We start from the raw sequence: 56,096 nt of genomic DNA, 5'->3' as shown, positions 1-56,096 counted from the left end.
CGGTCCAGCTCCTTGAGCACCGCGGCCGGCGTCGCGCACTCCAGGAACTGCACCGCTGGGACGTCCGGGGCGGGCCTGCGCCCGGTCGCCAGCCGAACCTGCTCACGGGTGTTGGAGTCGTCGCTGTAGACCAGCACGGTGGCGGTCGGCTGCATGGTTCCTCCGGGACGTCAGCGTCGTACGGACGGGGCCGTTTGGGGCGGATGTTACTCCCCTGAACACCACGTCAACACTGGTTCGGCGGTCAGCAACACTCCGAACGGCACCCCCCGGAGTGAGGGCGGGATAAGCGACCGACATAATGTCGGTCGTGGCGACAGCAACGACAGTAGAAACCGGGCACGCGCACCCGTCGGTCAATCGGCCGAACCTCACCAGCGTCGGAACCATCATCTGGCTGAGTTCCGAGCTGATGTTCTTCGCGGCCCTCTTCGCGATGTACTTCACCCTGCGGTCGGTGACCGGCCCCGAGTTCTGGAGTGAGCAGGCCGAGGCCTTGAACTTCCCGTTCTCGGCGACGAACACCACCATCCTGGTGCTCTCCTCCCTCACCTGCCAGCTCGGCGTGTTCGCCGCCGAGCGCGGTGACGTCAAGAAGCTCCGGATGTGGTTCATCGTCACCTTCATCATGGGTGCGATCTTCATCGGCGGTCAGGTCTACGAGTACACCGAGCTGGTGAAGAAGGACGGGCTCTCGCTCTCCTCCGACCCGTACGGCTCGGTCTTCTACCTGACCACCGGCTTCCACGGCCTGCACGTGACGGGCGGTCTCATCGCCTTCCTGCTGGTACTCGGCCGTACCTACGCGGCCCGCAGGTTCACTCACGAGCAGGCGACGGCCGCCATCGTCGTGTCCTACTACTGGCACTTCGTCGATGTCGTCTGGATCGGCCTCTTCGCAACGATCTACATGATCAAGTAGCAGGAACCGATCACTCGCGTTTCCCGAAGCGCACATCCAGAAGCATCGACGCAGAAGATCCTGACACCGGGGTAATCCGTGAAAAAGCTCTCCGCACGACGACGCCATCCGCTGGCGGCGGTCGTCGTCCTACTCCTCGCGCTGGCGGCCACCGGGGGGCTGTACGCCGTGTTCGCGCCCGCGGACAAGGCGCAGGCCGATGAAACCTCCCAGTCCCTCGCCATCGATGAGGGCAAGAAGCTCTACGCCGTAGGCTGCTCCAGCTGCCACGGCACCGGCGGTCAGGGCACCTCCGACGGTCCGAGCCTGGTCGGCGTCGGCGCCGCTGCCGTCGACTTCCAGGTGGGCACCGGCCGTATGCCGGCCGCCACCTCCCAGGGCGCCCAGGTGCCGCGGAAGAAGACGATCTACTCGCAGGCCGAGATCGACCAGCTCGCGGCCTACATCTCCTCGCTGGGCGCCGGCCCGACCATCCCGACCGAGGAGCAGTACGGCCCCGAGGGCGCGGACATCGCCGAGGGCGGTGAGCTCTTCCGTACCAACTGCGCGCAGTGCCACAACTTCACCGGCAAGGGCGGTGCGCTCACCAAGGGCAAGTACGCTCCGTCGCTCGAGGGCGTCGACCCCAAGCACCTCTACGAGGCCATGCAGACGGGCCCGCAGAACATGCCCTCGTTCCCCGACACCACCCTGTCGGAGCAGAACAAGAAGGACATCATCGCCTACCTCGACGCGGTCAACGGCGACGACACCGAGAACCCGGGCGGTCTGGAGCTGGGCGGCCTCGGGCCGGTCAGTGAGGGCCTGTTCGGCTGGATCTTCGGCCTCGGCTCGCTGATCGCGGTCGCCGTCTGGGTCGCCGCTCGGACCGCAAAGGCCAAGAAGTCATGAGTAGCCAAGACATTCCCGAAGAGAACCTGCCCGCCGAGGCGCACGCAGGTCACGACGAGCACGGCACGCTGAGCGTCGCGGACGAGAAGAACCCGTTCGCCGACCCGGGCCTGCCGCCCCACGAGCACCGGATCCAGGACATCGACGAGCGGGCCGCGCGGCGGTCCGAGCGTGTGGTCGCCCTGCTGTTCACGATCTCGATGCTGGCCACCGTCGGGTTCATCGCCTCCTATGTGGCGATCCCGCACGACAAGGCGATCTTCGTCTTCCCGCTCGGTCACATCAACGCGCTGAACTTCGCGCTGGGCCTGACCCTCGGCACCGCCCTCTTCTGCATCGGCGCGGGCGCGGTCCACTGGGCCCGCACCCTGATGTCCGACGTGGAGATGACCGACGAGCGTCACCCGATCGAGGCGTCCCCCGAGCTGCGGGCCCAGATCCACGAGGACTTCCGCCAGGGCACCAAGGAATCCGCGATCGGCCGTCGCAAGCTGATCCGCAACACCATGCTCGGCGCCCTCACCCTGGTGCCGCTGTCCGGTGTCGTGCTGCTGCGCGACCTCGGCCCGCTGCCCGAGGACAAGCTGCGTCACACCCTGTGGCGCAAGGGCAAGCTCATCGTCAACATGAACACCAACGAGCCGCTGCGTCCGTCCGACGTCGCCGTCGGCTCGCTGACCTTCGCCAAGCCCGAGGGCCTGGAGGAGGACAGCCACGAGTTCCAGAACGAGATCGCCAAGGCCGCGCTGATGATCGTCCGGCTCCAGCCGGAGGACATCAAGGACAAGCAAGAGCTTGCGTGGTCGCACGAGGGCATCGTGGCGTACTCCAAGATCTGCACCCACGTCGGTTGCCCGATCTCGCTGTACGAGCAGCAGACGCACCACGTGCTGTGCCCCTGTCACCAGTCCACCTTCGACCTGTCCGACGGCGCCCGCGTGATCTTCGGTCCCGCCGGTCACGCGCTGCCGCAGCTGCGTATCGGCGTGAACGACGAGGGCTACCTCGAGGCGCTCGACGACTTCGAAGAGCCCGTCGGTCCTGCCTTCTGGGAGCGCGGATGAGCACCAACGAGAACAACACCGCAACATCGGCCACCGACGCGGCGGGCCGCTCCCGCGGGAAGGCTGGGGCCGGCGAGCGCATGGCCGACTGGGCCGACGGCAGGCTCGGGATCTTCTCCCTGGCCAAGTCCAATATGCGCAAGATCTTCCCCGACCACTGGTCGTTCATGCTGGGTGAGATCTGCCTCTACAGCTTCCTCATCATCATCCTGACCGGCGTGTATCTGACGCTGTTCTTCCACCCGTCGATGAACGAGGTGGAGTACCACGGCAGCTACGTCCCGCTCCAGGGCCAGCTGATGTCGGAGGCCTTCTCCTCCACGCTGGACATCAGCTTCGACGTGCGCGGTGGTCTGCTCATCCGGCAGATCCACCACTGGGCGGCGATCATCTTCCTCGCCGGCATGTTCGTGCACATGATGCGCGTGTTCTTCACCGGCGCGTTCCGCAAGCCGCGTGAGATCAACTGGCTGTTCGGCTTCCTGCTGTTCGTCCTGGGCATGTTCACCGGTTTCACCGGCTACTCGCTCCCGGACGACCTGCTCTCCGGCACCGGTGTCCGCTTCACGCAGGGCGCCATCCTGTCGGTGCCGATCGTCGGCACGTACATCTCGATGTTCCTGTTCGGCGGGGAGTTCCCGGGCACCGACTTCGTGGCCCGCTTCTACTCGATCCACATCCTGCTGCTGCCGGGCATCATGCTCGGCCTGGTGGTCGGCCACCTGATCCTGGTCTTCTACCACAAGCACACGCAGTTCGCGGGTCCGGGCAAGAGCAACAAGAACGTCGTCGGCATGCCGCTGCTGCCGGTCTACATGGCCAAGGCCGGAGGCTTCTTCTTCCTGGTCTTCGGTGCCATCGCGGCCCTGGCCGGCATCGCGTCCGTCAACCCGATCTGGGCGATCGGCCCCTACCGGCCCGACCAGGTCTCCACCGGCGCCCAGCCCGACTGGTACATGGGCTTCGCCGAGGGTCTGATCCGCGCCATGCCGGGCTGGGAGGTCAACTTCTGGGGTCACACGCTCGTCCTGGGCGTGTTCATCCCGCTGGTGCTCTTCGGTGTGTTCCTGGCCATGATCGCGCTCTACCCGTTCATCGAGTCGTGGATCACCGGCGACAGGCGCGAGCACCACATCCTGGACCGCCCGCGCAACGCCCCGACCCGTACGGCCTTCGGTGTCGCCTGGGTCACCGGCTACATCATCATGCTGATCGGCGGTGGCAACGACATCGTCGCCACCCACTTCCAGCTGTCGATCAACGCGGTCACCTGGTTCGTGCGCATCGGGTTCTTCGTCGGCCCGGTCCTCGCGTTCATCGCGACCAAGCGCATCTGCCTGGGCCTCCAGCGCCGCGACCGGGACAAGGTCCTGCACGGCCGCGAGACCGGCACGATCAAGCGCCTGCCGCACGGTGAGTACATCGAGGTGCACGAGCCGCTCAGCCAGGAGCAGCTCTACACCCTCACCGCGCACGAGCAGTACAAGCCGGCCGAGATCGGTCCGGCGGTCGACGAGAACGGTGTCGCCCGCAAGGTGAAGGGCTCCGACAAGATGCGCGCCAAGCTCAGCAACGCGTACTTCGGCGAGGACTCCCAGATCCCGAAGGCGACCGTCGACGAGTACAAGGAGATCACGAGCGGCCACGGCCACCACTGATCACTGCGTTCGCCACGCCACAGCGAAGGGCCCCCGTCCGGTGTTCGGACAGGGGCCCTTCGCCCTGCCCGGGGCTGGATAGGCTGGGATCACACTCTCTTACGACACTCAGGAGCGGCTGATGAGCGCTGTGACCCCCGCTGGAGGCGACACCGCGGCGGGCCGTTCCTGGCCCCTGGTGCTGAACGCCCTGCTCGAAGGGCAGGACCTGAGCGCCGAGGCGACCGCCTGGGCGATGGACCGGATCATGCGCGGCGAGGCGACGGACGCGCAGATCGCCGGGTTCGCGGTGGCGCTGCGGGCCAAGGGCGAGACCGTCCAGGAGATCACCGGCCTGGTCCGCACGATGTACGAGCACGCCAACGTCATCGAGGTGCCCGGGGCGACCGTCGACATCGTCGGCACCGGCGGCGACGGCGCCAAGACGGTGAACATCTCCACCATGGCCTCGATCGTGGTGGCCGGCACCGGCGCGAAGGTCGTCAAGCACGGCAACCGGGCCGCGTCCTCCGCCTCCGGCGCCTCCGACGTGCTGGAGAAGCTCGGGGTCAACCTGGAGCTGGCCCCCGCGCGGGTGGCCGAGGTCGCCGACGAGGTCGGGATCACCTTCTGCTTCGCGGTGAAGTTCCACCCGGCCCTGCGGCACGTGGCGGCCGCCCGCGGCCAGCTCGGTATCCGCACGACCTTCAACTTCCTCGGCCCGCTGACCAACCCGGCCAAGGTCAGGGCGCAGGCCATCGGTGTCGCGGACGCCCGGATGGCCCCGATCGTGGCCGGTGTCTTCGCCGAGCGCGGCAACTCCTCCCTCGTCTTCCGCGGCGACGACGGCCTCGACGAGCTGACGACCACCGCCACGTCCCGGGTGTGGGTGGTCCGCGACGGCAAGGTCACCGAGGAGACCTTCGACCCGCGCGAGGTCGGCATCGACCTGGTCCCCGTGGAAGCCCTGCGCGGCGCCGACGCCTCCTACAACGCCGAGGTGGCCCGCCGCCTCCTCGACGGCGAGCGGGGCCCGGTCCGCGACGCGGTCCTGCTGAACGCCGCTGCCGCCCTGGTGGCCCTGGAGCCGGCCGACGCGTCCCTGACGGAGCAGATCCGCGCGGGGATGGCGAAGGCGGCCGAGGCGATCGACTCGGGCGAGGCCAGGCGCACCCTGGACCGCTGGGTGAGCGCGACCAACGCCTGAGCGGTGCGACGAGACGGTCCCGCGATCCGGACACGGGTTGCGGGACCGCGATCATTTCGCGTACTTTCCTCAACAGGTCATGAGTGACAGTCATACGGCCCCGGCCGACTGTCCGGCAACCCTCCGTCCGTGGCGGGGTGCCCCGGGTGAAGACCAGGCCGTGAGCGCAGGGCTCAGGGCAAGCGCGGACCCCTCGCGACATCAGGGGTCCTGGTCGTCGAGGAGTCTTCCGTGAGCAAGCGAATGCGCTAGGGCCTGTCCTTCTGGCAGGCCCGGGTCGTCGAGTCCCGTCCCCGCATCTCTCTTTCACTTCTTCACCCACGCCCGAGCCGTGTCCGCACGCCGCTCGCGGGGTGAATTCCTTCTGCCTTCACGGGAGTTCCGCCATGTCCGTCTCCACCGCTGCCGCCGACCAGTCCGTTTGCACCCCGCTGCCCGTTCTGGGCCGGGATGTCACCGTCCCGCTCGTGACCGGCGGCGAGGTCACCTACGCGGCCCTCGACTACGCGGCCAGCGCCCCCGCCCTCCAGCGGGTCTGGGACGACGTGGCCGCCTACGCCCCGTACTACGGCAGCGTGCACCGCGGCGCCGGTTATCTCTCGCAGCTCTCGACGGACCTCTTCGAGAACGCCCGCCGGACCGTCGCCGAGTTCCTGGACTGCCGGGAGAACGACCAGGTCGTCTTCACCCGCTCCACCACGGACTCCCTCAACCTCCTCGCCCGCGCCCTGCCGGCCGACTGCCAGGTCTTCGTCTTCGAGACCGAGCACCACGCCTCGCTGCTGCCCTGGCAGGACGCCAAGGTCAGCTACCTCGACGCCCCGCGCACCCCCGGCCAGGCCGTGCGCACCCTGGAGCGCGCGCTCGCCGCCCGCGACCCGTACGGTCCGGCCCTGGTGTGCGTGACGGGTGCCTCCAACGTCACCGGCGAGCTGTGGCCGATCCGTGAGCTGGCCGCGGCGGCGCACGCGCACGGCGCCCGGATCGTGCTGGACGCCGCCCAGCTCGCCCCGCACCACCCGGTGAGCGTGCGCGACCTCGACGTGGACTGGATCGCCTTCTCGGGACACAAGCTGTACGCCCCGTTCGGCTCGGGCGTGCTGGCGGGCCGCGCCGACTGGCTGCGCGAGGCCGATCCCTACCTCGCGGGCGGCGGAGCCAGCCGCACTGTCACCCGGCGTGAGGACGGCGGCGTGGACGTGGAGTGGCACGAGAGCGCCGCCCGGCACGAGGCCGGCTCCCCGAACGTCATCGGGGCCTACTCCATCGCCTCGGCCTGCAAGGCCCTGACCGAGGCAGGCTGGGACAACCTGGTCGCCCGTGAGACCCAGCTGATCGCCCGGGTCCGCGCGGGCCTCGCCGAGGTCCCCGAGGTCAAGGTGCTCTCCCTGTTCGGCGACGACGCCCCCCGGGTCGGCGTGATCTCCTTCGTCGTCGAGGGCTGGAACAGCTCCCACTTCGCCGCCGCGCTCTCCGCCGAGTACGGCATCGGCGTCCGCGACGGCCTCTTCTGCGCCCACCCGCTCGTGCGCACGCTGCTCGGCAGCGACCCCCAGACCCAGGGCGAGTGCGGCGCCCCGGAGGCCGCGCCCGGGGAGAAGTCCCTCAACGCCATCCGGGTGAGCTTCGGCGCGGGCACCCCGGACGAGCACGTCGACCGCTTCGTCGCCGCGGTGAAGGAACTGGTGACCGAGGGCGCGAAGTGGACCTACAGGACGGAAGAGGGCCGCTGCGTTCCGGCGGTGTGAGGCAGCGCCCTCAAGGGGGCGCGGGGCGGCTGCCACCGCGTGGGCGCGGCCGCCTCCAAGGCGCGGGGCCGTGTTCGGTCTGCGGCTGCCACCGCGTGGGCGCGGCCGGCCACCAACCGCCCGCAGGCGCAAGCAGATCCGCACCCCTGAATCAGAAGGCGTCAGGAATCCAGCCCGATCGCGAACGCGGCCTCAAGGTCGTGCTGTGAATACGTCCGAAAAGCCACATGCGTGTCCGTCGCCTCGACCCCGGCGATCTTGCTGATCCGCCCGGGGATCACATCGGCCAGATCCTCGTGCTGCCGCACCCGCACCATCGCGATCAGGTCGTAGGTCCCCGTCACGGAGAAGACCTCGCTCACGGAATCCAGCGAAGCCACCTGCTCGGCGATCTCAGGAATCCGGTCCACGCTGGTCTTGATCAGAACGATCGCGGTGATCACGGCTGGTTCTCTCCCTCGGGGGCGGGCGTGGGCGGGGTGACCTTCACTCTAGTCGTACGCCCGTGACGGGCCCACGCGTAGCCGAAGCCCAGGCCGAACCCCACCAGGTGGGCGAGGTAGGCCACCCCGGGCCCCTCCGGCGCCCGCCCGGCGGCCAGCCACTGCAGGGCGGCCCAGAACGGCAGCACGATCCAGGCGGGGAAGCGCAGCGGCAGGAAGAACAGGAACGGCAGCAGGCTCGTCACCCGGGCCCGGGGGAACAGGCACAGGAACGCCCCGAGCACCGCCGAGATCGCCCCGGACGCCCCCACCAGCGACTGCTCGGAGTCGGCGTTGGCGGCCGCGTAGCCCAGCAGGGCGAGATAGCCGCAGCCCAGATAGAAGAGGGTGAACTCCACGCGGCCGAGGCGCTCCTCCGTCATCACCCCGAAGACGTGGAGGAACAGCATGTTGCCGAGCAGGTGCACCCAGCTGCCGTGCACGAACAGGGCCGTCGCCGGGGTGAGCGCCGCCCGCGCGGAGCCCTCGAACAGCTCGGCCGGGACCACGCCCCAGCGCCGGAAGTAGGCCCGCTGCGCGGCGAGCAGCTCGTCCCCGGACCCGTAGGCCGGATTCAGTCCGGCGGCCGGCCCGACCAAGAAGATCAGGCAGCACAGGGCGATCAGTGTGTACGTCACGGGCGCCACCGGCCGGTGCATCCCCTCCACCACCCGGCCGGCCCGTCTGTTCCAGTCGCTGATCATGAACACAGAGCATGACGTAACTGGACGCATAGGCATACACCGCCTCGCCGCCGTGGACGGACGGGCACAGTGACGTCGCCAGGCCGTAGGGTTACGAGCCACACGTGTCGGGAAGTCGACGCGTCACGGAGACTAGAAGGAAGCGAACAGTCACGATGACGGTTCCCCTGCCCACCGCCACCACCCGGTGGCGCTGCACCCTGTGCGGCAACCTCACCCGCTTCGACGTGACCCGCTCGTCGAAGGTCGTGGAGTACGTCCACCTCGACCTCGCCGGGGAGCCGAGCGTGGAGGAGCGTGAGGTGGTCAGTGAGACCATCGAGTCGGTCCGCTGCCGCTGGTGCAACGCGGTGGATCAGGTGGAACTGGTGGACAGGCCGGGCGCCGGCGCCTGAGGATCGGGGTCCCCCCGCTCGAAGCGAAGTCGAGAGCGGGGGAGGGTCCCGCACAGCATTGGGGTGTGACGGATGGTGGAGACCACAGGCGGGGGGCCGGGCGACGGCGCCGCCGAGGTGCTCGACCGTCCGCTGCCCGACGGTGTGCGGCGCCGGGTCGTGCAGATCGTCTCGGACGGCTTCGGCGGCCTGACCGTCGGTGAACTGCCCGCACAGCTCAGGCAGTACGCCCGGTTCGCCCCGAACCGCCGGGCCAAGTTCGCGGGCAACGCGATGGCCTCGGCGCTGGAGACCGACCCGGTGTTCCGGCAGCGGATCGGCGAGAAGCTCAGAGAGGCCCAGCCCGAGCTGAGCGGCGCGCTCGACTCGGGTGCCCCGCCCCCGGCCGCGGACCCGCTGGACGTGGCGGCCGCGGCCTACGTACTGCGCCCGGCCGGCTGGGTGAAGCTGGTGGCGGCGGCCGGCGAGGAGGCGCTGCGCGCCGACGCCGAACGCGCCGACGAGGAGAGCCGCGCCGAACTGGAGCGGCTGCGTACCGAACTGGACGCCGCCCGCGACCACACCCGCGCCGAGACCGAGCGGCTGCGCGCCGAGCTGGAGTCGGCCCGCAAGGAAGCCGAATCGCTTCACCGCAAGCTGCGCGCGGCCGTCAGCGACGTCAAGCGCGGGGAGGCCGCGCTGCGCAAGGCGCAGGCCGAGATGGACGCCGTACGCGCCGAGGGGCATGCGCAGGTGTCCGCCGCCGAGAGCGAGACGCGGCGGCTCAAGGCGCGGCTGGGGGAGACCGAGGCCGCCCTGGAGGCCAGCCGCAAGGCGGCCCGGGAGGGGCGCAGCGTAGAGGACATGCGGGTGCGGCTGCTGCTGGACACCGTGCTGGACGCGGCCCAGGGGCTGCGCCGTGAACTCGCCCTGCCACCGGTGTCGGTGCGGCCCGCGGAGACCGTGGACGCCGTCGAGCCGGGCCGGATGACCCCGAAGGACATCGCCGCGCGGGCGCTGTCGGAGGACGACCCGGCGATCCTGGACCAGCTGCTGGCGCTGCCGCAGGCGCATCTCGTGGTCGACGGCTACAACGTCACCAAGACCGGCTATCCGCAGATGCCGCTGGAGAAGCAGCGGTTGAGGCTGCTCGGTCAGCTCGCGCAGCTCGCCGCGCAGACCGGTGCCGAGGTCACCTGTGTCTTCGACGGGGCGGAGCTGGCCGCGCCGGTGCTGCTGGCGCCGCCGCGCGGGGTGCGGGTGCTGTTCTCCAAGCCGGGTGTGACCGCCGACGAGCTGATCCGTCAGCTGGTGCGGGCCGAGCCGCCGGGCCGGCCGGTCATCGTGGCCTCCACCGACCGTGAGGTGGCCGACGGGGTGGCCCGGGTGGGTGCCCGTCCGGTCGCCTCGCTGGTGCTGCTCAAGCGCTTCTCGCGCGGCTGAGACCCGGACGCGCCGGCCTGTCCCGGGCCGGCGCCACCGTTTGTCCCATCGGCAACGTACGCACCAAGCGCAACGTACAGCCCGATTGTCCGAATTGGCCTGGTCCTTACGCAACGTAGCGTCAAGCGCGTATTACCGCATGTGAGTTGTGGGCAAAGAATGCGCTCCGTGAGGGAGTTTTTTGGCTCAGGATTTGAACTGATCACAGCAAGGTCACTAGGGTCATGCCTCGAACCTCCGATCGGGTGATCACCCCCAAGAAGGAGTCGCTCCCCGTGGCGTCCCACCGTCGACCGAAGCAGCCGAGCCGCACTCGTGTGACCGTGCTGACCACCGCAGCCGCCGCTGCCGTCGCTCTCAGCGCCCAGGCCGCCAGCGCGGCCCCGAGCGAGAAGCCGACCAAGGACGAGGTCAAGGCGAAGGTCGACAAGCTGTACGAGGAGGCCGAGCAGGCCACCGAGAAGTACAACGGCGCCAAGGAGAAGCAGGAGAAGCTCCAGAAGGAGATCTCCACCGTCCAGGACAACGTCGCCCGCGGCCAGGAGGAGCTCAACGAGCTGCGCGACGGCCTGGGTTCGATGGCCAGCGCCCAGTACCGCAGCGGTGGCATCGACCCCTCCGTCCAGCTCTTCCTCTCGTCCGACCCCGAGGACTACCTCGACAAGGCCTCCACGCTGGACCAGTTGAGCGCCCAGCAGGTCGACGCGCTGAAGAAGATCCAGGACAAGCAGCGCGAACTCGCCCAGCAGCGCGCCGAGGCCACCGACAAGCTCAAGGACCTCGCCTCCACCCGCGAGGAGCTCGGCAAGAAGAAGGAAGAGGTCCAGGGCAAGCTCGCCGAGGCGCAGAAGCTGCTCAACTCCCTCACCGCCGCCGAGAAGGCCGCCATCGCCGCCGAGGAGGCGCGCGCCACCCGGTCCTCCGCCGAGCGCGTCGACCTCGGTGACGCCCAGCCCGCCTCCGGCCGTGCCATGGCCGCCTTCCAGGCCGCCCAGAGCAAGATCGGCTCGCCGTACGTCTACGGCGCCTCCGGCCCGTCCTCCTTCGACTGCTCGGGCCTGACCTCCTGGGCGTTCGCCCAGGCCGGTGTCTCCATCCCGCGCACCTCGCAGGCCCAGGCCAACGCCGGTACGCGCATCTACAGCCAGTCCGACCTCATGGTCGGCGACCTGGTCATCTTCTACGGCGACCAGCACCACGTCGGCTTCTACGCGGGCAACGGCCAGGTGCTGCACGCCCCGCGCAGCGGCACGGTCGTGCGCTACGAGTCGATCGGCAACATGCCCTTCCAGTTCGGCGTCCGGATCTGACGCTCGCTCCCCGCGTCGGGTGCCGCCCGAACGGGCGAATTCCGGCGTCCTTCGATCACCCCACGCCCCGTCGTTGACCTGCGTCAGCGGCGGGGCGTCACTGTGTGTGCCCGCGAAGGTCTTTGGCCGGTGCCCCGTCGCGGGGCTACTGTCTGCCGCGTTTCCAGCCAGCCAGTGGAAGGAGCGCGGCCAGCGTGGGCTCTCATCGCCGCCTTGCACCGTCCGGGTTCGACCGGGGGATCGGCGCCCTGTGCGCCCTGTCCGCCGCGGCCGTCGGCGCCGTACCGGCCGCCACGTCCGCCGTGGCCACGCCGCACGAGGACACCCGGGCCCGGGTGGACCGCCTCTACGCCGAGGCGGAGAAGGCCACCGAGGCATTCAACCGGGCCGACGAGCGCGCCGATGAACTGCGCGGCCTGGTCGGCGACGCGCGGGCCCGGCTCGCCCGGCAGCAGGAGCGCGTCAACTCCCTTCGGGAGGTGCTCGGTTCGCTGGCCGGAGCCCAGTACCGCTCCGGTGGCTTCGACCCCTCGGTCGTCCTGTTGTTCGCCGACGACCCGGACGACTACCTGGACAAGGCCGCGACCCTGAACCGGATCTCCGCCCGCCAGGCCGGGCAGCTCAAGGACCTCCGCAGCGCCCTGCGCGAGCTCGCCCAGGAGCGCGCGGAGGCGTCCGGCAGGCTGAAGGACCTGGAACGCAGCCGTGCGGCGGTCGCCACCCACAAGCGCACGGTCGAGCGCAAACTCGCCGCGGCCCGGCGGCTGCTGAACTCGCTGCCGGACGCCGAGCGGGCCGCCTTCGACCGCTCCTCCCGCTCCGGCCGCTCGGACCTGTCCGGCCTGGCCGGCGGCGTCCCGGCCTCGGGCCGCGCCGCCGCGGCCGTGGCCGCCGCCCGCTCCGCGCTGGGCAGACCGTACGTATGGGGCGCCAACGGGCCCAGCGGCTTCGACTGTTCGGGCCTGACGCAGTGGTCCTACGCCCAGGCCGGGATCGCCATCCCGCGCACCTCGCAGGGCCAGCGCGTCGCGGGCCGCCAGGTGCCGCTGTCCCAGGCGCGGCCCGGGGACCTGGTGACCTACCGCTCGGACGCCAGCCATGTCGGCATGTACGTGGGCAACGGTCAGGTCATCCACGCCCCCTACCCGGGTGCCCCGGTGCGCTACGACCCGGTCGGGATGATGCCCGTCGCCTCGGTGACCCGGGTCTGATCGGGCCCGTCGGCCTTACGATCGGAAAGATGGCTGGTCGACGGCGGGCATGGGGCGCGGGAGTCGCGGTGCTCTGCGCGCTGCTCGTGTCCCCGGCCGGCTGTGCCCGCCCGGCCGTCCAGGACAGTGCCCGCGGCGAGGTGCAGCGGCTGCTGGACCGGCGCGCGGAGGCGATCGTCGACCGGGACGCCGCGGCCTGGCGGGCGACCGGGACCGCGACGGCGTACGACCGGCTGCGGGCCGTACCGCTGGAGGACTGGGAGTACAAGGTGACGGGCCTGCGCCGGGACGGCGACCGGGCCACCGCCGACGCCGAGCTGCGCTACCGCTTCACCGGTTACGACGCGGCCCCGGTGGTCGCCGGGCGCACCCTGAGCCTGACCCGGGCCCCGGACGGGCGCTGGCGGGTGGTGTCGGACCGGCCCGCGCGGAAGTCGGGGCAGCAGCTCTGGGACCAGGGCGAGGTGGCGGTGGTGCGCGGCCGGCACAGCATCGTGCTCGGCGTCGGGCGTTCCACGGACTCCCTGCGCGACTTCGCGGGCCTGGCCGACCACGCCGTACCGGCCGTGTCGGACGCCTGGGGCGGTGCGTGGAACCGGCGTGTGGTGGTGCTGGTGCCCGAGTCGCTGAAGGGCATGGCCGGGCTGCTCGGCTCCCCGGCCTCCAGCTACCGGGGCATCGCCGCGGTGACCACGGGCGAGGTCGGCGGCTCGGCGCGGGCGCCCGCGGACCGGGTCATCGTCAACCCCGACGCGTACGCGCTGCTCGGTCCGACCGGCCGGCAGGTGGTGCTCACCCACGAGACCACCCATGTGGCCACCCGCGCCCACACCAACGCGGCGACCCCGCTGTGGCTGTCCGAGGGGTACGCCGACTGGGTCGGCTACCGCGACACCGGGCGCACCCCCGTGGAGGCCGCGCCCGAGCTGGCCCGTGCGGTCACCGACGGCCGCCTCCCCGCGGCGCTGCCAGCCGACGGCGACTTCGGCTTCGAGGGCGACTCGGCCGCGCTGGCCCAGGCCTACGAGGGCGGCTGGCTGGCCTGCCGGATGATCGCCGAGCAGTGGGGCAAGGAGCGGCTCGGCGAGTTCTACCGCGCGGTGGGGCGGCACGGGGGGCGGGTCGGGGCGGTGGAGTACGCGATGACCGAGGTGCTGGGGACCTCGCTGGAGGACTTCACCGGGCGGTGGCGGGAGTATCTGCGCGCTCGGCTGGGCTGAGAGTCCGGCGGTGGCGGGGCGGGCCGCTCGGGCTGCTGTCGTCCGGCTCGCCGCCCTCCAGGGCCGGGGTGGGGATCGCCCGGAGCCGGAGCCGGAGCCGGAGCCGGAGCCGGAGCCGGGGCCGGGCCACGCCGGGTCTCGCCCGAGGCCTTTCCCGGCGGTGGACAGCCGCCCGCGCCCCGGCGACCCGGCCCGCGCGGCACTGAGGGCCGCCAGGGCGGCTCAGCGCACCGAGCGGGCCGCTCGGCGCGACGCCCGAGCAGGCTGCCCGGCTCAGGCCGCCTCGCCGTCCAGCACGGCGATCGCTGGGCCGCCAGGGCGGCTCAGCGCACCGAGCGGGCCGTCCGGCGCGACGTCCGAGCGGGCCGTCCGGCGCGACGTCCGAGCGGGCCGTCCGGCGCGACGCCCGAGCAGGCTGCCTGGCTCAGACCGCCTCGCCGTCCAGCACGGCGATCGCTGGGCCGCCGGGGCGGCTCAGCGCACCGGGCGGGCCGCCCGGGGCGACGCCCGAGCGGGCTGCCTGGCTCAGGCCGCCTCGCCGTCCAGCACGGCGATCGCTGGGCCGCCAGGGCGGCTCAGCGCACCGGGCGGGCCGCTGGGCGCGACGCCCGAGCGGGCTGCCCGGCTCAGGCCGCCTCGCCGTCCAGCACGGCGATCGCTGGGCCGCCAGGGCGGCTCAGCGCACCGAGCGGGCCGTCCGGGGCGACGTCCGAGCGGGCCGTCCGGCGCGACGCCCGAGCAGGCTGCCTGGCTCAGGCCGCCTCGCCGTCCAGCACGGCGATCGCCTCCCGCAGCCACTTCCGTTCCGCCTGTCCGGTCGCGCGGGCGACCCGCAGCATGCCCTGCCGGAACAGGTCGTCGGCCTCCTCCGCGCCCACCGGCTCGCCGTCCCGGTAGAAGAAGCTCGTCGGTGTCTGAAGGAAGTCCAGCCGTCGCCGCAGCACGGCGGCCTGCTCGTGCCGCTCGGGCAGCTGGCGCAGGAACGCGAGCACGGTGTTGAAGCGCACTTGGTCCGTGATCTCGGCCTGCTTCGGTTCGCGCAGCCGCTGCAGCAGGTCGGCCCGTCCCTTCTCGGTCAGGGACAGCATCCGGCGCGGCGCCGCGCTCGCGCCGTCCTCCGTGCGCTGGTCCAGCTTGCCCGCCCCGACCAGGCGGTTGATCGCCGGGTACAGGGCGCCGTCGCTGACGGGGCGGACATGGCCGCTGAGGGCCTTGATGCGCTCCTTCAGCTCGTAGCCGTGCAGCGGCTCCTCGGCGAGGAAGCCGAGGATCGACAGCTCCAGCACCGTTCCTCCTTGTGGTCGGCCGTGCCCGCATGCTACCTCTTATCGAGCTACCCCGAAACGAGGTAGCTCGTATCGAGGTAGCCGGTGTCGAGGTATCCGGCTCCGAGGGGGATCGGACACCTGAACGGTCATCGCAAACGGCTCATAGCCCTCGCCCACCCCGTCTATCTCTCGCTCCTGGCCTCCGTGGCCGCCGGGATCATCAACACCGTCTGGGTCTCCCGGCTCGGCGGCCCGGCCGTGGCCGCCGTCGCCGTCGCGACCAACACCGAGAACGTGCTGCTCGGCGTCGCCCTGGTCTTCGGCTCCGGGACGACCGTGCTGGTCGCGCACGCCAGAGGGGCGGGCGATCCGGCCGCCCTGAAGGCGGCCGTGCGCGGCGGATGGGCCGTGTTCGCGCTGGTCACTCCGGTGGTCGTGGTCGGCGGCCTCCTGCTGCGCGAACCGCTCGCACGCCTGGTGCTCGGCGGCGGCGCGGCACTGCCCCTCGCCGTCGGCTACTTCGCGATCTCGATCCCCGGGATCGCCGTGTTCTTCGCGCAGCAACTCGTCGACGGCATCCTCAAGGGCGCCGGCGACACCCGGACCCCGATGCGTCTCGCGCTGCTCACCAACGGACTGATCCTGGTCTGCGACCCGTTCCTCATCCACCTCTACGGCGTTCGGGGCGCGGCGGTCTCGACAGTGCTGTGCCGCTGCCTGGCGCTCGGCGTGGGGCTGGTGGCCCTGCGGCGCGACACCCTGCTGCGGAGCGCGGCAGGAGCCCGCTCCGGCGCCCTGGTGCGCCGCACCCTGACGACCGGGCTGCCGATGGCCGCCGACTTCACCGTCCGCCAGGGCGGCACCCTGGTCCTGATCGCGATCGTCGCCCGGATCGGCGTGACGGCGGTCGCGGCGTACGCCATCGCCTACAAGAGCCTGTACGTGGCGACCATGGCCTTCTACGCGGTGCGCCAGGCCGCCGCCATCCACACCGCGCACAGCCTCGGCGCCGGGCGAGAGGAGCGCCGGGCCATCGGGCGGCAGGCCGTGCTGGTCTCGGTCACGGCCGGGGCGGTGGCGGTGGCGGCACTGGCCCTCGCCGGCCCGTGGATCATGGCCGCCTTCGGCGCCGAGGGCGAGATCGCCCGGCAGGGCGTGCTGTTCCTGCGCTGCGTCGGCCCCTACCTGGTGCTGATGGCCGGGTTCATCGCGCTCGGCGGGGTCTTCGAGGGCAGCGGGGGAGCAGGCGCGCTGCTGCGGGTGACCCTGCTCGGCACGGCCGTACAGCTGCCACTGGCGTACGGCCTGTCGGGGCTCGGGCTGCCGGGGGTGTGTCTGGCGATGGCGCTCGCCATGGCTCTCCAGGGCACGGTGGCCGCCGCGCTGTTCCGGCGGCGCGCCCGGCGTCAGGAGCCGACCGGGGTCTCCCTGGCCGCGGCGGCCTGACCGGGCAGCGGGATCGCGGCGGCGCGGGACGCCGTCGCGCGCCACAGCTCACGGGCCGCCGCGACGCAGGCGACCACCAGAAGGCCGTTGCGCAGGACCAGCAGGCTCACGCCCAGGGTGTCGCTCGCGACCACATGCGCGAACCAGACGGGGAACTCCAGCACCGTCACCAGCGAGGCCGCCACCACCAGCAGGCCCGGCAGGCGCATCCGGCTCTCCCGGTAGCCGAGGCAGACGGCGGCGAGGCCGACCAGCCACACCAGGTACTGCGGGCTGATCACCCGGCTGGTGGTGGTGAACAGCAGCACCGCCGTGAACGCGGCGTCGGCGAGCGTGGTCGTCGTGAACCGCACCGCGGCCAGCCGCCACACCAGCAGCCAGCCCAGCGCCATCCCGGTCAGCGCCAGCGCGGCCGTGCTCACCACGTCGACGTACGGGCCGAGGAACTCCACCGAGCCGTAGTTCAGCAGGACCTGGCCCTCCCAGCCGTGGTGCCGGGCCACATGGAAGACCAGCGAGCCCAGCGACTCCACCTCGGTGCCCCGGTCCCGCTGGAAGGTCAGGAACGCGAACGCGCCCGGCATCGCCACCATGAACACCACCGCGAGCCCGGCCGCGGTCAGCGCCGCCGCGCCCCACGCCCGGCGCCGCACACAGCCCACCAGCAGCAGCGCCGGCCACACCTTCAGCAGCGCCCCGAAGCCGGCCAGCGCCCCCATCAGCCGCGGATGCCGCGCCCCGGCGAGCAGCGCGGCCACCGCGACCGCGGTGACCATCACGTCGTAGCGGGCGTAGACCGTCGGGCCCAGCATGGCCGCGCCGATCACCCACACCCAGGCGCCGCGCATCGTGCGGCCCGGCCGCAGCCCGGCGAACAGCAGCATCGCCAGGACGGCGAAGTCGGCGAGGAAGGCCAGCACGAAGAAGGCCTGCGCGTATTCCAGGAACGGCAGCACGGCGGGGGAGAGGATCGCCAGCGCGGCGGCGGGCGGGTACTGCCAGGTGACGTCGTTCTGCGGGAACGTTCCGCCGCTCAGGACGTCGTTCCAGCCGTGGTAGATGAAGGACACGTCGCTGGTGACGTCGGGGCCGGGGAAGACGAACACCTTGAAGACGAACAGCAGCAGGGCCAGCCGGGTCAGGCTCCAGACCGTGAGCAGTCCGAACACCGAGCCCCGACCGACCGTCTCGTTCACGTGCGCCCCGCTCCGTCCGCTGCCCGTCGTCCGGGGACCATGATCTCCCGGCGGCCCGGGTGCACGCCGTGCGGCGCGGCCGGGTGCCGAACCGCGAGTCTACGTTGGGTAAGGTCGGCGGCGATGCGCAAGACCCTGATCGTGACGAACGACTTCCCGCCCAGACCAGGCGGTATCCAGGCGTTCCTGCACAACATGGCCCTCAGGCTCGACCCCGACCGCGTCGTCGTCTACGCCTCCACCTGGAAGCGCGGCCACGAGGGCGTCGAGGCGACCGCCGCCTTCGACGCCGAGCAGCCCTTCACCGTCGTACGGGACCGGACGACCATGCTGCTGCCGACGCCCGGCGCGACCCGGACCGCCGCGCGGCTGCTGCGGGAGCACGGCTGCACGGCGGTGTGGTTCGGCGCGGCGGCCCCGCTCGGCCTGATGGCGCCCGCGCTGCGCAGGGCCGGCGCCGAGCGCCTGGTGGCCACCACCCACGGCCACGAGGCGGGCTGGGCCCAGCTGCCGGCCGCCCGGCAGCTGCTGCGCCGGATCGGCGACTCCACCGACACGATCACCTACCTCGGCGAGTACACCCGCTCCCGGATCGCGACCGCGCTGAGCCCGGCCGCGGCCGCGCGCATGGTGCAACTGCCGCCCGGCGTGGACGAGAAGACCTTCCACCCCGGCTCGGGCGGCGCCGAGGTCCGCGCCCGCCTCGGCCTGACCGACCGCCCGGTCGTGGTCTGCGTCTCCCGTCTCGTCCCCCGCAAGGGGCAGGACACCCTCATCCGGGCCATGCCCCGCATCCTCGCGGCCGAGCCGGACGCGGTGCTCCTGATCGTCGGCGGCGGCCCCTACGAGAAGGACCTGCGCCGCCTGGCCGGCGAGACCGGCGTCGCGGACTCCGTCCGCTTCACCGGCGCGGTCCCCTGGTCGGAACTCCCCGCCCACTACGGCGCCGGCGACGTCTTCGCCATGCCCTGCCGCACCCGCCGGGGCGGCCTCGACGTCGAGGGCCTCGGCATCGTCTACCTGGAGGCCTCCGCGACCGGGCTGCCCGTCGTGGCCGGCGACTCCGGCGGCGCCCCCGACGCGGTCCTGGACGGCGAGACCGGCTGGGTCGTCCGGGGCGACAGCCCGAACGAGACCGCCGACCGCATCACCACCCTCCTCGCCGACCCCCAGCTCCGCCGCAGAATGGGCGACCGCGGCAGAACCTGGATCGAGCAGACCTGGCGCTGGGACCTCCTGGCAGAGAACCTGAAGACCCTGCTGTAGAAACCCCGCCCTCCACCCCAACGACACGGACCGCACGAGCCGCGCGGGCGCGCGGGCAACGCCGCGACATCTCTGAGAACGCGGCCGACGCCGCGCCCCGTTCGGGGGCGCGGGGAACTGCGCAAGTCTTTCGGGGGGTGCGGGGCACGCCGCGAGTTCTGTGAGGGCGCGGACGACGACGCGACCCGTTTCGGGGGCGCGGGGAACTGCGCAAGTCTTTGGGGGGTGCGGGCAACGCCGCGAGCTCTCTGAAGGGCGCGGACGACAACGCGACCATTCCGGGGGCGCGGGGAACGGCGCGAGCAACCACCCACCACCCGCACCCACCCCCCGACGCCAACCCACCCCGTCTACTTGGCGTAGATCGCCTCGATCTCGGCCGCGTAGTCCTTCGCCACCACGTTGCGCTTCAGCTTCAGCGACGGCGTCAGGTGGCCCGACTCCTCCGTGAACTGGGAGGACAGAATGCGGAACTTCCGCACCGATTCCGCCTTCGACACCGCGGCGTTGCCGTCGTCGATCGCCGCCTGGATCGTGGCCTGCAGATCCGGGTCCTCGCGCAGCGACGCCGCGGTGGAGCCCTCCGCCTTGCCGTGGTCGGCCGCCCACCGGCCCAGGAACTCCTCGTCGAGGGTGACCAGCGCGCCCACGAACGGCCGCCCGTCACCGACCACCATGCACTCCGCGACCAGCGCGTGCGCCCGGATGCGGTCCTCGATCACGGCCGGGGCGACGTTCTTGCCGCCCGCGGTGACGATGATCTCCTTCTTACGGCCGGTGATCTTGAGGTAGCCGTCCTCGTCGAGGGTGCCGATGTCACCGGTGTGGAACCAGCCGTCGGCCAGCGCCTCCGCGGTCGCGCCCGGGTTGTTCCAGTACTCCTTGAACAGGTGCTCGCCGTGCAGCAGCACCTCGCCGTCGTCCGCGATACGCACCACCGAGCCGGGCAGCGGCTGGCCGACCGTGCCGATCTTCTGCCGGTCCCACGGGTTGAACGCGGTCGCCGCGCAGGACTCGGTCAGGCCGTAGCCCTCCAGGACCGTGAAGCCGATGCCGCGGAAGAAGTGACCGAGGCGCTCGCCCAGCGGGGCGCCGCCGGAGATGGCGAACTCGCCCCGGCCGCCGAGGACCGTGCGCAGCTTGCTGAAGACCAGCTTGTCGAAGACCTTGTGCTTCAGCTTCAGACCGAGCGACGGGCCGGACGGGGTGTCCAGCGCCTTGCTGTAGGCGATCGCGGTGTCCGCGGCCTTGTCGAAGATCTTGCCCTTGCCGTCGGCCTGGGCCTTGGCACGCGCCGAGTTGTAGACCTTCTCGAAGACGCGCGGCACGCCCAGGATCAGCGTCGGGCGGAACGCGGCCAGCTCGTCGGTGAGGTTCTTGATGTCCGGGACGCAGCCCAGCTTGATCGGCGCGATCATCGGCGCGATCTGCACGAGCCGCCCGAAGACATGGGCGAGCGGGAGGAAGAGCAGGACCGAACACTCGCCGGTACGGAACAGCGGCCGCAGGCGCTCGACGATGTTGCCGCACTCGGCGAAGAAGCTGCGGTGGGTGAGCACACAGCCCTTGGGGCGGCCGGTGGTGCCGGAGGTGTAGACGATGGTCGCCGGGTCGTCAGCCTTGGCGATCGAGCTGCGCTCCTCCACCGTCTCGTCGGGCACGTCCTGGCCGAGCCGGCCCAGCTCCTCCACGCCGCCGGCCTCGATCTGCCAGACGTGCTTGAGGGCGGGCAGGGAGTCGCGTACGGCCTCGACGGCGGCCACGTGGTTGTCCAGCTCGACGATGCAGGCGGTCGCGCCCGAGTCGGACATGATCCACTGCAGCTGCTCCGGCGAGCTGGTCTCGTACACCGGCACGGTGACCGCGCCGGCGCTCCAGATCGCGAAGTCCAGCAGGGTCCACTCGTAGCGGGTGCGGGACATCAGCCCGACCCGGTCGCCGGGCTGCACACCGGCGGCGATCAGACCCTTGGCGGCGGCCCGTACCTCGGCGAGGAACTCCCGCGCGGACACGTCCTGCCAGCGGCCGTCGACCTTACGGGCGATGACGGCGACGTCGGGGTGCTGCGCGGCGTTTCTGCGGACGATGTCGGTCAGATTGCCGTCCGCGGGGACCTCGTACAAAGCCGGAAGGCTGAACTCGCGCAAGACTGCTGCTCCTCATAGGGCGCCGGCGCCACGACGTTGTGTGATGCGACGGTGCGGTCCAAGGCTCGGGCAAGTACCCGGATTTCCGGCCACGGTCCTCCTTGAGAACCACTGGTTGAAAACCTGAGTACGACTGGACCGCCCGGACGTTACCCGCCGGTATGGCTTCAATGACAGGGGTTCCCGGCGAGATGTTCGCTGCGTCACACGGATTGGTGTTCCTTTGCGCACAGTAGTCGAAAGCGTTCGGAACCAGCCAGTAACCGCAGGTCCGGCCGCGACTGTTCACGACAGCCGTGCGCCGCCTACCCTTGATCGCCATGGCATCCACACGAGCCGGAGATCGCGGCACCCGCGTTCACGTGATCAGTGACGTGCACGGCAACGCGGCAGACCTGGCGCGGGCCGGAGACGGCGCCGACGCCCTGATCTGCCTGGGCGACCTCGTCCTCTTCCTCGACTACGCCGACCACTCGCGCGGCATCTTCCCCGACCTGTTCGGCACCGAGAACGCCCATCGCATCGTCGAGCTGCGCACCGCCCGCCGCTTCGAGGAGGCCCACGCCTTCGGCGCCCGGCTGTGGGCGGGGCTCGACGGCGACCGCGCCACCTTCATCGAGAGCGCGGTGCGCAAGCAGTACACCGAGCTGTTCGCCGCCTTCCCCCACCCGACGTACGCCACCTACGGCAATGTCGACATCCCCCCGCTGTGGAAGGACTTCGTCCGCCCCGGCGTCACCGTCCTCGACGGCGAGCGCGTGGAGATCGGCGGCCGTGTCTTCGGCTTCGTCGGCGGCGGCCTGCGCACCCCGATGCGGACCCCCTACGAGATCTCCGACGAGGAGTACGCCGCCAAGATCGAGGCCGTCGGCGAGGTCGACGTGCTGTGCACGCACATCCCGCCGGAGGTGCCGGAGCTCGTGTACGACACCGTCGCGCGCCGCTTCGAGCGCGGCAGCCGGGCCCTGCTGGCGGCGATCCGCCGTACTCGCCCCCGTTACGCCCTGTTCGGACACGTCCATCAGCCCCTGGTGCGGCGGATGCGCATCGGGGCGACGGAGTGCGTCAACGTCGGTCACTTCGCGGGCACGGGCCGCCCCTGGGCGCTCGAATGGTGACCGCTGGAAGGGGGTGAAGTCGGCAGGTCGGGGGCGCGGTAGCCTTCACGCTGCACACACGTGCGCACCACGACTTGCCCGACTTCCCTCCGGCCGGCATCCGAAGGAGCCACGACGATGGCGGAACACACCAGTTCGAGCATCACGATCGAGGCGGCACCGGCCGACGTCATGGGGGTGATCTCCGACTTCGCGCGCTACCCGGACTGGACGGGTGAGGTGAAGGAGGCGGAGGTCCTCGCGACCGACGGACAGGGCCGGGCCGAGCAGGTGCGGCTCGTCATGGACGCGGGCGCGATCAAGGACGACCAGGTGCTCGCCTACACGTGGAGCGGGCAGAACGAGGTCTCCTGGACCCTGGTGAAGTCCCAGATGCTGCGGTCCCTCGACGGGTCGTACGTGCTGAAGGCCGCGGGCGCCGGTTCGACCGAGGTGACCTACCAGCTCACCGTCGACGTCAAGATCCCGATGCTGGGCATGATCAAGCGCAAGGCCGAGAAGGTCATCATCGACCGGGCGCTCGCCGGACTGAAGAAGCGCGTCGAGTCCGGAAAGTAGCGCGTCGAGTCCGGAAAGTAGCGCGTCGAGTCCGGGAAGTGACGCGTCGAGTCCGGAAAGTAGCGCGTCGAGTCCGGGAAGTGACGCGTCGAGTCCGGAAAGTAGCGCGTCGGGTCCGGGAAGTGACGCGTCGGGTCCGGGAGCCCGGGAAGTAGCGTCGGGTCCGGGAAGTGGGTCGTCGGGTCCGGGAAGTGGCGTCAGAGTCCGGGAAGTGGCGCGTCCGCGCCGTCCCGGCGGCCGGGTGCGCGGTTCCCCCGCCTCGTCGCGGGTGCCCCGGTCCCCGTTCCCCGTTCCCCGCGCCTCTTCTCCGGCGTCTCGGTTAGCGTTCCTCCTCATGCGCACCATCCTGATCTTGGGCCCCGGCGGCGCGGGCCGTACGACCGTCGCCGCCGCCACCGCGCTCTCCGGGGCGCGCTCCGGACAGCGCACGCTCGTCCTGGGCGGTGACCGGACCGACACCCTCGGCGCGGCCCTCGGAGTGCCCACCGGACCCGAGCCCGTACGGGTCGGCGAGAACCTCACCGCCTGGCGACCCGATCCTGCGGCCGACTTCAGGGACGACCTCGTCGCCCTTCAGAAGCGCGTCGCCACCGGCCTCGACCTCCTCGGTGCCGCCCGCCTGGAGGCGGAGGAGATGACCGCGCTGCCCGGCGCCGAGGAGCTGAGTCTGCTGCGGGCCCTGCGGGACGCCGCCCTGTCGGACGCCCACGACCTGGTCGTCGTCGACCTGCCCCCGCTCGACCGGGGCCTCGCCCTGCTCGCCCTGCCCGGAGAACTCCGCCGCTATCTGCGGCGGTTGCTGCCCCCCGAGCGGCAGGCGGCCAGGGCGCTGCGCCCCGTGCTGGGACGGCTGGCCGGGGTGCCGATGCCTGCGGAGTGGCTGTACGAGACCGCGGCCCGCTGGGATCTCGAACTGGCCGCGATCGAGGCCGTCCTCGCCGACCGGAACACACATGTGCGGCTGGTCGCCGAGCCCACTCCGGCCGGCGCCGACGCCGTACGGACCGCGGGCCTCGGCCTCGCCCTGCGCGGACGGCGGCCCGAGAGACTGCTCGCCGCCCGGGTGCTGCCCGAGCGGGAGGCCGGGCCCGGCAGCTGGCTCGCCGGCCCCGTGGCGCAGCAGCGGAAGGTGCTGGAGGAGTGGCAGGGCGGACACGACGTGCGGCCCGTGGCGCACCTCGGCCGCGATCCGCGCGGGCGCGAGGACCTGGAGCGGCTGGAGGTGCCCGGCCCCCGCGACGAGACGTCCACGGTCGAGTGGCCGGTGGCCGACCGGCTCGCCGAGGACGGGGTGCTGGTCTGGCACATCCCGCTGCCCGGGGCCCGGCGCGAGGAACTGGACCTGATCCGGCGCGGTGACGAACTCGTCCTGAGCGCGGGCCGGTTCCGGCGGATCGTGCCGCTGCCCTCGGCGCTGCGGCGGTGCACGGTGGCCGGGGCGAGCCTGCGCGAGGAGGAACTGCGCATCCGCTTCGCGCCGGACCCCGGACTCTGGCCGGCCGGGCGGTGAAGGCGGCGCGCCCGTTCGGGTAACGTCGAAGGAACGAACCGTAGTCAGGAGCCCGCCATGAGCGAAGAGCACCCCACCGCGGGAGAGCGTCCGACCGCGGCCGACGCCGACGCCTGGGCGGCGGCCTGCGCGGAGGACCTCGCGGCGGAGCAGGCCCGGCGCCGGCAGCAGCACGGCACCCAGCCCGGCTCGGCCGCCGAGGAACTGCGCCGGCTCCTGGACACCGTCGCCGACAAGCTCACGGGACTGCAGTCCCCGCTGCTCGGCGCGGTCGCCGGACCCGCCGCCCAGCAGGTCGTGCAGCAGGTCGTCCAGCAGGCGAAGGCCGCCGTCGAACCCGTCATCGAACGAAACCCGGACGTCTTCGACCACCTCGCCTCCGCAGGCCAGGAACTCCTCGCCGCCTACCGCTCCGCCGTGCAGGGGCAGGAGAACCGCTGGACATCCCGTACAGCGGACTTCGAGAAGGACCCCGAGCAGGGCGAGGACGGCGGACCGGGGCAGCGCATCGACCTGGACTGACACCGCCCTGATGTCCAGCACCCGGGCTCCCGCCTGCCCGGCCGGTGGACGACGCCTGTCCCACGGCAGGGCCTCGGGTACGGTTGGCCGTAGCGGGGCTCGACCGAAACTGAGGGATTCATGGGACTCACCATCGGCGTCGACATCGGCGGCACGAAGATCGCGGCCGGCGTGGTCGACGAGGAAGGCAACATCCTCTCGACCTTCAAGGTGCCGACCCCCACCACGCCCGACGCCATCATCGACGCGATCGCCTCGGCGGTGGAGGGCGCGCGCGCCGGTCACGAGATCGTGGGCGTGGGCATCGGTGCCGCGGGATACGTCAACCGTCAGCGTTCGACCGTCTACTTCGCACCGAACATCGACTGGCGCAACGAACCGCTCAAGGAGAAGGTCCAGGCGCGCGTCGATCTGCCGGTCGTCGTGGAGAACGACGCCAACGCGGCCGCCTGGGGCGAGTACCGGTTCGGGGCCGGCAAGGGCCACCGCAACGTCATCTGCATCACGCTCGGCACGGGCCTCGGCGGCGGCATCATCATCGGCAACAAGCTGCGCCGCGGCCACTTCGGCGTGGCCGCGGAATTCGGCCACATCCGCATGGTGCCGGACGGCCTGCTGTGCGGCTGCGGCTCGCAGGGCTGCTGGGAGCAGTACGCCTCCGGCCGCGCCCTCGTCCGCTACGCCAAGCAGCGCGCGAACGCCACCCCGGAGCTGGCCGACATCCTGCTCGCGCTCGGTGACGGCACCCCCGACGGCATCGAGGGCAAGCACATCTCCATGGCCGCCCGGCAGGGCTGCCCGGTCGCCGTCGACTCCTACCGTGAGCTCGCCCGCTGGGCCGGCGCCGGCCTCGCCGACCTGGCCTCCCTCTTCGACCCCTCCGCCTTCATCGTCGGCGGCGGACTCTCCGACGAGGGCGACCTGGTTCTCGACCCGATCCGCAACTCCTACAAGCGCTGGCTGGTGGGCGGCAACTGGCGCCCGGTGGCCGACGTGATCGCCGCGCAGCTCGGCAACAAGGCCGGACTCGTCGGCGCGGCGGACCTGGCCCGGGAGCCCGACCCGATCATGTGAGCGCCTCACGGGGCGCGGCGCTGTGCGGCCACGCGGCTCCGCCGCGTGGGCACGACGAGCCACGGCGAACGGCCCGTCGCGTACGTCCGCCGCGCTCCGGCCCGGTGGGCGTACATTGACGACCATGGCGCCGCTCCCCAACTCCCGCACAGAGGCCGACGGTTCCGCAGTCATCCGGGTGCTCAGCTACAACGTCCGCTCCCTGAGGGACGACACCGACGCCCTCGTCCGGGTCGTCAAGGCCTGCACCCCCGACCTGGTCCTCGTCCAGGAAGCACCCCGTTTCTTCCGCTGGCGCAAGAAACTCGCCCGCGTGGCACGCGCCGCCGATCTGGTGATCCTCTCCGGCGGCGCGACCGCGGCCGGACCTGCGCTGCTCTGCGGTCTGCGGGCCACGGTCGAGCGCACGGAGGACGTCCTGCTCCCGCTCACCCCCGGCCGGCATCGCCGCGGGCTGGCCACGGCGGTGGTCCGCTTCGGCGGTGCCCGTCTCGGCGTGATCAGCTGCCACCTGTCCCTGGACCGGACCGAGCGCCACGAGCAGGGCGGCGTGCTTCTGGAGCGCCTCACCGCACTCGGCACCGAACACGTCGTCGCCGGCGGTGACCTCAACGAACGGCCCACCGGCCCCACCTTCCAGCGGCTCGCCACCGAGCTCCAGGACTGCCGGGCCGTGGCCCCCTGGGGCGCCGAGCACACCTGGGTCCGCGACGCGCCCCACCGCCGAATCGACGCGATCTTCGCGACCAAGGGCGTCGAGGTGCTGGGCTGCGGGGTGCCGCTCGGGGAGCCCGGGATCACCGGGGAAGACCTGAGGGCGGCCACGGACCACCTTCCGGTCCTGGCCGCCCTCAGAATCCCGGCGGGCTAGCAGCGCGTTTCCAGCGCCCCGACAGGCAGCGTTCGCCCCGTCCGAACGTTGCCCGCCTGGGCGCTAGACGACGGCCCCTCGCCCGGGGTCGTCGCCGTCCTCGTCGTCCGTCCGCATCCGCGCCACCAGCGTGGCGAAGCCGCCGAGGAACCCGCCGATGCAGAGCGTGGTCAGCCACCAGGTCATGTCCCAGCCCAGCACGACCGCCAGCAGAAGCAGCAGCGGGCCGCCGACCACGGCCAGCCAGGCGAACTTGGCGGTGGTGTCGGCGGCGGGCAGCGGCGGGGGCTCGGGCGGCTCGAAGTGGCCCTCGTCGTCCTCGTCGAAGTCTTCCTCGGCGGGCTCGGCGACCGCGTAGTCGCGCGGCCCGACGCCGGGGGCGAAGGACACCGAGCTGCCCAGGGGCTTCGGCGGCTCCTTCTGCACAGCGGGCGCCTCGCCCTCGCCGTCCGTGTTGGTCTCGGCCTCCAGGAGCGCCAGGTCCTCCACCGACTTGAACGGCTTGGAGCCCGGCGGGTCCGCCGGCTCGTCGCCGTACCCGGCGACGATCGCCGCCCAGGCGGCGGCCTCGTCGAAGGGCACGTTCTGCTCCTCCGGTCCGAGGCCGTCGCGCTCCTCCCGGTCCTCGCGCTCGGAGTCGTGCTCAGCCACCTGCCGCCGTCCCTTCCTTGCCGACACTGGGTGCGAGCCGGCCGATGAACGCGTAGCTCTCCTCGAAGATCCGGTCCGCGTCATGGTCCAACGTAGCGACGTGGTAGCTCTGTTCCAGCAGGATCTCGGTGACGTCGGTGGAGGACACCCGGCTGAGGATGCGGGCCGAGTCGGCGGGCGGCACGACATGGTCCTGTGGGCTGTGCAGCAGCACGAGCGGCTGCGTGACCTGGGGCAGCTCGCCGTCGACGAGCTGGAAGAACCGGCGCAGCGAGTGCGCGGCGTGCAGCGGCACCCGGTCGTAACCGACCTCCTCGCTGCCGGGCTTGGCGATGTCGCTGGCGATGCCCTTCGTCGTGCGCACCAGGTGCCGGGCGACCGGGAGGGCGTACGCCGACAGGCCGTGCACCTTGTTCGCCGGGTTGACGAGCACCAGGCCGCTGACCGCGTCGCCGTGCTTGGCCGCGAGGCGCAGGGACAGCGCGCCGCCCATGGACAGGCCGAACACGAAGACCTGCGTGCAGCGCGCGGTGAGGGCGCGCAGCTCGCGGTCCACCTCCGCGTACCAGTCCTGCCAGCCGGTGACCGCCATGTCCTCCCAGCGCGTGCCGTGCCCGGGCAGCAGCGGCAGGGACACGGTCAGACCGCGCTCGGCGAGGTACTCCGCCCACGGGCGCAGCGACTGGGGCGACCCGGTGAAGCCGTGGCACAGCAGGACGCCGACCTCCCCGCCTTCACGGCGGTACGGCTCGGCTCCAGGAAGGACCGGCACCTTCGGTCTCCTTGTTCATCAGGGGGCTGGGGATCGTGCTGTGGAGGCTGGGACCGGAGTCCAGGAGTGCTCCGGCAAGAGTCCAGGTGTGGTTCACCGTACGCGACCGCACGGACACCGACCAGGGTCGTCGGGCCACTCGCGGGACCTTGGGGTTAAGGTCTGATCCACAGACACAGGAGGCACTCGGTTGTTGTACGGCGCGATGAAGGTCACCATCGGGGGTTCGCTGAAGCTCGTCTTCCGGCCCTGGGTGGAGGGCCTGGAGAACATTCCCGCCGAGGGCCCCGCCATCCTGGCGAGCAATCACCTCTCGTTCTCGGACTCCTTCTTCCTGCCCGCCGTGCTCGACCGCAAGGTGACGTTCATCGCGAAGGCCGAGTACTTCACCACCCCCGGGGTCAAGGGAAGGCTGACGGCGGCGTTCTTCAAGGGCGTGGGCCAGCTGCCCGTGGACCGTTCCGGGGCGCGCGGGGCCGGTGAGGCCGCGATCAAGAGCGGCATCGACGTGATCGAGAGCGGCGAGCTGTTCGGGATCTACCCCGAGGGCACCCGCTCGCCCGACGGCCGTCTGTACCGCGGCAAGCCCGGCGGCCTCGCGCGCGTGGCGCTCGCCACCGGCGCTCCGGTGATCCCCGTCGCCATGATCGACACCGAGAAGATCCAGCCGCCCGGCAAGGTCGTCCCGAAGGTCATGCGCCCGGGCATCCGGATCGGCGAGCCGCTGGACTTCAGCCGCTACCGCGGCATGGAGCACGACCGGTTCGTGCTGCGGGCGGTGACCGACGAGGTCATGTACGAGATCATGAAGCTCTCCGGCCAGGAGTACGTCGACGTGTACGCGACCGCCGCCAAGCGGCAGATCGCGGAGGCGGCAAAGGCCGAGAAGGAAGCCGCGAAGGAAGCCGCCAAGGAAGCCGCCAAGGCCGCCAGAAGCAGCGACTAGAGGGGAATCCGGGGGTTCGGGGGAGTGGGCCGGTGGCCAAGCGCGTAAGAGTGATGAGGATGTCGGTCGAGCTGCCGCTGTGGCGTGCGCTGACCGCCTACCGGGTGCTGACCATGCTGTACGCGGTCGGCCTGTTCGCCACCGCGTACGAGGAGTTCACCCGCCCCTGGCTCGCCGTCGGCTACTACGCCGTGCTCGTGGTGTGGACGCTGACCACGCTGCCCCGCGTGCAGAACGCGGCGAGCTGCACCCGGCGGTTCCTCGCCGTGGACCTCACGATCGCGCTCACCGGCATCCTGCTCACCCCGCTCGCCGACGCTTCCGAGCGGATCGCGGACGGCGGCCCGACGCTGCCGTCGATCTGGACCGCCGGGTCGGTGCTCGCCTTCGCGATCAAGGGCGGCTGGCGCTGGGCGGCCGGCGCGTCCACGGCCGTCGCCGTCGCCAACCTCATCGAGCGCGGCCAGCCGGCCCGCGACACCGTCCACAACGTCGTCCTCGTCTGGGTGGCCGCCATCGCCATCGGCTACGTCGTCGAGGTGGCCCGCGCCTCCGAGCGCACCCTCGCCCGCGCCCTGGAGATCGAGGCCGCGACCCGGGAGCGGGAGCGGCTCGCCCGGGACATCCACGACAGCGTGCTCCAGGTGCTGGCCATGGTGCAGCGGCGCGGCGCGATCATCGGCGGCGAGGCCGCCGAGCTGGGCCGTATGGCCGGGGAGCAGGAGGTCGCGCTGCGCACCCTGGTCTCCGGCGGCCTGGTGCCCGTCTCCCGCGTGTCGGAGGACACCGCCGACGGGGCCGTCGTACGAGCCGTGGAGGAGCCGGACGACGACGGGCCGGTGGACGCGCGCGCCCTGCTCGCGCCCTTCGCCTCCGCCCGGGTCAGTCTCGCCGAGCCCGGCGCGCCCGTGCCGATGGCGCCCGCGGCGGCCCGCGAACTGGCGGCGGCGGTCGGGGCGGCCCTGGACAACGTCCGGGTGCACGCGGGGGAGGACGCCCGCGCCTGGATCCTGGTCGAGGACTGGCCCGACGAGGTGATCGTCACCGTACGGGACGACGGTCCGGGCATCCCCGAGGGCCGGCTCGCCCAGGCCGAGGGCGAGGGACGCATGGGCGTGGCCCTGTCCATCCGCGGACGGCTGCGCGACCTCGGCGGCACGGCCGAGCTGATCTCGATCCCGGGCCAGGGCACGGAGGTCGAGCTGAAGATACCGAAGGTCTCACGGGGGAAGGCGGAGCGGCGATGAGCGAACAGGGCCCGATCAAGGTCATGGTGGTCGACGACCATCCCATGTGGCGTGACGCGGTCGCCCGGGACCTGTCCGAGTCCGGCTTCGACGTGGTCGCCACCGCGGGCGACGGCGACCAGGCCGTGCGCCGCGCCAAGGCGGCCGCGCCCGACGTCCTCGTCCTCGACCTGAACCTGCCCGTCAAGCCCGGCGTCCAGGTCTGCAAGGAACTCGTCGGCCACAACCCCGCCCTGCGCGTCCTGGTGCTGTCCGCCAGCGGTGAGCACGCCGACGTGCTGGAGGCCGTGAAGTCCGGCGCGACCGGCTATCTGCTGAAGTCGGCCTCCACCGGGGAACTCCTGGACGCGGTGCGCCGCACGGCGGTCGGCGACCCGGTGTTCACGCCCGGCCTGGCCGGCCTGGTCCTCGGCGAGTACCGCCGGCTGGCCTCCGAACCGGCCCCCGCCGCGGGCACCGACAACGACGAGGGCGCGCCCCGGCTCACCGACCGCGAGACCGAGGTACTGCGCCTGGTCGCCAAGGGCCTGAGCTACAAGCAGATCGCCGAGCGCCTGGTCATCTCCCACCGCACCGTCCAGAACCACGTCCAGAACACCCTTGGCAAGCTCCAGTTGCACAACCGCGTCGAGCTCGTCCGTTACGCCATAGAGCGGGGTCTCGACGACGAGTGAGCCCGGCAGCCCCGAGTTCACCGGAAATGCCCGGCCCTGACCATGCCGAAGTGACCTGGGTCACGGTTAGCGTGTTGTCTGCATCACAGGTACACGGCACGGCACGCGCGTTCGGCACGTGCGCGTTCGGCATGGGCGGATTCGGCAACCGCGGCGAAGGGACTTTTCCATGCGGGTCGGAGTACTGACCGGGGGCGGCGACTGCCCCGGGCTCAACGCGGTCATCCGCGGCATCGTCCGCAAGGGCGTGCAGGAGTACGGCTACACGTTCACCGGCTTCCGGGACGGCTGGCGCGGTCCCCTGGAGGGCGACGCGGTCCGGCTGGACATCCCCGCGGTGCGCGGCATCCTGCCGCGCGGCGGCACGGTCCTCGGCTCCTCGCGCACCAACCCGCTCCGTGAGGAGAACGGCATCCGCCGCGTCAAGGAGAACCTCGCCAAGCTGGAGATCGACGCGCTGATCACCATCGGCGGCGAGGACACCCTCGGCGTGGCCGCGCGGCTCGCCGACGAGTACGGCGTGCCCTGTGTGGGGGTGCCCAAGACGATAGACAACGACCTGTCCGCCACGGACTACACCTTCGGCTTCGACACCGCCGTCGGCATCGCCACCGAGGCCATCGACCGGCTGCACACCACCGCCGAGTCCCATATGCGCGTCCTGGTGGTGGAGGTGATGGGCCGTCACACCGGCTGGATCGCCGTCCACGCCGGCCTCGCGGGCGGCGCCAACGCCATCCTCATCCCCGAACAGCGTTTCGACGTCGACCAGGTGTGTGCCTGGGTCACCTCCCGCTTCAAGGCGTCGTACGCCCCGATCGTGGTGGTCGCCGAGGGCGCGATGCCCAAGGGCGGCGACGCGGTCCTCAAGGACGACTCCCTCGACGCCTACGGCCATGTCCGTCTGTCGGGCATCGGCGAGTGGCTCGGCCGCGAGATCGAACGCCGCACCGGCAAGGAGGCCCGCACCACCGTCCTCGGCCACGTCCAGCGCGGCGGCACCCCCAGCGCCTTCGACCGCTGGCTCGCCACCCGCTTCGGCCTCCACGCGATCGACTGCGTCAGCGACGCCGACTTCGGCAAGATGGTCGCCCTGCGCGGCACGGACATCGTCCGAGTCCCCATCGCCGCCGCCACGGAACGCCTGAAGACGGTGGACCCGACCCTCTACAAGGAGGTGGGAGTCTTCTTCGGCTAGGCAGTGCGCTGGACGTGCCGTGACAGACGGTCCTTCGACCGCGGCGCCGTCGTGGCCGTTCGCGCAGTTCCCCGCGCCCCTCAGAAAGACGCTCGGATGGAGACGCCGGTCAGGGGCGCGGGGCTGTGCCGATGTACGGCTTCCGCCGCGAGGGCGCGGCCGGTCTCGTAGGCCACGCGGTTCCGCGGGAAGGGCGCCCCGAAGGAAGCGCTGGTCAGGGCGCGGGGCTGTGTCGATGTGCGGCTCCGCCGCGTGGGCGCGAGCAGCCCCGCAAACCCGCACGGATATATTCAACAGGTACCACCCCATACCCGGCCCAACCCCCGGAGGGACCCCGTGGAGATTCTCGCGTTCGGCGTCCAGGCCGACGAGAAACCCCTCATCGAACACGCCTTCAAGGGCCACCACGAGGTCCGTTGTCTCGACGTGTTCCTCAACGAGGACACCGCCCCCATCGCCGCCGGCTACGAGGTGATCTCCACCAGCGTCAACGCCGACCTCGGCCCGCGCGTGCTGCAGACCCTCGCCGCGGGCGGCACCCAGCTGATCGCCCAGCGCTCCACCGGCTTCAACAACATCGACCTGGCCGTGGCCGAACGCGTCGGCATGACCGTGGCGAGGGTGTCGTACTACTCGCCCTACTCCGTCGCCGAGTTCGCCTGGACCCTCGCGATGGCCGTCAACCGCCGCGTCGTACGCGCCTCCACCCGCACCCGCGACTTCGACTTCCGCCTCGACGGGCTGATGGGCCGGGACATGCACGGCCGTACCGCCGGCGTCCTCGGTACCGGCAAGATCGGCGAGGCCTTCACCCGTATCGCCCACGGCTTCGGCATGCGCCTGCTCGGCTGGGACGTCGCCGAGAACCCCGAGTGCATGCAGCTCGGCATGCGCTACGTGTCCAAGGAGCAGCTCCTGGCGGAGTCCGACCTGGTCACCCTGCACGTGCCCCTGATGCCGGAGACCCTGCACCTGATCGACCATGCCGCGCTCAGGGCGATGAAGGACGACGCGATCCTGGTCAACTCCAGCCGCGGCGGCCTGATCGACAGCGCCGCCCTCGTCACCGAGCTGCGCGCGGGCCGCTTCACGGGGGTCGGCCTCGACGTGTACGAGGCCGAGGCGGGCCTGTTCTTCCTCGACAAGTCCCTGCAGGCGGTCGAGGACGACACCCTGGCCCGCCTCGTCACGTTCCCGAACGTCCTGGTGACGTCCCATCAGGCGTACTACACCGAGGACGCCGTCCGCCAGATCATCGACGCCACGGTGAAGAACGTCCTCGACTACAGCGCGGGCCGCCGCTCGGAGAACGTGCTCGTGCCGCGCAGCTGACCCATCAGCTCCCGCACCACCACCGCCCCGTTCAGCGTCAGCACCGACTCCGGGTGGAACTGCACCGAGGCGAAGCCCGGCCCGCGCAGCGCGTGTACCTCACCGTTCGCGGCCCGGCTCACCTCGACGCCGTGCGCGGCCAGTTCGCGGGCCGCCTCGTCGTCGCAGCGGGCCACGAAACTGTTGTAGAACCCGACGGTCTCCGGCCGCCCGAACAGATCGACCACCGTCTGCGCCCCCTGGTAGGGCACGTCCTTGCGGACGATGTCCAGCCCCAGCTCGACCGCGATCAGCTCGTGGCCGAGGCAGACGCCGAGCACCCCGTGCGCGTGACCGCGGACCACCTCCGAAGTGAGCTCGCGCAGGAACCGCATCTTCGGGTCGGTCAGGTCCGAGGGGTCACCCGGGCCGGGGCCCAGCACGACCGGCCCTGCGTGGGCGCGTACCGCCGCCCGCAGGCCCGGCTCGTCGTAGCGCCGCACGGTCACCTCCAGGCCGCCCGACCTCAGCACATGCGCGAGCATCGCGGTGAACGTGTCCTCGCCGTCCACCACCAGCGCGTGCCCGGTCAGCTCCGCCGACCGTTCCTGCATCCGCAGCCAGAACGGCGCCAGCCCGGCCCGCCGCCCGTCCAGCGCCGCCCGCACCCGCGGGTCGTCCGCCAGCCCCGGCCGCGCGCCACGCGCCCCGGGCCCGGACGGCCGTACGCCCAGGGCCGCCAGCACCCCGGCCGCCTTCGCATGGGTCTCGGCGACCTCGCTCGCCGGATCCGAACCGCGCACCAGCGTGGCGCCCACCGGGACGCGCAGCCGACCGCCCGCCGAGATGTCCGCGGTGCGGATGAGGATGGGGGAGTCGAGGGTCTGGGTGCCGCCGGAGTCCCGGCCGAGCAGGGCGAGCGCACCGGCGTAGTAGCCGCGCCCGACCCCGTCCCGCCCGAGGGGCTCGTACCGCTCGATGACCCGGCAGGCGTTCTGCACGGGCGAGCCGGTGACGGTCGCCGCGAACATGGTCTCCTTCAGCACCTCCCGCACGTCCAGCGACGACTTCCCGCGCAGTTCGTACTCGGTGTGCGCGAGGTGGGCCATCTCCTTCAGCCGCGGGCCGACCACGACCCCGCCCATGTCGCCGACCGTGCACATCATCTTGAGCTCCTCGTCGACGACCATCGACAGCTCCTCGATCTCCTTGCCGTCGGCGAGGAAGTCCAGCAGATGCTCAGGCGTCGGGCCCTCGGCCGGGTAGCGGTAGGTCCCGCTGATCGGGTTCATCACCACCGTTCCGCCGGACATCCGGACATGCACCTCGGGGCTCGCCCCGACCAGCGTGCGCTCCCCGGTGTGCACCACGAACGTCCAGTACGCGCCCCGCTCGCCCGCCAGCAGCCGCCGGAACAGAGCGAGGGCGTCCGCCCGGGAGAACCCGGGGATCTCACCCTCGTAGGTCCGCCGGATGACGAAGTTCGCGCCCTCGCCCCGGCCGATCTCGTCGCGCAGCACCCGGCCGACGATCTCGCCGTACGCCTCGTCGTCCACGTCGAAGCGGCCCTCACGGACCCGGACCCCGTGCGCCGGGAGCTGGTCGAGGGCGTCCTGGAGGGACAGGGTGTGCGACTCCTCGGGGGTGAGCACCGAGAGCGGGGTGCCGTCGTCGCGGACGTCGAAGCCGCGCTCGCGGATCTGCCGGAACGGGATCAGGGCCAGGCCCTCGTCGGGGAGGTCGGCGAGCCGCTCGCAGGAGGCGACCGGGCCGAGCAGCACCTCGACGGTGTTCTCGTCATGGCCCGGCGTACGGCGGCGCAGCAGGGCGAACGGTCGGGGATCGTCGAGCAGGTCGAGCAGATGCATGGTCCGTGTCCTTCTCGTGGGAGCGCTGTGGCTCACTCGGAGCGCACTAGGAATTCACTCGTGAGGAACGGACCCCGGAAACGCCGAAGGCCGCCCCTCGGCGGCCTTCGCGAAGTCGTGCGTACGCGCAGTCAGTGGGCCGCCGGATGAGCGGTCCACCACCAGTTCTGGTCGGAATGCGCGAACATGCCGGGAACCCTACCGCATGCCTTTCGGGCGCGGCGGGAGCCCTGTCCACGGAATGTAGCGGGTGTCTCACTTGATGGGCATGGCCCGGAGACGCCGTGAGGACCCCGTAATGTTGACGACGTGACCGTGAACGCTAAGACCAGCCCGAGCGCTGGCAACACCTGGCGAGACCTGCCCGCGGCGCAGCAGCCCGATTACCCCGACGTCGAGGCTCTGCGCGCAGCGATCGCGGACCTCGAGTCGTATCCGCCGCTCGTCTTCGCGGGCGAGTGCGACCAGCTGCGCGCCCGGATGGCGGCCGTCGCCAAGGGAGAGGCGTTCCTCCTCCAGGGCGGCGACTGCGCCGAGGCCTTCGACGCCGTTTCCGCCGACCACATCCGCAACAAGCTCAAGACGCTGCTCCAGATGGGCGCCGTCCTGACGTACGCGGCCTCGGTGCCCGTGGTGAAGGTCGGCCGTATCGCCGGCCAGTACTCCAAGCCGCGTTCCAAGCCGACCGAGACCCGCGACGGTGTGACGCTCCCGACCTACCGGGGCGACTCCGTCAACGGCTTCGACTTCACCGAGGCCTCCCGCGTCCCGGACCCGGAGCGGCTGAAGCGGATGTACCACGCGTCCGCCTCCACGCTGAACCTGGTGCGCGCCTTCACCACCGGCGGCTACGCCGACCTGCGCCAGGTGCACGCCTGGAACCAGGACTTCGTGAAGTCGTCGCCCTCCGGCCAGCGCTACGAGCAGCTCGCCCGTGAGATCGACAACGCGCTGAACTTCATGCACGCCTGCGGGGCCGACCCGGAGGAGTTCAAGACCGTCGAGTTCTTCTCCTCGCACGAGGCGCTGCTGCTCGACTACGAGTCCGCGCTCACCCGTGTCGACTCCCGCACCGGGCAGCTCTACGACGTCTCCGGGCACATGGTGTGGATCGGCGAGCGCACCCGGCAGCTGGATCACGCGCACATCGAGTTCGCCTCGCAGATCCGCAACCCGATCGGCATCAAGCTCGGCCCGTCCACGACGGCCGAGGAGGCGCTGCAGTACATCGAGCGTCTGGACCCGGACCGCGAGCCTGGTCGGCTGACCTTCATCGTGCGCATGGGTGCGGACAAGATCCGCGACAAGCTCCCCGAGCTGGTCGAGAAGGTCACCGCCTCCGGCGCCACCGTGGCCTGGGTGACCGATCCCATGCACGGCAACACCTTCGAGGCCGCCTCCGGTCACAAGACCCGCCGCTTCGACGACGTGCTCGACGAGGTCAAGGGCTTCTTCGAGATCCACAAGTCCCTGGGCACCCACCCGGGCGGCATCCACGTCGAGCTCACCGGTGACGACGTCACCGAGTGCGTGGGCGGTGGCGACGAGATCTTCGTCGACGATCTGCACCAGCGCTACGAGACGGCCTGCGACCCGCGTCTGAACCGCAGCCAGTCCCTTGACCTGGCCTTCCTTGTCGCGGAGATGTACCGGGACCAGTGACGGACCAGCCGGTTACCGGCTGCTTTCGGCCATGAAGTGGGGCGCGGATCACATACGATCCGCGCCCCACAGCACTTTTGCGGTTCCGGGCTCCCGGGTAAGGTTAGGTTTGCCTCACCGATCATCGGACAGTCCGGTACGTCGGGGCGGCACGACCCTTCGACCCCGGCGGGAGGCGATCCGCGTGTATGTCTGCAGCTGCTTCGGTGTGACCGAGGCGCAGGTCAGGAAGCATGCGGAGGACGGCGCCTGCACCCCGCGCCAGATAGCCTCGGCGTGCAAGGCCGGCACCGACTGCGGTTCCTGCGTCCGTCGCATCCAGGCGCTGCTCGGCCGTGGCGCGTGCCCCCGCCGTGAGCTCGCCGACCAGGGCAAGCCGGTGCTCACGGGGCTGGACGCCTCGGACGCCGTCCTGGAAGAAGCCGCCTAGTTTCGGCCACGCCCCGTTCGGCCCTGCCGCGCGGTGGCCGCCTCGCCCGGCTCCACGGTGACCGTGCTCAGCTCTCCGGCTGCTCGATGAGCTGCGCGATGTAGAGGGCCTCACCGAGCTTGTCGAGCAGTTCGAGCTGGGTGTCGAGGTAGTCGATGTGGTGCTCCTCGTCCTCCAGGATCGACTCGAAGATGTTCGCCGACGTGATGTCGCCCTTCTCGCGCATCACCTTGATGCCCCGCTTGAGCCGGTCGATCGCCTCCACCTCGATCTGCCGGTCCGCCTCGAACATCTCCCGCACCGACTGACCGACCCGGACGTGGAACAGCCGCTGGTAGTTCGGCAGGCCGTCCAGGAACAGGATGCGGTCGGTGAGCACCTCGGCGTGCTTCATCTCGTCGAAGGACTCGTGCCGGGTGTACTTCGCGAGCTTCGTCCAGCCGAAGTTCTCCTGCATCTTCGCGTGCAGGAAGTACTGGTTGATCGCGGTCAGCTCACCGGTCAGCTGCTCGTTGAGGAATTCGAGGACCTCGGCGTCGCCGTTCATCGCAGCGGTTCCTTCCACAGGGGGGATGGGGAGGTTGCCGCCGCATGATTGCACCGGCCGAGGAAGATCGTCCAGTAAGTGCGTACTTAGTAAGTAAGTGCATGCTTATCGGCAGTTGTCCGCTTTCGGGCCTCCATGGTCATGTGCACCGTCCGGGGTCTGTCAGGATGGAGCCATGGGTCATCCGGTGGAGCGTGAATCTGGAGAAGCAGCACCGACCGAGCTTCCGCCGGGACAGCGACTGCAGCGGGGCTGGCCGGTCACGCACTACGGACCCGTACCCAAGTTCCGGCCCGAGCGCTGGGAGTTCAGGGTCTTCGGCGCCACCGCCGACGGTGAGAAGCACTGCTGGAACCACGAGGAGTTCACGGCCCTGCCGCACACCACCGTCGTGGCCGATCTGCACTGCGTCACGAAGTTCAGCATGATCGGCGCGGAGTGGGGCGGCGTCCCCGCCCGGACCGTCCTGGAGATCGCGCCGCCCGCCGCCGATGTCACCCATGTGATGGTATGGGCGGAGTACGGCTTCAGCTCCAATCTGCGGCTGGCGGACTTCGCCTCCGAGCGCACGATCTTCGCCACCCACAAGGACGGCGAACTCCTCACCGCCGAGCACGGCTTCCCGCTGCGCCTGATCGTCCCGCACCTGTACGCCTGGAAGGGGCCCAAGTGGGTCCGGGGCGTGGAGTACATGACCGCCGACCGCCGCGGCTTCTGGGAGGAGCGCGGCTATCACAACCTCGGCGACCCCTGGAAGGAACAGCGCTACTCCTACCAGGAGGAGCCCGGCGACGGTCCTGAGCTGTAGCGCCTTTCCGGCGTGGAGGGGGGCTCCGGGCCGTGACCCGACCCCGCGACACGTGTCGTCCGCCGCCCGGCGCCGCGGGTCAGTGGTGGTACTGGTGGACCACCGCGTGGCCCTTGCCGCGGCCGATCATCCACTTGTTGACGGGTGTGGTGATGATGAAGGCCGCCACCAGGGCGATGGCCAGCACCCACCAGAACTTCGCGTCGTCGAGGTGCGCGTCCATGGCGCCCGGCCACAGGGCGATCACACCGTTGTCGATCAGCTCCATCACGGCGATCGAGATCGTGTCGGCGGCCAGCGCGACCTTCACCGCGGCCCGCAGCTCGACCCCGGCCTTCAGTACGCCCCACAGGGTGAGCGAGTAGCCGAAGAAGAACGCCAGGACGATCGCGAGGATCATCGTCGGCGCGTTGCCCCAGCCCAACGCGGTACCGATGACCATGCCGAGCACCTCGCCGATGGCACACCCGGTGAGGCAGTGCAGGGTCGCCTTCGCGGCCATGGACCAGCTGGCCCCGCCGCCGTGGTGATGCGCGTGATCCTGGTGGCCGTGGCCGGCGTGAGCCGTGTGGTCGGCGTGGTCCTTGTGGCTCGTGCGGTCGGCGTGGCTCGCGTGGGCGTCATGGGTCGCGTGGTCGGCGTGGTGCGCCACGTGGCCCTCACGACCCTGGCCCTCGTGCTGGTGCGCGGTGTGCGTCTCGTGCTCCATGTCTGCCCCCATAGCCGGACAACGGTTCCTGCGCTGTTACAGGAACCGTATACCCCCGGGGGGTATTCCCGCCAGGGCTTATCCGTCGCGCAGTTTCTTCAGTCGCTCCACGTCACCCGCATGGCCCTCCTTCCCGCCGGGCGTCTCGATGATCAGGGGCACCCCCTCGGTCGCCGGGTGGGTCATCAGCGCGCGGAAGGGGTCCTCGCCGATGTGCCCGGCGCCGATGTTGGCGTGCCGGTCCCGGTGGGCGCCCACCTCGGCCTCGGAGTCGTTGGCGTGGATCAGCTTCAGCCGGCCCTCGCCCACCGTGTCCACCAGCAGATCCAGGGTCTGGTGCATGCCGCTCGGCCCGGTCAGGTCGTGCCCGGCGGCGAAGACATGGCAGGTGTCGAGGCAGATCCCCAGCTTCGGGTGGGCGTCCAGCGCCTCGAAGTAGGGGCCGAAGTCCCAGGTCCGTGAGCACAGCGAGAACCCCTGGCCGGCCGTGGACTCCAGTAGCAGGAACGGGTCGTCGTCATGGGTCAGCTCGTCCAGCAGCGGCAGCATGTGCTCGCGCACCTGCTTCAGCGCCACCGAGCGCTCCCGGCCCCCGGTCGCGCTGCCGGTGTGCACGACCACACCCAGCGCGCCGATCTCCCGGCCCCGCCGCAGCGAGTGCCGCAGCGAGGCGACCGACTTCTCGACGGTCGCCTCGGTGTGGGAGCCGAAGTTGATCAGGTACGGGGCGTGCACATACGCCGGGATCGACTCCTCGGCGCACGCCGCCCGGAACGCCTCGTCCTCGCGGGGGTTCCCGGCCGGGGTCGCCCAGCCGCGCGGGTTGGCGACGAAGACCTGCACGGTCTCGGCCCTGAGGTCACGGGCGTAGGTCAGTCCTACGGTGCTCAGACCGCCGGCGACGGGCACATGACTGCCGACGGGGTTGCGGGACGGACCGGGGACCGGGCCGGAACGGCCATGGGACTGCTGCTCACTGCTCACCCGTTCAGGGTGTCATGGCCCGCGGCCCGGCCGGTCAGCCGATGTCGAGCGTGATCGTCGAACCCTTGGGCGCGGTCTCGCCGCCCGGCACCGACTGGCCCTCGACCTTGTCGCTGAACAGGTCGAGCAGCCCGCGGTCCTCCTTCACCTCGAAGCCCGCCCCCTCCAGCTTCTCCCGGGCCTCGTCCACGCTGTCTCCGACCACGTCCGGCACCTCCACCATGACCGGGCCCTTGGACAGGGTCAGCGTCACGGTGTCACCCTCGGCGGCCTGGCCGCCCGAGTCCGGCGACTGCAGGGCGACCTGACCCTTGTCGTGCTCGGAGTTGATCTGCGCGGAGGCCACCTCGACCTTCAGGCCCGCCTCCAGCAGCTCCGCGCGGGCGTCGGCCAGGTCCTCGCCGACCACGTCCGGGATGTCCACCGGGCTGCCCTTGCTGACGACGATCGCGATCGCCGTCCCCGCGCGCAGCTCGACGCCGCCCTCCGGGTCGGTGCGCAGCACCGCGCCCCTGGGCACCTCGTCGCTGAACTCGCGCGTGACCATGCCCGGTTCGAGGCTCTCGTTCTTCAGGGTCCGCTTGGCGTCGGCCAGCTTCTCGCCGCGCAGCGCGGGCACCCGTACGGTCTCGGGGCCCCGGGAGACGGTGAGCGTCACCGAGTCGTTGTCCCGGATGCGGGCTCCCGGCGCCGGGTCCGTGCTGATCACCAGACCGCGGCGGACGGTGTCGCTGTAGGCCGGCTTGACCTCGCCGACGTCCAGCCCGGCCGCTGACAGCCGCGCGCGGGCCTGCTGCTCGGTCTTCGCCAGCACCGGCGGGACCTGGGTGAACTGGCCGGAGTTGATGTACCAGACGCCCGCGACGACGCCCAGCACCAGCAGCACGGCCGCGACGACGGAGACCAGCCCGCGCCGGGGCAGCGGCCGGGGGCGCGGCGGCAGCGGCGCGGGGCTGGCCAGCCTGCTGGTGTGGTGGCGCTCCTCCTCGTTCACCGGCAGCGGGCGGGGGACCGTCAGCGAGCGCGGGATCACGCTCGTGCGGTCCTCCGTGTTCGCGTGCTCCGTGGTGAGCGCCTGCGGCGGTACCGCCTCCAGCTGCTCGTCGCTCAGCCCGGCCCGCGCCTCGCGCAGCCGCGCCAGCAGCGCCACCGCGTCGTACGGCCGGATCTCCGGGGTCCGCGCGGTCGCCGCGGCGACCAGCTCGTCCAGCTCGTACGCCAGCCCCGGCACGGACGCCGACGGCGGCGGCACGTCCTCGTGGACATGCTTGTAGAGGATCTGCGCGGGGGAGTCCCCGTGGTGCGGCCTGCCGCCGGTGAGCATCTCGTAGAGCATCACGCCGCACGCGTACACGTCCACGCGCGGATCCGCGGCACCCTGCTCGATCTGCTCGGGCGCGAGATACGACACGGTCCCGAGGACCGTCCCCGTGGTGTTGGTGACGGTGTCCACCGACCGCACGAGACCGAAGTCGGCGACCTTCACCCGGCCGTCGTCCCCTATGAGCACGTTCTCCGGCTTCATGTCCCGGTGCACGAACCCGGCCCGGTGCGCGCCCCCCAGCGCGGCCAGCATCGGCTCCAGGATGTCCAGCGCGGCCCGCGGCTGGAGCGCGCCGCGCTCGCGCAGCACGTCCCGCAGGGTGCAGCCGGCGATGTACTCCATCGCGAGATACACGTACGACCCGTCGGCGCCCTGGTCGAAGACCTGCACCACATTGGGGTGCGCGAGCCGGGCCACGGACTTCGCCTCGCGGATGAACCGGTCCACGAACGACCCGTCGGCGGCCAGCGTCGGGTGCATCACCTTCAGCGCGAGCACGCGGTCGAGGCGGGTGTCCACGGCCCGGTAGACCGTGGCCATCCCGCCGACCGCGATCCGTGCCTCGATGCGATAACGCCCGTCGAGCACCTGCCCGACCAGAGGGTCCTGAAGGGTCGTGTCCACGCTGCGAGTCTACGAGCCGCCACCGACACCCCCACCGCTTGCACGGGATAGGGGCGAGACTGCAGCCGACCTGTGACCGAGCGTGGCACCGCCTTGTCCGTGAGCAGGCTTAACCGCCGGAGCTCACCGCCGTAGGCAGGCGTTCACCGCCGGGGTTCCGGACACCCCCGTGGGCAGGCGTTCCGCAAGGGCGGAACGGGTGGGCACGGCGACCAACGCCCAGGGCCTCGCAAGCGACCCTCAGAACGCCGGCCTCTCGGGATCCAACCGCGCCAAGCCCTCCGCAGGAGACGACGCCTCGGCGAAGTGCCGCTTCGGAATCCGCCCCGCCCGGTACGCGAGCCGCCCCGCCTCGACCCCCGCCTTCATCGCGGCGGCCATCAGCACCGGCTCCTGCGCCCGGGTCACCGCGGACGCCAGCATCACCCCGGCGCACCCCAGTTCCATCGCCAGCGCCACGTCCGACGCCGTACCGGCACCCGCGTCCAGAATCACCGGCACGCGCGCGTGCTCCACGATCAGCTGGAAGTTGTGCGGGTTCCGGATGCCCAGCCCGGACCCGATCGGCGACCCCAGCGGCATGACCGCCGCGCAGCCCACGTCCTCCAGCTTCCGGGCGAGAACGGGGTCGTCGTTGGTGTACGGCAGCACGGTGAAACCGTCCTCGACCAGCGTCTCGGCCGCGTCCAGCAGCTCGACGGGGTCCGGCAGCAGCGTCCGCTCGTCGGCGATGACCTCCAGCTTGACCAGGTCGGTGCCGAGCGCCTCCCGGGCCAGCCGGGCGGTCAGCACCGCCTCGCCCGCGGTGAAACAGCCCGCCGTGTTCGGCAGCACCCGGATGCCGAGCCTCTCCAGCACGGACAGCACCGAGCCGTGCACCGAGGCGTCGACCCGGCGCATCGCGACCGTGGTCAGCTCCGTCCCGGACGCCAGCAGCGCCCGCTCCAGCACCTCCAGGCTGGGCGCACCCCCCGTACCCATGATCAGCCGGGAGCCGAACGTCGTACCGCCGAGGACAAACGGATCGTCGGCCATGGTCAGCCTCCCTGTACGGCGGTGAGGACCTCGACACGGTCGCCGTCGGCGAGCGCGGTGGCGGGCCACTGCGCGCGCGGGACGACGGTCTCGTTGAGGGCGGCGGCCACCCCGGAGGGAGCCGCGGTGAGGGACGTCACGAGCGCGTCGAGAGCCGTGCCCGGCTCGATCCACCTGCGCTCGCCGTTGACCGAGATGTTCATACGGGCTGCTCCGTGAGTGCGGCGGCGAACCGCCGGGGCGTGAAGGGGCGGGCCTCCTCGGGGAGTTCACCGGTGGCCAGGGCATGCGCCAGGGCGTCGCCGGTGACGGGCGTGAGGAGCACGCCGTTGCGGTAATGGCCGGTGGCCAGCAGCAGGCCGTCCAGACCGGTCGGGCCGAGCAGCGGCGCGTTGTCGGGGGAGCCGGGGCGCAGCCCGGCGCGGGTCTCCGTCAGCGGCAGCTCGGTGATGCCGGGGACCAGCTCATGGGCGTCGCGCAGCAGCTCGTACACGCCGCCCGCGGTGACCGTGGTGTCCCAGCCCAGCTCCTCGCTGGTGGCCCCGACGACCAGTTCGCCGTTCTCGCGCGGGACGAGGTAGACATGGCTGCCGCGCACCACCGCGCGGACGGTCCGGTTGAGGAAGGGCGCGTACCGCTTCGGCACGGTCAGCCGCAGCACCTGCCCCTTCACCGGCCGCACCGGCGGCAGCAGGTCGTCCGGCACCCCCGCCAGCTGCCCGCTGCGACTGCCCGCCGCGAGCACGACCTGTCCGGCGCCCAGCAGGACGCCCTCGTCCGTGAGGACGCCGGTCGCGCGTCCGCGCTCCACGACGAGCCGTTCGGCCCACTCCCGGTGGAAGCGCACCCCGGCCCGTTCGCAGGCCGCCACCAGCGCAGCGGCCAGTCGCCGCGGGTCGATCTGGTGGTCGCCGTCCACCCGCAGCCCGCCGCGCACCCCCGGCGCCAGCATCGGCTCCAGGCGCCGGCACTCCCGCCCCGACAGCCACTGCGAGTCCAGCCCCGACTGCTGCTGCAGGGCGTGCAGTTCCCGCAGATGAGCCCGGTCGTCGGCGTCCAGCGCGACGGCCAGCGTGCCGCACTGCCGGTAGCCGAGGTCGTGCCCGGTGAGGTCGGTGAGCTCGGCGGCGAAGTCCGGGTAGCGGCGCGCCGAGGCGAGGTTCAGGCCGAGCAGGGTCTGCTCGCCGTAGTGCAGTTCGGTGACGGCGGCCAGCATCCCGGCCGCCACCTGCGCGGCTCCGCCGCCCGGTTCGCGGTCCACGACGACCGTGCCGAAACCCCGTTGCGCGGCCCGCCAGGCCGTGACCAGACCGATGATGCCGCCCCCGACCACGAGGACGTCTGACGTACGCGACATGGGCGTCCAGCCCCTCCCTTCGCCGGCATGACCCGGATCAGGTTCGTACGGTCGGAGGCCGCCCGCCTCCCTCTCAGCCCGGTGCGCCGGGCTCCCGCGAGTGCTTTACGTTGGCCCCACCCTAGCTGTTGGTCCGGCGCATCTGTAAGGGAGCCCTTCGCCCATGGCACGCCCGCCCGTCCCCCACCCCAACCCTCGGACGAGGGACTCCGCCCCGCCCTGTCGATCGCTCGACGGTCTGGTCCTCTACCCGGTGGCCGACCAGGCACCGGGACAGGTCGGGACCCGCACCCGGTTCGCGTACCACGAGGAGAACGGCGAGATCTGGGCCGACTACGCCGGGGGCGATGTCGTACGCGGGCATCTCGTGGGTACCCGGGAGGGGGACCGGCTCGACTTCCGGTACGTCCAGCTCAAGCGCGACGGCGCCACCTCTTCGGGGCACTGCGTGTCGCTGGTCGTGGAGCTGCCCGACGGGCGGATACGGCTGGAGGAGAGCTGGGAGTGGGAGTCGCAGTCGGGCAGCGGGACGAGTGTTGTGGAGCAGGTCACGGAACACGCCCCCTGACTGACGGTTTGTCAGTTGTCTATGGTGATCAGGTGAGCGAGCAGACGCAGGAACGAGGAGTGTCCCCGGTGCGGCGGGTCGTCGTCGTGGGCGCGGGCATGGCAGGCGTGCAGACCGCGGTCGCGCTGCGTGAGCAGGGCTTCCCGGGCGCGGTCGTGCTGATCGGCGCCGAGCCCCACCAGCCCTACGACCGTCCGCCGCTGTCCAAGGCCGTGCTGCTCGGCACCGCCGAGGGCTCCGCGTTCGACGTCGACTTCGAGGCCCTCGACATCGAGCTGCACCTTGGCCGCGAGGTCCTCGGTGTGCGTCCGGGCGACCACGAGCTGGACACCGCCGAGGGGCCGGTCCCGTACGACGTCCTGGTACTGGCGACCGGCGCCGAACCGATCCGGCTGCCCGGCACGGAGGGTGTCCGGGGCGTGCATCTGCTGCGCACCCTGGACGACGCCGAGCGGCTGCGGCCCGTGCTGGCCGACCAGCACGACATCGTGGTCGTCGGCGCGGGCTGGATCGGCGCCGAGTTCGCCACCGCCGCGCGCGAGGCGGGCTGCGCGGTGACCGTCGTGGAGGCCGCCGACCGGCCGCTGGCCGGTGCCCTGCCCGCGGAGGTCGCCGCCCCGATGACCTCCTGGTACGCCGACAGCGGCGCCGAACTGCGCACCCACGCGCGCGTGCGGCACGTCGAGCCCGGCGAGGTCGTCCTCGACGACGGCACCCGGCTGGCCGCCGGAGCGGTCGTCGTCGGCATCGGAGCCCGGCCCGCCACCGCGTGGCTCGCGGGTTCCGGCATCGAGCTGGGGGAACACGGGGAGGTTTTGGCCGACGCCCATCTGCGTACCTCCGCCCCCGACGTCTACGCCGTCGGCGACTGCGCGTCCTTCCCCTCCGGGAGATACGGCGAGCGGCTGCTGGTCCACCACTGGGACAACGCCCTCCAGGGCCCGCGCACGGTCGCGGAGAACATCATCGGCGCCCAGACGGGCGAGGCCCCGGCCGTGTACGACCCGGTGCCGTACTTCTGGTCCGAGCAGTTCGGCCGCTTCGTCCAGTTCGCAGGCCACCATACGTCCGCCGACACCCTCCTCTGGCGCGGCGACCCCTCCGGCCCCGCCTGGTCGGTCTGCTGGCTGCGCGAAGGCCGCCTCACCGCCCTCCTCGCGGTGGGCCGCCCCCGCGACCTGGCCCAGGCCCGCAAACTGATCGAAGCGGGCGCCCACATGAACCCCGAGCTGCTGAAAGACCCCTCCCGCCCCCTGAAGGCAGCAACAGCAGCACCCTGACCGCCACGCAGCCACACCACCCCCCATCCCCGACGCCCCAAGGCCCCGCCCCCCAAGGGGCGCGGGGAACTGCGCGAAAAACCCACGACGAACCGCGCCCCCTCAAGCCACCCCAGGGGCCATCACCCCCAAGGGGCGCGGGGAACTACGCGAAAACCCACGACGAACCCCGCACCCACAAGCCACCCCAGGAACCCCCCACCCCAAGGGGCGCGGGGAACTGCGCGAAAACCCACGACGAACCCCGCACCCACAAGCCACCCCCGAGGGACACCGCGCACGGCGCGAGAACGACACCACCCCCCACCCCCACCCCGACACCCACAGCCACGCCCAATCGCCACCCAATCAGCGAAGCGCCTACGCTGGGAGGCGTGACCGAGATTGACACAAAGATCGACGCTCTCGTCCCCGCCTGGCTCACCCTCCCCGACATCGCGGAAATGCTCGATGTCGAGGTGACGCGCGTGCGGCAGCTGGTCAAGGAGGGCCAGCTCATCGCCGTACGCCGAGGTGAGAACCGGGCACTGCACGTCCCCGCCGCCTTCATCGACGGGGACAAGATCGTCAAGGGCCTCACCGGCACCCTGACGCTCCTGCGGGACGACGGCTTCACCGACGAAGAGATGCTGGAGTGGCTCTTCACGCCCGACGACAGCCTGCCCGGCACCCCCGCACAGGCACTCAGCGAGAATCGCGGCACGGAGGTGAAGCGCCGCGCCCAGGCGCTCGCCGTCTGACCTGATCAGCAGTCCGGCGTACGGGCCGGGGCACCCGCCCCGGCCCGTACTCCACCGAACGACGGGGGGAACACCCATGCCCGCGACCGCGCGCGCCCAGCTCGCCGACGCCCGGCTCTACCTCTGCACGGACGCCCGCCGACACCGGGGCGACCTGCCCGAGTTCCTGGACGCGGTCCTCGCGGGCGGGGTCGACATCGTGCAGCTGCGCGACAAGGGCATGGAGGCCGGCGAGGAGCTGGAGCACCTGAAGGTCTTCGCAGACGCCTGCGCCCGGCACGGCAAGCTCCTCGCGGTCAACGACCGCGCGGACGTCGCCCACGCCGCGGGCGCCGACGTCCTGCACCTCGGCCAGGGCGACCTCCCGGTCCCCGCGGCCCGCGCGATCCTCGGCGAGGACGTGCTGGTGGGCCGTTCCACGCACAGCGAGGCGGAGGCCGCCGCGGCCGCCGTCCAGGAGGGCGTGGACTACTTCTGCACCGGCCCGTGCTGGCCCACCCCCACCAAGCCGGGCCGCCACGCCCCCGGCCTGGACCTCGTACGTCACACGGCCCGCCTCGGCACCGAGCGCCCCTGGTTCGCCATCGGCGGCATCGACCTCGGCAATCTCGACGAGGTGCTCGACGCGGGCGCCCGCCGGGTGGTGGTCGTCCGGGCGATCACCGAGGCCGACGACCCGGCAGCGGCGGCGGCGGAGTTCGCCAAGCGGCTGCGGGCCGCGTAGGCCCGGGCGATCTTCGAACATGTCCGTGCTGGTCGTATAGCGAGACACCCACAGGTATCGATCGGGTCATTCCGGACACTTCATGTCCACCCCTTGGACAAGAGTCCGGCAATTCGGGCAAATTCCCGGGATCCGGTTGGGGGACGGTCGCCCCCTGGCTAACCTGCCGGTATGGCCCTAGGAACCGCATCGACCAGGACTGATCGCGCACGCACCGTGCGTGACATGCTCGCCGCCGGCAAGAAGACGTACTCCTTCGAGTTCTCCGCGCCGAAGACCCCCAAGGGCGAGAAGAACCTGTGGAACGCGCTCCGCCGGGTCGAGGCGGTCTCTCCCGACTTCGTCTCCGTCACCTACGGTGCCGGCGGCTCGACCCGCGCGGGCACGGTCAAGGAGACCCAGCAGATCGTCGTGGACACGACCCTCACCCCGGTCGCCCACCTCACCGCGGTCAACCACTCCATCGCGGAACTGCGCAACATCATCGGCCAGTACGCCGACGCCGGTATCCGCAACATGCTCGCCGTGCGCGGCGACCCGCCGGGCGACCCGATGGGCGACTGGGTGCCCCACCCCAAGGGCCTGACCTACGCCGCCGAACTCGTCCGGCTCATCAAGGAGTCGGGCGACTTCTGCGTCGGCGTGGCGGCCTTCCCGGAGATGCACCCGCGCTCCGGTGACTGGGACGCCGACGTCGAGCACTTCGTCGACAAGTGCCGCGCCGGAGCCGACTACGCCATCACGCAGATGTTCTTCCAGCCGGAGTCGTATCTGCGGCTGCGTGACCGAGTCGAGGCCGCGGGCTGCGAGACCCCGGTGATCCCCGAGGTCATGCCCGTGACCAGCGTCCGGATGCTGGAGCGGCTGCCTCAGCTCAGCAACGCCCGCATCCCGGCCGAGCTGAAAGAGCGGATCCTCACAGCCAAAGACAATCCCGCCGCTGTACGCTCCATCGGTATCGAGTTCGCCACCGAGTTCTGTGCACGGCTGCTGGCCGAGGGTGTCCCCGGACTGCACTTCATCACGCTCAACAACTCCACGGCGACCCTGGAAATCTACGAGAACCTGGGCCTGCACCACCCCCCGCAGGCCTAGACCTGCCGCACCGGTATACGACACACTGCGTAGCGGTCACTGGGAGAGGGGCGTACATGGGCTGGACGGTCCTCTACATCGCGTTCGGAGTCGTCGCACTGTGGCTGCTCGGCGAGGTGCTGCTGCAGTACAAGGCACGGCTGCGCTGGCGGCTGCTCGCCTTCGCGGGCTTCCTCGGCGTGGTCGCCGGTGTGCTGATCTCCTCGGTCGTGGTCATCGGCCTCGGTGCCTGCGCCTTCGCGCTCGGGCAGGTCTACGTCACGATGTCCTTCCGCCGCGGCTTCAAGTCCGGCTGGGCGGTCAACCGTCCCGGCGCCGACCGGGACCGTGACGACGAGTACCAGGACCCGACCCTGGAGGTCTCCGACCTGGAGGAGACCGACCGCGGCGCGGCCGCCGACCACCGCCGCGCGGAGTCCGGCTACGCCCAGGACGACGACTACGACCACGACGACGTCTTCACGCCCACCCGCACCCCGGAGCCCGCGGCCGCCGAGACCACCGACGTCTACCAGCCCCAGCCCCTCCCCGAGGACACCGGCTCCTACGGCGTATACAGGGACGGCTACACCCAGCCCGCGCAGCCCCAGGACCAGTACGCCGCGACCGCCCAGAGCACCGACCAGGGCTACGGCTACGACGCCTACTCCGGCTACGGCCAGCAGCAGACCTACGGCTACGACGCCACGGGCGAGCAGCAGTACGCCGCCTACTCCGACCCGTACATCGGCACCCAGAGCTACGGCGGCGCCTCGTACGACACCAGCTACGGCGGTCAGCAGCAGTACGGCCAGCAGGCCTACGGCCAGGACCAGTACGCCACCGGCGGCTACGGCGAGTCCACCCCGGCCGACGGGGTCTGGGTGCCCCAGCAGCGCACCGACGAGCAGTACGGCACCGACCTTCCCCAGGACCAGGGATACCCCTACCAGGGCGGCGACGGCCAGTCCCAGGGCACCGGCTACGACGAGCACTACCGCTACTGAGAGTGACCTCCACCCGCTCCTGAGGAGCCTGTCCGCCTGACGGCCCGACCCAGCGCGCTCACTGCGAGCCGCGGAACTCCGGCCCCTCCACGATCAGACCCGCCACCAGGGCGCCCGACATGCCCGCGTGGGGCAGGCCGCCGCCCGGGTGGGCCCAGCCGCCCGCGGTGAACAGGCCCGGCAGGGCGGTGGAGTTGGCCGGGTGCAGCAGCCGGCCCGCGCCCGCCGCCAGCGAGGGCGCCGGAATCCCGCCCCCCTCCGCGCCGGTCTCGGCCGCGATGTCGGCGGGGGTGCGGACCTCGTGCCACAGGAGGCGGTCCCGCAGTCCGGGCAGGGCGCGCCCGGCCACGGTGATCATGTGCTCGGCCTGCTCCGCGAAGACCTCGGTCTCGGGCCGGCGGCCTCCCGCCCAGGCGGGCACCGCCGATGTGAGGACGACCGCCTCATGACCGGCGTCCGGCACCAGCGCCGGGTCCGCCGGCCGCAGGACGGTGACCGTCGGGCTCCGAAGCATCCCCGAGGGATGCCCGAAGAGCAGGTCCAGTTCGGCCTCCCGGTCCCCGGTGTGCACCACGGTCCGGTGAGCCGCCCCCTCCGGCCGGGCGCCGCGCAGCGCCAGCAGCACCGTCAGACGGCTCGGCAGCCCGCGCTGCGGCGCCACCTCACCCTCGCCGCGCAGAGCCGCATCCGGTGTGAGACGGTCCAGCACACCGGGGGAGACGCAGGCGACCACGAAGTCCGCCTCGGCCGGAGTCCCGCCGTCGGCGGGTTCCACGCCCGCGGCGCGGCCGTCCTTCACAAGGATCCGGGCGACCTCCGCGTCGAAGACGAACTCGACCCGGCGGGCCAGACACCGCTCGTACAGCGCGCGGGCCAGCTCCCGCACGCCGCCCCTGACGTACCACGTGCCGAAGGCGTGCTCCATGTACGGCAGGACCGCCGCGCTCGCCGGGGCCGTGCGCGGGTCCAGGCCGTGGGCGAGGGCGTGGCTCTCCAGCAGGGCGGCCAGCCGGGCGTCGCGCAGCTCCCAGGCGCCGATCTCGGCAAGCGTTCCCGCCCGGCGTGTGCGCAGCATCCGCTTGTGCGGAACCGCCGGATAGGGCTCGCGCTCGGCCAGCACCGACCAGTTGGGCCACAGGGGCTCCTCCAGCAGGGGCCGGCGCGAGCGGTCCCAGGCCTCGCGGGCCCGGACCAGGAAGTCGCCCCAGCGGGCGCCCGCGCCCTTGCCGAGGGCCTCGTCCAGCGCCGCGACCACGCCCGCGCGCGAGGCGTTGGGGAGTGTGACCTCGGTGCCGTCCGCGAAGAGGTGCCGCGCGGACGGGTCGACCTGGACCAGCTCGACGAGGGACTCCAACTGCTCCTTGCCGGTCTTGATGAACAGGTCGCGGTAGACCGCGGGCAGCGGCAGCAGACCGGGGCCGGTGTCGAAGCGGAACCCCTCGCGCTCCAGACGGCGCACCCCGCCGCCGTAGGTGTCCGTCCGCTCGTACACCGTCACCCGGTGGCCCGCGACGGCCAGCCGGGCGGCGCTCGCCATCGCGCCCATCCCGGCGCCGATCACCGCAATCCGTGCCATGCCAGCGACTTTATCGGCCACCACTGACAATCCGGTCGCGGGGCCGTCCGGGGCCCCGGGCCGGCACTCAGGAGTGAGTATCCGTACCTAGGCGCCGAGATGAGTACGCGCGCGGATGGGGCGCGACGGGCCGGAACGGGAGAGTGGAGGCACGGAACGGGGCACTGCGCCGGCACCGCCGACACGGGGCGGCGGAACGGCGCGGCCCCCGACCGCTCCTTCCGCCGACCCGGTCGGCGGGAGCGAGGCACGGGGGGAACCCGGGGGACGACCGCACGGGGGACCGACGGGGGACAAGGGGGGGCACGGGGGAAAGCGAGGCGCCGGTCCGGTCCGGCCCGCGGGGGACGCGGCCGGACCGGACCGGCGTTCTCGTCCGCGCCGGCTCCCGCGCCGGCTCCCGCGCCGGCTCCCGCGCCGGCTCCCGCGCCGTCGTACGCCGCTCAGCGGCGGCCGCTGACCCGCCCCTGGAGCAGCCGCGACAGGGCCGCGTGCACATCGTCCAGGGAGCGCTCCGGCTGGAACGACTGCCAGTCCAGGGCGGCCACCAGCACCATGCCCACCAGGGCGGCCGCGGTCAGCTGGATGTCGATCTCCTCGCTGAGCTCGCCGTTCTTCACGCCCGCGCGCAGCACGTCCTCGACGACCGCGACGACCTGCCGGCGCACCACCATCAGCGTCGACTGCCAGGCCCGGTTGGTGCGCCACAGCTCGGCCACGTACAGCTGGGTGAAGGCCGGGTAGCGGGCGATGAAGCCGAGGCCGGCCCGGATCATCGCGTCCAGGGCGTCCACCTGGGAGCCGCCGCCCCGCACCGTCTGCTCCGCCGCCTCCTGGAGGGAGGCCGTCAGCAGTCCCACGCCGTGCCGCAGCAGCTCCTCGAAGAGGACCGACTTGCTGGCGAAGTTGTAGTAGACGGTGCCCTTCGCGACCCCGGCCCGTTCGGCGATCTCGTCCACCGTCGTGGCGGAGAAGCCCTGCTCGGCGATGAGGGTGACCGCGGCCTCGTAGAGCTTCTGCCGGGTGGCCTCGCGGCGGGTGCTGCCGCCCGACGTGGCGCTGCTGCTTTCCATGGTCCCGATTGTCACAGCAACCGGGCCCCCGACGGCACGGAAGCCGGGTGCTCGGGCGGCTCGACGGAGCGCGGCGGTCTCACAGGGTCAGCTCCGGATGCAGCCGGTCCAGCGTCCACACCTGCTTGCGCCGGGCCGACAGGGCGGTCAGCGCGAGCGCCCCGGCCGTGAACGCGGCGAGCACGGCGCAGGCCTGCCACACCGGGCCCAGTCCGCCGCCGCTGACCAGGCGCCGCAGGGCCTCGACGACATAGGTCATGGGCAGCCAGGGGTGGATGGCGTTGAAGAAGCCCGGACTGGTCTGCACGGGGTAGGTGCCGCCCGCCGAGGTCAGCTGGAGCATCAGCACGGCGAGGACCAGGATGCGGCCGGCCGCGCCGAAGCGGGCGTTGAGCCACTGCACGATCGCCGCGAAGCAGGCCGTGACCAGGCACAGGAAGCCCACCGTCCCGGCCGCCCGCGCCATCTGCAGGCCGATCGCCCAGTGCAGCACCGCCATCAGGGCGGTTGTCTGCAGCGCGCCGATCGCCACGACCGGCAGCCAGCCCGCCAGCGCGATCCGCCAGGCGGAGGCGCCCGCGGCCAGGGCCCGCCGGTTGAGCGGGGAGACGAGCATGTAGGCGACCATCGCGCCGACCCACAGGGACAGCGGGATGAAGTAGGGGGCGAATCCGGTGCCGTAGTTGGGCGCCTTGTGCAGGGCCTGGCTGGCGAGCCGGACCGGGTCGGCCATGACCGCCGTGCGCCGGTCGCGCTCGGACTCGTCGTAGTCGGGGATCGCCTCGGCGCCGTCGTGCAGGCCGTCGGCGAGCTTCCCGGAGCCGTCGACGAGCTTGAACAGGCCCCCGTTCAGGTCGAAGGCGCCCGTCTTCAGCCGGCCGACGCCCTCGTCCAGGTCCACCGCGCCGGTCTTGGCGGTGCCGAGTCCGGAGTGCAGCTTCTTCGCCCCGGCGGCGACCTTGCCGGCGCCCTCGTTCAGCTTGTTGATCTTGGAGACGGCCTCGTCCAGGTCCTCCGACAGATGCGGGGCCCGGTCGGCGAGCGCCTGGGCCTGCTTCTGAAGGGTCGCCAGATGCCGGTCGAGCCTGTCCAGTTCGCCCTTGGGGTCGGCGGCCAGGTCTTCGAGGTCCCGGGCGACCCCCGCCACGTCGGCGGCCGCGTCCTTGGCGAGCTTCAGATCCGGGCAGGCCGCGTCGGGCCCGGTGCCGGGAGTCACGTCGACGGGGGAGCCGGGGGCAGTGGGGACGGGCGGCGGCGTGCCGGCCCGGCAGCGGCTTCGGTACACCTCGGCCAGCCGGTCGGCCGCGTCGCGGGCGTCCCGCGCGGCGGCCGGGGCGCGCTCCTGAAGCTCGTCCAGGTTGTCGCGCACCGCCCCGGCCGCGTCGGCGACGAACTGGGCCGTCTCACCGATGCTCTTCTCGTGCTTGCGCAGGAACGGGCCGACCTTGTCGGCGAGCCCGTTGACCTTGTCGGCGAGCGCCTGCGTGCCCTCGGCGACCTCGGCGGAGCCGTCCTCCAGGTCGCCCGCGCCGGAGTCGAGCCTCTTGACGCCCTTGGAGAGGTCGCCGCTGCCGCTCTTGGCGTCCTTCAGGCCGTCGGCGAGGTCCTTGGAGCCCTTCTCCGCCTTGTCGATGCCGCCCTTGAGCCTGTCGGCGCCGCTCGCGGCCTTCTCGGTCGCTCCGTGGATGTCGGAGAAGGAGATGAAGATCCGGTCCAGGAACGACCGTGAGGTCTTGGTGGACGCCGCCGTGCGCACCTCGCTGAAGACCGTCCGGGAGATCTGGCCGACGATGTAGTTGTTCGCGTCGTTGGTGCGCACCCGCAGGGCGCCCGTCTCCGGGGAGTCGCCCGAGCTGGAGGCGATGCGCTCGCTGAAGTCGGCCGGCATGGTCAGCGACAGGTAGTAGGTGCCGTCCTCGACGCCCGCGCGGGCGTCCTCGGCGCTCACCTCGTGCCAGTCGAAGACTTCGCTCTCGCGCAGCCCCTCGGTGATGTCGTCGCCCGCGCGGACCTTCCTGCCGTCGGCGGTCGCGCCCTTGTCGTCGTTCACCAGGGCGACCGGGAGGCGGTCCAGGCGGCTGTACGGGTCCCAGAACGACCACAGGTACAGCGCGCCGTAGAGCAGCGGCAGCAGCAGGAGCGAGACCAGCGCGGCCCGGGGGAGTCGGCCCCGGGCGAACCGCCGCAGCTCAAGAGCGGCCAGTCTCGGCGAGCGCATCGGCCGCCTCCTTCACTTCGTCGTCACCCGCGCGCGTGGGCCGTGCGGCGTCGCCGGTGTCCGTCGCGCCGCCGCCCCGGCCGGCCTCACCGCCGCCGCGCGACGACGGCCCGGTGGTCGGGGCTGTGCCGGTGGTGTCGCTCGGGTCCTCGGTGGTCGGGGCTGTGCCGGTGGTGCCGCTCGGGTCCTTGGCGGTCACGTCCGTGCCGGTCGTGTCGTTCCGGTCCTCGGCGGTCGCGTCCGTGCCGGTGGTGCCCGAACGGTCCCCGTCGCGCGTGCCGCTCCCGTCCGTCCGCTCGTCGGTCGTGCTGCTCCCGTTCGTCCGCTCGTCAGTCGCCCCGCACCCCTCCGTCCCCCCGTCACCCGCCCCGCACCCCTCCGTCCCCTCGTCGGTCGTGTCCGCCGGGGCGCCCCCCGGAGCCCCCCGGGCGACGGCCCCCCCCCCCCCCCGGGGCGGGCGGGCCCCCCCCCCCCCCGGCGGGGCGCCCCCCGCCCCCGCG

Annotated in this window: 54 protein-coding genes and 2 riboswitches (1 of these 56 running past the window's edge); of the genes, 33 read left to right on the top strand and 21 right to left on the bottom strand. The window is 71.8% G+C overall.

All coding sequences use genetic code 11. The features are described 5' to 3' along the window. A protein-coding gene (locus ABZZ79_RS12980) for a hypothetical protein (RefSeq protein WP_356688982.1) crosses the window boundary here: on the bottom strand, positions 1-155 show its 5' end (the start). The gene continues 247 nt to the left of window position 1, outside the view; only the first 155 of its 402 coding nucleotides appear in the window; the start codon lies at positions 153-155; the stop codon falls past the left edge of the window. Positions 156-301: 146 nt separating this feature from the next. On the opposite strand from ABZZ79_RS12980, the gene ABZZ79_RS12975 reads away from it, so the two are divergent. From ABZZ79_RS12975 to ABZZ79_RS12950, 6 genes are all read left to right on the top strand, one after another. Beyond that, entirely contained in the window at positions 302-922 is a 621-nt protein-coding gene (locus ABZZ79_RS12975) for a heme-copper oxidase subunit III (RefSeq protein WP_356688981.1), read from the top strand. Between the two features lie 78 nt (positions 923-1,000). Continuing rightward, positions 1,001-1,813 carry a c-type cytochrome gene (locus ABZZ79_RS12970; RefSeq protein ID WP_356688980.1) on the top strand — a complete coding sequence of 271 codons (813 nt, stop codon included), beginning with the start codon at positions 1,001-1,003 and terminating at the stop codon, positions 1,811-1,813. Then, positions 1,810-2,877: a Rieske 2Fe-2S domain-containing protein gene (locus ABZZ79_RS12965; protein ID WP_356688979.1), complete on the top strand. Its 1,068-nt coding sequence runs from the start codon at positions 1,810-1,812 to the stop codon at positions 2,875-2,877. The genes ABZZ79_RS12970 and ABZZ79_RS12965 overlap by 4 nt, the downstream gene beginning before the upstream one ends. Further along, on the top strand, positions 2,874-4,535 hold the full coding sequence (locus ABZZ79_RS12960) for a cytochrome bc complex cytochrome b subunit (protein WP_356688978.1): 1,662 nt from the start codon (positions 2,874-2,876) through the stop codon (positions 4,533-4,535). Before ABZZ79_RS12965 ends, ABZZ79_RS12960 begins: the two co-directional genes overlap by 4 nt. 121 nt (positions 4,536-4,656) lie before the next feature. Further along, a complete protein-coding gene (trpD, locus tag ABZZ79_RS12955; protein ID WP_356688977.1) occupies positions 4,657-5,721 on the top strand; it encodes an anthranilate phosphoribosyltransferase in 1,065 nt (354 codons plus the stop codon). A 75-nt stretch (positions 5,722-5,796) separates the two neighbouring features. Further along, a riboswitch (SAM riboswitch) is annotated at positions 5,797-5,912 on the top strand. Positions 5,913-6,107: 195 nt separating this feature from the next. Continuing rightward, positions 6,108-7,469, top strand: a complete 1,362-nt coding sequence (locus ABZZ79_RS12950) for an aminotransferase class V-fold PLP-dependent enzyme (RefSeq protein WP_356688976.1) — start codon at positions 6,108-6,110, stop codon at positions 7,467-7,469. 161 nt (positions 7,470-7,630) lie between these two features. Here the strand turns inward: ABZZ79_RS12950 and ABZZ79_RS12945 are convergent, their stop codons facing one another. Together ABZZ79_RS12945 and ABZZ79_RS12940 are read right to left on the bottom strand one after the other, a co-directional pair. Then, the gene (locus ABZZ79_RS12945) at positions 7,631-7,912 is read right to left on the bottom strand and encodes an Lrp/AsnC ligand binding domain-containing protein (protein WP_356688975.1); all 282 of its coding nucleotides are present in this window, start codon (positions 7,910-7,912) and stop codon (positions 7,631-7,633) included. Next, entirely contained in the window at positions 7,909-8,655 is a 747-nt protein-coding gene (locus tag ABZZ79_RS12940; RefSeq protein WP_356688974.1) for a rhomboid family intramembrane serine protease, read from the bottom strand. The genes ABZZ79_RS12945 and ABZZ79_RS12940 overlap by 4 nt, the downstream gene beginning before the upstream one ends. A gap of 155 nt (positions 8,656-8,810) precedes the next feature. Between ABZZ79_RS12940 and ABZZ79_RS12935 the strand changes: the two genes are divergently transcribed. From ABZZ79_RS12935 to ABZZ79_RS12915, 5 genes are all read left to right on the top strand, one after another. Further along, positions 8,811-9,050, top strand: coding sequence for a hypothetical protein (locus ABZZ79_RS12935; protein WP_356688973.1), 240 nt, complete (start codon positions 8,811-8,813; stop codon positions 9,048-9,050). Between the two features lie 72 nt (positions 9,051-9,122). Next, positions 9,123-10,472: an NYN domain-containing protein gene (locus ABZZ79_RS12930; protein ID WP_356688972.1), complete on the top strand. Its 1,350-nt coding sequence runs from the start codon at positions 9,123-9,125 to the stop codon at positions 10,470-10,472. A 275-nt stretch (positions 10,473-10,747) separates the two neighbouring features. After that, positions 10,748-11,782: an NlpC/P60 family protein gene (locus ABZZ79_RS12925; protein WP_356689158.1), complete on the top strand. Its 1,035-nt coding sequence runs from the start codon at positions 10,748-10,750 to the stop codon at positions 11,780-11,782. A gap of 194 nt (positions 11,783-11,976) precedes the next feature. After that, positions 11,977-12,993, top strand: coding sequence for an NlpC/P60 family protein (locus tag ABZZ79_RS12920; RefSeq protein WP_356688971.1), 1,017 nt, complete (start codon positions 11,977-11,979; stop codon positions 12,991-12,993). Between the two features lie 29 nt (positions 12,994-13,022). Further along, on the top strand, positions 13,023-14,213 hold the full coding sequence (locus ABZZ79_RS12915; RefSeq protein ID WP_356688970.1) for a hypothetical protein: 1,191 nt from the start codon (positions 13,023-13,025) through the stop codon (positions 14,211-14,213). A 752-nt stretch (positions 14,214-14,965) separates the two neighbouring features. Here the strand turns inward: ABZZ79_RS12915 and ABZZ79_RS12910 are convergent. Further along, a complete protein-coding gene (locus tag ABZZ79_RS12910; protein WP_356688969.1) occupies positions 14,966-15,499 on the bottom strand; it encodes a PadR family transcriptional regulator in 534 nt (177 codons plus the stop codon). Between the two features lie 120 nt (positions 15,500-15,619). On the opposite strand from ABZZ79_RS12910, the gene ABZZ79_RS12905 reads away from it, so the two are divergent. Further along, a complete protein-coding gene (locus ABZZ79_RS12905; RefSeq protein ID WP_356689157.1) occupies positions 15,620-16,927 on the top strand; it encodes an MATE family efflux transporter in 1,308 nt (435 codons plus the stop codon). Here ABZZ79_RS12905 and ABZZ79_RS12900 read toward each other — a convergent pair. Next, positions 16,888-18,123 (bottom strand): glycosyltransferase 87 family protein, encoded by a 1,236-nt coding sequence (locus ABZZ79_RS12900; RefSeq protein ID WP_356688968.1) that lies wholly within the window; start codon positions 18,121-18,123, stop codon positions 16,888-16,890. The genes ABZZ79_RS12905 and ABZZ79_RS12900 overlap by 40 nt on opposite strands. A 123-nt stretch (positions 18,124-18,246) precedes the next feature. On the opposite strand from ABZZ79_RS12900, the gene ABZZ79_RS12895 reads away from it, so the two are divergent. Beyond that, positions 18,247-19,389, top strand: a complete 1,143-nt coding sequence (locus ABZZ79_RS12895; RefSeq protein WP_356688967.1) for a glycosyltransferase family 4 protein — start codon at positions 18,247-18,249, stop codon at positions 19,387-19,389. Positions 19,390-19,739: 350 nt separating this feature from the next. On the opposite strand, the gene ABZZ79_RS12890 is transcribed toward ABZZ79_RS12895, so the two are convergent. Then, positions 19,740-21,536 carry an AMP-dependent synthetase/ligase gene (locus ABZZ79_RS12890; RefSeq protein WP_356688966.1) on the bottom strand — a complete coding sequence of 599 codons (1,797 nt, stop codon included), beginning with the start codon at positions 21,534-21,536 and terminating at the stop codon, positions 19,740-19,742. 320 nt (positions 21,537-21,856) lie between these two features. On the opposite strand from ABZZ79_RS12890, the gene ABZZ79_RS12885 reads away from it, so the two are divergent. The 6 genes from ABZZ79_RS12885 (at position 21,857) to ABZZ79_RS12860 (ending at position 27,189) form a co-directional block, all read left to right on the top strand. Continuing rightward, a complete protein-coding gene (locus tag ABZZ79_RS12885; RefSeq protein WP_356688965.1) occupies positions 21,857-22,654 on the top strand; it encodes a metallophosphoesterase in 798 nt (265 codons plus the stop codon). Between the two features lie 117 nt (positions 22,655-22,771). Continuing rightward, on the top strand, positions 22,772-23,212 hold the full coding sequence (locus ABZZ79_RS12880; protein ID WP_356688964.1) for an SRPBCC family protein: 441 nt from the start codon (positions 22,772-22,774) through the stop codon (positions 23,210-23,212). A gap of 334 nt (positions 23,213-23,546) precedes the next feature. Continuing rightward, positions 23,547-24,722 (top strand): ArsA-related P-loop ATPase, encoded by a 1,176-nt coding sequence (locus ABZZ79_RS12875; RefSeq protein ID WP_356688963.1) that lies wholly within the window; start codon positions 23,547-23,549, stop codon positions 24,720-24,722. 57 nt (positions 24,723-24,779) lie between these two features. Beyond that, positions 24,780-25,244, top strand: coding sequence for a DUF5304 domain-containing protein (locus tag ABZZ79_RS12870; RefSeq protein WP_356688962.1), 465 nt, complete (start codon positions 24,780-24,782; stop codon positions 25,242-25,244). A gap of 120 nt (positions 25,245-25,364) precedes the next feature. After that, positions 25,365-26,318: an ROK family glucokinase gene (locus ABZZ79_RS12865; protein WP_356688961.1), complete on the top strand. Its 954-nt coding sequence runs from the start codon at positions 25,365-25,367 to the stop codon at positions 26,316-26,318. A gap of 124 nt (positions 26,319-26,442) precedes the next feature. Then, positions 26,443-27,189, top strand: a complete 747-nt coding sequence (locus ABZZ79_RS12860; RefSeq protein ID WP_356688960.1) for an endonuclease/exonuclease/phosphatase family protein — start codon at positions 26,443-26,445, stop codon at positions 27,187-27,189. Positions 27,190-27,252: 63 nt separating this feature from the next. Here ABZZ79_RS12860 and ABZZ79_RS12855 read toward each other — a convergent pair whose 3' ends face one another. Together ABZZ79_RS12855 and ABZZ79_RS12850 are read right to left on the bottom strand one after the other, a co-directional pair. Next, positions 27,253-27,840, bottom strand: coding sequence for a hypothetical protein (locus ABZZ79_RS12855; RefSeq protein ID WP_356688959.1), 588 nt, complete (start codon positions 27,838-27,840; stop codon positions 27,253-27,255). After that, the gene (locus tag ABZZ79_RS12850) at positions 27,833-28,612 is read right to left on the bottom strand and encodes an alpha/beta fold hydrolase (protein WP_356688958.1); all 780 of its coding nucleotides are present in this window, start codon (positions 28,610-28,612) and stop codon (positions 27,833-27,835) included. The genes ABZZ79_RS12855 and ABZZ79_RS12850 overlap by 8 nt, the downstream gene beginning before the upstream one ends. A 205-nt stretch (positions 28,613-28,817) precedes the next feature. On the opposite strand from ABZZ79_RS12850, the gene ABZZ79_RS12845 reads away from it, so the two are divergent. The 5 genes from ABZZ79_RS12845 to ABZZ79_RS12825 all read left to right on the top strand — a co-directional run bounded on the left by ABZZ79_RS12845 (position 28,818) and on the right by ABZZ79_RS12825 (position 34,009). Continuing rightward, positions 28,818-29,558, top strand: a complete 741-nt coding sequence (locus ABZZ79_RS12845; RefSeq protein ID WP_356688957.1) for a lysophospholipid acyltransferase family protein — start codon at positions 28,818-28,820, stop codon at positions 29,556-29,558. Positions 29,559-29,590: 32 nt separating this feature from the next. Further along, entirely contained in the window at positions 29,591-30,805 is a 1,215-nt protein-coding gene (locus ABZZ79_RS12840; RefSeq protein ID WP_356688956.1) for a DUF5931 domain-containing protein, read from the top strand. Beyond that, entirely contained in the window at positions 30,802-31,479 is a 678-nt protein-coding gene (locus tag ABZZ79_RS12835; protein ID WP_356688955.1) for a response regulator transcription factor, read from the top strand. The genes ABZZ79_RS12840 and ABZZ79_RS12835 overlap by 4 nt, the downstream gene beginning before the upstream one ends. Positions 31,480-31,648: 169 nt before the next feature. After that, positions 31,649-32,677: a 6-phosphofructokinase gene (locus ABZZ79_RS12830; RefSeq protein WP_356688954.1), complete on the top strand. Its 1,029-nt coding sequence runs from the start codon at positions 31,649-31,651 to the stop codon at positions 32,675-32,677. A 336-nt stretch (positions 32,678-33,013) separates the two neighbouring features. Next, positions 33,014-34,009 (top strand): 2-hydroxyacid dehydrogenase, encoded by a 996-nt coding sequence (locus tag ABZZ79_RS12825; RefSeq protein ID WP_356688953.1) that lies wholly within the window; start codon positions 33,014-33,016, stop codon positions 34,007-34,009. Here ABZZ79_RS12825 and ABZZ79_RS12820 read toward each other — a convergent pair. Further along, positions 33,961-35,856 (bottom strand): anthranilate synthase family protein, encoded by a 1,896-nt coding sequence (locus ABZZ79_RS12820; RefSeq protein ID WP_356688952.1) that lies wholly within the window; start codon positions 35,854-35,856, stop codon positions 33,961-33,963. The genes ABZZ79_RS12825 and ABZZ79_RS12820 overlap by 49 nt on opposite strands. Before the next feature lie 131 nt (positions 35,857-35,987). Beyond that, entirely contained in the window at positions 35,988-36,044 is a 57-nt protein-coding gene (locus tag ABZZ79_RS12815) for a trp operon leader peptide (RefSeq protein WP_356689156.1), read from the bottom strand. 121 nt (positions 36,045-36,165) lie between these two features. On the opposite strand from ABZZ79_RS12815, the gene ABZZ79_RS12810 reads away from it, so the two are divergent. Both ABZZ79_RS12810 and ABZZ79_RS12805 read left to right on the top strand, forming a co-directional pair. After that, complete coding sequence (locus ABZZ79_RS12810) at positions 36,166-37,518, top strand: class II 3-deoxy-7-phosphoheptulonate synthase (protein ID WP_356688951.1); 1,353 nt, start codon at positions 36,166-36,168, stop codon at positions 37,516-37,518. Positions 37,519-37,702: 184 nt separating this feature from the next. Continuing rightward, positions 37,703-37,948 carry a (2Fe-2S)-binding protein gene (locus ABZZ79_RS12805; protein WP_356688950.1) on the top strand — a complete coding sequence of 82 codons (246 nt, stop codon included), beginning with the start codon at positions 37,703-37,705 and terminating at the stop codon, positions 37,946-37,948. Positions 37,949-38,015: 67 nt separating this feature from the next. Here ABZZ79_RS12805 and bfr read toward each other — a convergent pair whose 3' ends face one another. Further along, positions 38,016-38,495, bottom strand: a complete 480-nt coding sequence (gene bfr / locus ABZZ79_RS12800) for a bacterioferritin (protein WP_356688949.1) — start codon at positions 38,493-38,495, stop codon at positions 38,016-38,018. 175 nt (positions 38,496-38,670) lie between these two features. Here bfr and ABZZ79_RS12795 point away from each other — a divergent pair, with 175 nt between their 5' ends. Next, entirely contained in the window at positions 38,671-39,303 is a 633-nt protein-coding gene (locus ABZZ79_RS12795; RefSeq protein ID WP_356688948.1) for a sulfite oxidase-like oxidoreductase, read from the top strand. Positions 39,304-39,382: 79 nt separating this feature from the next. Here ABZZ79_RS12795 and ABZZ79_RS12790 read toward each other — a convergent pair whose 3' ends face one another. From ABZZ79_RS12790 to thiO, 6 genes are all read right to left on the bottom strand, one after another. Continuing rightward, the gene (locus tag ABZZ79_RS12790; protein WP_356688947.1) at positions 39,383-40,012 is read right to left on the bottom strand and encodes a DUF4396 domain-containing protein; all 630 of its coding nucleotides are present in this window, start codon (positions 40,010-40,012) and stop codon (positions 39,383-39,385) included. A gap of 78 nt (positions 40,013-40,090) precedes the next feature. Further along, positions 40,091-40,996 (bottom strand): deoxyribonuclease IV, encoded by a 906-nt coding sequence (locus ABZZ79_RS12785; protein ID WP_356688946.1) that lies wholly within the window; start codon positions 40,994-40,996, stop codon positions 40,091-40,093. A gap of 34 nt (positions 40,997-41,030) precedes the next feature. Then, on the bottom strand, positions 41,031-42,944 hold the full coding sequence (gene pknB / locus ABZZ79_RS12780) for a Stk1 family PASTA domain-containing Ser/Thr kinase (RefSeq protein WP_356688944.1): 1,914 nt from the start codon (positions 42,942-42,944) through the stop codon (positions 41,031-41,033). 240 nt (positions 42,945-43,184) lie between these two features. Next, complete coding sequence (locus ABZZ79_RS12775) at positions 43,185-43,979, bottom strand: thiazole synthase (protein ID WP_356688943.1); 795 nt, start codon at positions 43,977-43,979, stop codon at positions 43,185-43,187. 2 nt (positions 43,980-43,981) lie between these two features. Further along, positions 43,982-44,182 carry a sulfur carrier protein ThiS gene (gene thiS, locus ABZZ79_RS12770; RefSeq protein ID WP_356688942.1) on the bottom strand — a complete coding sequence of 67 codons (201 nt, stop codon included), beginning with the start codon at positions 44,180-44,182 and terminating at the stop codon, positions 43,982-43,984. Beyond that, positions 44,179-45,336, bottom strand: coding sequence for a glycine oxidase ThiO (thiO, locus tag ABZZ79_RS12765; protein ID WP_356688941.1), 1,158 nt, complete (start codon positions 45,334-45,336; stop codon positions 44,179-44,181). Before thiO ends, thiS begins: the two co-directional genes overlap by 4 nt. Next, positions 45,334-45,444, bottom strand: a riboswitch (TPP riboswitch). (Overlaps the previous gene by 3 nt.) A gap of 55 nt (positions 45,445-45,499) precedes the next feature. Here thiO and ABZZ79_RS12760 point away from each other — a divergent pair. From ABZZ79_RS12760 to ABZZ79_RS12735, 6 genes are all read left to right on the top strand, one after another. Further along, positions 45,500-45,904, top strand: coding sequence for a hypothetical protein (locus ABZZ79_RS12760; RefSeq protein WP_356688940.1), 405 nt, complete (start codon positions 45,500-45,502; stop codon positions 45,902-45,904). A 32-nt stretch (positions 45,905-45,936) separates the two neighbouring features. Beyond that, positions 45,937-47,184 (top strand): FAD-dependent oxidoreductase, encoded by a 1,248-nt coding sequence (locus tag ABZZ79_RS12755; protein ID WP_356688939.1) that lies wholly within the window; start codon positions 45,937-45,939, stop codon positions 47,182-47,184. A gap of 374 nt (positions 47,185-47,558) precedes the next feature. Next, entirely contained in the window at positions 47,559-47,924 is a 366-nt protein-coding gene (locus ABZZ79_RS12750; protein ID WP_356688938.1) for an Rv2175c family DNA-binding protein, read from the top strand. 76 nt (positions 47,925-48,000) lie between these two features. Further along, on the top strand, positions 48,001-48,648 hold the full coding sequence (thiE, locus tag ABZZ79_RS12745) for a thiamine phosphate synthase (RefSeq protein ID WP_356688937.1): 648 nt from the start codon (positions 48,001-48,003) through the stop codon (positions 48,646-48,648). A 171-nt stretch (positions 48,649-48,819) separates the two neighbouring features. Beyond that, entirely contained in the window at positions 48,820-49,743 is a 924-nt protein-coding gene (gene metF, locus ABZZ79_RS12740) for a methylenetetrahydrofolate reductase [NAD(P)H] (protein ID WP_356688936.1), read from the top strand. Between the two features lie 56 nt (positions 49,744-49,799). Further along, positions 49,800-50,729 (top strand): hypothetical protein, encoded by a 930-nt coding sequence (locus ABZZ79_RS12735; RefSeq protein WP_356688935.1) that lies wholly within the window; start codon positions 49,800-49,802, stop codon positions 50,727-50,729. 58 nt (positions 50,730-50,787) lie between these two features. Here ABZZ79_RS12735 and ABZZ79_RS12730 read toward each other — a convergent pair whose 3' ends face one another. From ABZZ79_RS12730 to ABZZ79_RS12715, 4 genes are all read right to left on the bottom strand, one after another. After that, positions 50,788-52,305 (bottom strand): NAD(P)/FAD-dependent oxidoreductase, encoded by a 1,518-nt coding sequence (locus ABZZ79_RS12730; protein WP_356688934.1) that lies wholly within the window; start codon positions 52,303-52,305, stop codon positions 50,788-50,790. A 443-nt stretch (positions 52,306-52,748) separates the two neighbouring features. Further along, positions 52,749-53,378, bottom strand: a complete 630-nt coding sequence (locus ABZZ79_RS12725) for a helix-turn-helix domain-containing protein (protein WP_356688933.1) — start codon at positions 53,376-53,378, stop codon at positions 52,749-52,751. A gap of 79 nt (positions 53,379-53,457) precedes the next feature. Next, the gene (locus ABZZ79_RS12720) at positions 53,458-55,596 is read right to left on the bottom strand and encodes a YhgE/Pip domain-containing protein (protein WP_356688932.1); all 2,139 of its coding nucleotides are present in this window, start codon (positions 55,594-55,596) and stop codon (positions 53,458-53,460) included. Further along, on the bottom strand, positions 55,568-55,795 hold the full coding sequence (locus tag ABZZ79_RS12715; protein WP_356688931.1) for a hypothetical protein: 228 nt from the start codon (positions 55,793-55,795) through the stop codon (positions 55,568-55,570). Before ABZZ79_RS12715 ends, ABZZ79_RS12720 begins: the two co-directional genes overlap by 29 nt. Between the last annotated feature and the right edge of the window lie 301 nt (positions 55,796-56,096).

The sequence above is a fragment of the Streptomyces sp. NPDC006458 genome (assembly GCF_040612135.1).
Taxonomy (GTDB): domain Bacteria; phylum Actinomycetota; class Actinomycetes; order Streptomycetales; family Streptomycetaceae; genus Streptomyces.
The sequence above is the reverse complement of the archived record's forward strand: the minus strand, read 5'-3'. Positions and strand labels throughout refer to the sequence as shown.

Coding starts and splice junctions, on each gene's coding strand:
- thiS (WP_356688942.1), bottom strand. CDS start 44,182: ATGAACATCTCGGTCAACGGCGAGCGCAGGTGGATCGAGCCGGGCACG.
- ABZZ79_RS12735 (WP_356688935.1), top strand. CDS start 49,800: ATGGGCTGGACGGTCCTCTACATCGCGTTCGGAGTCGTCGCACTGTGG.
- bfr (WP_356688949.1), bottom strand. CDS start 38,495: ATGAACGGCGACGCCGAGGTCCTCGAATTCCTCAACGAGCAGCTGACC.
- ABZZ79_RS12965 (WP_356688979.1), top strand. CDS start 1,810: ATGAGTAGCCAAGACATTCCCGAAGAGAACCTGCCCGCCGAGGCGCAC.
- ABZZ79_RS12915 (WP_356688970.1), top strand. CDS start 13,023: ATGGCTGGTCGACGGCGGGCATGGGGCGCGGGAGTCGCGGTGCTCTGC.
- ABZZ79_RS12875 (WP_356688963.1), top strand. CDS start 23,547: ATGCGCACCATCCTGATCTTGGGCCCCGGCGGCGCGGGCCGTACGACC.
- ABZZ79_RS12880 (WP_356688964.1), top strand. CDS start 22,772: ATGGCGGAACACACCAGTTCGAGCATCACGATCGAGGCGGCACCGGCC.
- ABZZ79_RS12870 (WP_356688962.1), top strand. CDS start 24,780: ATGAGCGAAGAGCACCCCACCGCGGGAGAGCGTCCGACCGCGGCCGAC.
- ABZZ79_RS12725 (WP_356688933.1), bottom strand. CDS start 53,378: ATGGAAAGCAGCAGCGCCACGTCGGGCGGCAGCACCCGCCGCGAGGCC.
- ABZZ79_RS12775 (WP_356688943.1), bottom strand. CDS start 43,979: ATGGCCGACGATCCGTTTGTCCTCGGCGGTACGACGTTCGGCTCCCGG.
- ABZZ79_RS12795 (WP_356688948.1), top strand. CDS start 38,671: ATGGGTCATCCGGTGGAGCGTGAATCTGGAGAAGCAGCACCGACCGAG.
- ABZZ79_RS12820 (WP_356688952.1), bottom strand. CDS start 35,856: ATGCATCTGCTCGACCTGCTCGACGATCCCCGACCGTTCGCCCTGCTG.
- ABZZ79_RS12940 (WP_356688974.1), bottom strand. CDS start 8,655: ATGATCAGCGACTGGAACAGACGGGCCGGCCGGGTGGTGGAGGGGATG.
- ABZZ79_RS12895 (WP_356688967.1), top strand. CDS start 18,247: ATGCGCAAGACCCTGATCGTGACGAACGACTTCCCGCCCAGACCAGGC.
- ABZZ79_RS12860 (WP_356688960.1), top strand. CDS start 26,443: ATGGCGCCGCTCCCCAACTCCCGCACAGAGGCCGACGGTTCCGCAGTC.
- ABZZ79_RS12835 (WP_356688955.1), top strand. CDS start 30,802: ATGAGCGAACAGGGCCCGATCAAGGTCATGGTGGTCGACGACCATCCC.
- ABZZ79_RS12960 (WP_356688978.1), top strand. CDS start 2,874: ATGAGCACCAACGAGAACAACACCGCAACATCGGCCACCGACGCGGCG.
- thiO (WP_356688941.1), bottom strand. CDS start 45,336: ATGTCGCGTACGTCAGACGTCCTCGTGGTCGGGGGCGGCATCATCGGT.
- ABZZ79_RS12975 (WP_356688981.1), top strand. CDS start 302: ATGTCGGTCGTGGCGACAGCAACGACAGTAGAAACCGGGCACGCGCAC.
- ABZZ79_RS12790 (WP_356688947.1), bottom strand. CDS start 40,012: ATGGAGCACGAGACGCACACCGCGCACCAGCACGAGGGCCAGGGTCGT.
- thiE (WP_356688937.1), top strand. CDS start 48,001: ATGCCCGCGACCGCGCGCGCCCAGCTCGCCGACGCCCGGCTCTACCTC.
- ABZZ79_RS12760 (WP_356688940.1), top strand. CDS start 45,500: ATGGCACGCCCGCCCGTCCCCCACCCCAACCCTCGGACGAGGGACTCC.
- trpD (WP_356688977.1), top strand. CDS start 4,657: ATGAGCGCTGTGACCCCCGCTGGAGGCGACACCGCGGCGGGCCGTTCC.
- ABZZ79_RS12950 (WP_356688976.1), top strand. CDS start 6,108: ATGTCCGTCTCCACCGCTGCCGCCGACCAGTCCGTTTGCACCCCGCTG.
- ABZZ79_RS12865 (WP_356688961.1), top strand. CDS start 25,365: ATGGGACTCACCATCGGCGTCGACATCGGCGGCACGAAGATCGCGGCC.
- ABZZ79_RS12830 (WP_356688954.1), top strand. CDS start 31,649: ATGCGGGTCGGAGTACTGACCGGGGGCGGCGACTGCCCCGGGCTCAAC.
- ABZZ79_RS12730 (WP_356688934.1), bottom strand. CDS start 52,305: ATGGCACGGATTGCGGTGATCGGCGCCGGGATGGGCGCGATGGCGAGC.
- ABZZ79_RS12930 (WP_356688972.1), top strand. CDS start 9,123: ATGGTGGAGACCACAGGCGGGGGGCCGGGCGACGGCGCCGCCGAGGTG.
- ABZZ79_RS12935 (WP_356688973.1), top strand. CDS start 8,811: ATGACGGTTCCCCTGCCCACCGCCACCACCCGGTGGCGCTGCACCCTG.
- ABZZ79_RS12885 (WP_356688965.1), top strand. CDS start 21,857: ATGGCATCCACACGAGCCGGAGATCGCGGCACCCGCGTTCACGTGATC.
- metF (WP_356688936.1), top strand. CDS start 48,820: ATGGCCCTAGGAACCGCATCGACCAGGACTGATCGCGCACGCACCGTG.
- ABZZ79_RS12720 (WP_356688932.1), bottom strand. CDS start 55,596: ATGCGCTCGCCGAGACTGGCCGCTCTTGAGCTGCGGCGGTTCGCCCGG.
- ABZZ79_RS12845 (WP_356688957.1), top strand. CDS start 28,818: ATGAAGGTCACCATCGGGGGTTCGCTGAAGCTCGTCTTCCGGCCCTGG.